44 protein-coding genes and 1 rRNA gene (1 of these 45 only partly in view) are annotated in these 45,730 nt (G+C 40.2%); 43 read left to right on the top strand and 2 right to left on the bottom strand.

What is annotated here, in order from left to right; translation table 11 throughout:
• The first annotated feature begins 7 nt into the window (after positions 1-7).
• From rrf to OW157_RS07535, 10 genes are all read left to right on the top strand, one after another.
• Positions 8-123 (top strand): 5S ribosomal RNA (gene rrf / locus OW157_RS07580).
• 278 nt (positions 124-401) lie between these two features.
• Positions 402-758, top strand: a complete 357-nt coding sequence (locus OW157_RS07575; protein ID WP_268752637.1) for a DUF6568 family protein — start codon at positions 402-404, stop codon at positions 756-758.
• Between the two features lie 115 nt (positions 759-873).
• Entirely contained in the window at positions 874-1,515 is a 642-nt protein-coding gene (locus OW157_RS07570) for a carbonic anhydrase (RefSeq protein WP_268752638.1), read from the top strand.
• 28 nt (positions 1,516-1,543) lie between these two features.
• Positions 1,544-2,056 carry a ribonuclease domain-containing protein gene (locus OW157_RS07565; RefSeq protein ID WP_268752639.1) on the top strand — a complete coding sequence of 171 codons (513 nt, stop codon included), beginning with the start codon at positions 1,544-1,546 and terminating at the stop codon, positions 2,054-2,056.
• Positions 2,056-2,322, top strand: a complete 267-nt coding sequence (locus tag OW157_RS07560; RefSeq protein WP_268752640.1) for a barstar family protein — start codon at positions 2,056-2,058, stop codon at positions 2,320-2,322. The genes OW157_RS07565 and OW157_RS07560 overlap by 1 nt, the downstream gene beginning before the upstream one ends.
• 12 nt (positions 2,323-2,334) lie before the next feature.
• Positions 2,335-3,171, top strand: a complete 837-nt coding sequence (locus OW157_RS07555; RefSeq protein ID WP_268752641.1) for a hypothetical protein — start codon at positions 2,335-2,337, stop codon at positions 3,169-3,171.
• Positions 3,172-3,296: 125 nt separating this feature from the next.
• Positions 3,297-4,049: a TMEM164-related integral membrane acyltransferase gene (locus tag OW157_RS07550; protein ID WP_268752642.1), complete on the top strand. Its 753-nt coding sequence runs from the start codon at positions 3,297-3,299 to the stop codon at positions 4,047-4,049.
• Positions 4,050-4,249: 200 nt separating this feature from the next.
• Positions 4,250-5,401, top strand: a complete 1,152-nt coding sequence (locus OW157_RS07545; protein WP_268752643.1) for an alpha/beta hydrolase — start codon at positions 4,250-4,252, stop codon at positions 5,399-5,401.
• 58 nt (positions 5,402-5,459) lie between these two features.
• A complete protein-coding gene (locus tag OW157_RS07540) occupies positions 5,460-7,136 on the top strand; it encodes a DUF975 family protein (RefSeq protein ID WP_268752644.1) in 1,677 nt (558 codons plus the stop codon).
• Between the two features lie 48 nt (positions 7,137-7,184).
• The gene (locus OW157_RS07535; protein WP_268752645.1) at positions 7,185-7,322 is read left to right on the top strand and encodes a YvrJ family protein; all 138 of its coding nucleotides are present in this window, start codon (positions 7,185-7,187) and stop codon (positions 7,320-7,322) included.
• A 64-nt stretch (positions 7,323-7,386) separates the two neighbouring features.
• On the opposite strand, the gene uvrC is transcribed toward OW157_RS07535, so the two are convergent.
• A complete protein-coding gene (gene uvrC / locus OW157_RS07530) occupies positions 7,387-9,237 on the bottom strand; it encodes an excinuclease ABC subunit UvrC (RefSeq protein ID WP_268752646.1) in 1,851 nt (616 codons plus the stop codon).
• Positions 9,238-9,426: 189 nt separating this feature from the next.
• On the opposite strand from uvrC, the gene ftsH (OW157_RS07525) reads away from it, so the two are divergent.
• The 6 genes from ftsH (OW157_RS07525) (at position 9,427) to OW157_RS07500 (ending at position 17,295) form a co-directional block, all read left to right on the top strand.
• A complete protein-coding gene (gene ftsH / locus OW157_RS07525) occupies positions 9,427-11,271 on the top strand; it encodes an ATP-dependent zinc metalloprotease FtsH (RefSeq protein ID WP_268752647.1) in 1,845 nt (614 codons plus the stop codon).
• Between the two features lie 277 nt (positions 11,272-11,548).
• Positions 11,549-12,427: a metallophosphoesterase gene (locus OW157_RS07520; RefSeq protein ID WP_268752648.1), complete on the top strand. Its 879-nt coding sequence runs from the start codon at positions 11,549-11,551 to the stop codon at positions 12,425-12,427.
• Positions 12,428-12,493: 66 nt separating this feature from the next.
• On the top strand, positions 12,494-13,750 hold the full coding sequence (locus tag OW157_RS07515) for a DEAD/DEAH box helicase (RefSeq protein WP_268752649.1): 1,257 nt from the start codon (positions 12,494-12,496) through the stop codon (positions 13,748-13,750).
• Between the two features lie 73 nt (positions 13,751-13,823).
• Positions 13,824-15,200: a bifunctional UDP-N-acetylglucosamine diphosphorylase/glucosamine-1-phosphate N-acetyltransferase GlmU gene (glmU, locus tag OW157_RS07510; protein WP_268752650.1), complete on the top strand. Its 1,377-nt coding sequence runs from the start codon at positions 13,824-13,826 to the stop codon at positions 15,198-15,200.
• A 71-nt stretch (positions 15,201-15,271) separates the two neighbouring features.
• Entirely contained in the window at positions 15,272-16,276 is a 1,005-nt protein-coding gene (locus OW157_RS07505) for a ribose-phosphate diphosphokinase (RefSeq protein WP_268752744.1), read from the top strand.
• A gap of 80 nt (positions 16,277-16,356) precedes the next feature.
• The gene (locus OW157_RS07500) at positions 16,357-17,295 is read left to right on the top strand and encodes an AEC family transporter (protein ID WP_268752651.1); all 939 of its coding nucleotides are present in this window, start codon (positions 16,357-16,359) and stop codon (positions 17,293-17,295) included.
• A gap of 157 nt (positions 17,296-17,452) precedes the next feature.
• On the opposite strand, the gene OW157_RS07495 is transcribed toward OW157_RS07500, so the two are convergent.
• Positions 17,453-18,403, bottom strand: coding sequence for an L-lactate dehydrogenase (locus OW157_RS07495; RefSeq protein ID WP_268752652.1), 951 nt, complete (start codon positions 18,401-18,403; stop codon positions 17,453-17,455).
• Positions 18,404-18,539: 136 nt separating this feature from the next.
• Between OW157_RS07495 and OW157_RS07490 the strand changes: the two genes are divergently transcribed.
• From OW157_RS07490 to rplP, 27 genes are all read left to right on the top strand, one after another.
• Positions 18,540-19,271 (top strand): NAD-dependent protein deacylase, encoded by a 732-nt coding sequence (locus OW157_RS07490; RefSeq protein WP_268752653.1) that lies wholly within the window; start codon positions 18,540-18,542, stop codon positions 19,269-19,271.
• A gap of 124 nt (positions 19,272-19,395) precedes the next feature.
• Positions 19,396-19,956 (top strand): aminoacyl-tRNA hydrolase, encoded by a 561-nt coding sequence (gene pth / locus OW157_RS07485; RefSeq protein WP_268752654.1) that lies wholly within the window; start codon positions 19,396-19,398, stop codon positions 19,954-19,956.
• A 17-nt stretch (positions 19,957-19,973) separates the two neighbouring features.
• Positions 19,974-23,522: a transcription-repair coupling factor gene (gene mfd, locus OW157_RS07480; RefSeq protein ID WP_268752655.1), complete on the top strand. Its 3,549-nt coding sequence runs from the start codon at positions 19,974-19,976 to the stop codon at positions 23,520-23,522.
• Between the two features lie 2 nt (positions 23,523-23,524).
• Positions 23,525-23,782: an RNA-binding S4 domain-containing protein gene (locus tag OW157_RS07475; RefSeq protein ID WP_268752656.1), complete on the top strand. Its 258-nt coding sequence runs from the start codon at positions 23,525-23,527 to the stop codon at positions 23,780-23,782.
• A 118-nt stretch (positions 23,783-23,900) separates the two neighbouring features.
• Positions 23,901-24,350: an FtsB family cell division protein gene (locus OW157_RS07470; protein ID WP_268752657.1), complete on the top strand. Its 450-nt coding sequence runs from the start codon at positions 23,901-23,903 to the stop codon at positions 24,348-24,350.
• A 9-nt stretch (positions 24,351-24,359) separates the two neighbouring features.
• The gene (locus OW157_RS07465) at positions 24,360-24,806 is read left to right on the top strand and encodes a S1 domain-containing RNA-binding protein (protein ID WP_268752658.1); all 447 of its coding nucleotides are present in this window, start codon (positions 24,360-24,362) and stop codon (positions 24,804-24,806) included.
• Between the two features lie 99 nt (positions 24,807-24,905).
• Positions 24,906-26,321 carry a tRNA lysidine(34) synthetase TilS gene (gene tilS / locus OW157_RS07460; protein WP_268752659.1) on the top strand — a complete coding sequence of 472 codons (1,416 nt, stop codon included), beginning with the start codon at positions 24,906-24,908 and terminating at the stop codon, positions 26,319-26,321.
• A gap of 120 nt (positions 26,322-26,441) precedes the next feature.
• A complete protein-coding gene (gene hpt / locus OW157_RS07455; RefSeq protein WP_268752660.1) occupies positions 26,442-26,990 on the top strand; it encodes a hypoxanthine phosphoribosyltransferase in 549 nt (182 codons plus the stop codon).
• 25 nt (positions 26,991-27,015) lie between these two features.
• On the top strand, positions 27,016-29,190 hold the full coding sequence (gene ftsH, locus OW157_RS07450; RefSeq protein ID WP_268752661.1) for an ATP-dependent zinc metalloprotease FtsH: 2,175 nt from the start codon (positions 27,016-27,018) through the stop codon (positions 29,188-29,190).
• A gap of 59 nt (positions 29,191-29,249) precedes the next feature.
• A complete protein-coding gene (hslO, locus tag OW157_RS07445; protein ID WP_268752745.1) occupies positions 29,250-30,128 on the top strand; it encodes an Hsp33 family molecular chaperone HslO in 879 nt (292 codons plus the stop codon).
• Between the two features lie 151 nt (positions 30,129-30,279).
• The gene (gene cysK, locus OW157_RS07440; protein WP_268752662.1) at positions 30,280-31,203 is read left to right on the top strand and encodes a cysteine synthase A; all 924 of its coding nucleotides are present in this window, start codon (positions 30,280-30,282) and stop codon (positions 31,201-31,203) included.
• Between the two features lie 331 nt (positions 31,204-31,534).
• Positions 31,535-33,049, top strand: a complete 1,515-nt coding sequence (lysS, locus tag OW157_RS07435) for a lysine--tRNA ligase (protein ID WP_268752663.1) — start codon at positions 31,535-31,537, stop codon at positions 33,047-33,049.
• Positions 33,050-33,269: 220 nt separating this feature from the next.
• Positions 33,270-34,475, top strand: a complete 1,206-nt coding sequence (locus OW157_RS07430; RefSeq protein ID WP_268752664.1) for a dicarboxylate/amino acid:cation symporter — start codon at positions 33,270-33,272, stop codon at positions 34,473-34,475.
• A 355-nt stretch (positions 34,476-34,830) separates the two neighbouring features.
• A complete protein-coding gene (locus OW157_RS07425) occupies positions 34,831-36,030 on the top strand; it encodes a cation:dicarboxylate symporter family transporter (RefSeq protein WP_268752665.1) in 1,200 nt (399 codons plus the stop codon).
• A 295-nt stretch (positions 36,031-36,325) separates the two neighbouring features.
• On the top strand, positions 36,326-36,739 hold the full coding sequence (rpsL, locus tag OW157_RS07420; RefSeq protein ID WP_268752666.1) for a 30S ribosomal protein S12: 414 nt from the start codon (positions 36,326-36,328) through the stop codon (positions 36,737-36,739).
• A gap of 20 nt (positions 36,740-36,759) precedes the next feature.
• Positions 36,760-37,230, top strand: coding sequence for a 30S ribosomal protein S7 (gene rpsG / locus OW157_RS07415; RefSeq protein ID WP_268752667.1), 471 nt, complete (start codon positions 36,760-36,762; stop codon positions 37,228-37,230).
• Positions 37,231-37,341: 111 nt separating this feature from the next.
• Positions 37,342-39,435 carry an elongation factor G gene (gene fusA, locus OW157_RS07410; RefSeq protein ID WP_268752668.1) on the top strand — a complete coding sequence of 698 codons (2,094 nt, stop codon included), beginning with the start codon at positions 37,342-37,344 and terminating at the stop codon, positions 39,433-39,435.
• Positions 39,436-39,603: 168 nt separating this feature from the next.
• The gene (tuf, locus tag OW157_RS07405) at positions 39,604-40,791 is read left to right on the top strand and encodes an elongation factor Tu (RefSeq protein WP_268752669.1); all 1,188 of its coding nucleotides are present in this window, start codon (positions 39,604-39,606) and stop codon (positions 40,789-40,791) included.
• Positions 40,792-41,165: 374 nt separating this feature from the next.
• Positions 41,166-41,474: a 30S ribosomal protein S10 gene (gene rpsJ / locus OW157_RS07400; protein ID WP_268752670.1), complete on the top strand. Its 309-nt coding sequence runs from the start codon at positions 41,166-41,168 to the stop codon at positions 41,472-41,474.
• Between the two features lie 58 nt (positions 41,475-41,532).
• Positions 41,533-42,168, top strand: coding sequence for a 50S ribosomal protein L3 (rplC, locus tag OW157_RS07395; RefSeq protein WP_268752671.1), 636 nt, complete (start codon positions 41,533-41,535; stop codon positions 42,166-42,168).
• A 22-nt stretch (positions 42,169-42,190) separates the two neighbouring features.
• Positions 42,191-42,814 carry a 50S ribosomal protein L4 gene (gene rplD, locus OW157_RS07390; protein ID WP_268752672.1) on the top strand — a complete coding sequence of 208 codons (624 nt, stop codon included), beginning with the start codon at positions 42,191-42,193 and terminating at the stop codon, positions 42,812-42,814.
• The gene (rplW, locus tag OW157_RS07385; protein ID WP_268752673.1) at positions 42,814-43,107 is read left to right on the top strand and encodes a 50S ribosomal protein L23; all 294 of its coding nucleotides are present in this window, start codon (positions 42,814-42,816) and stop codon (positions 43,105-43,107) included. Before rplD ends, rplW begins: the two co-directional genes overlap by 1 nt.
• Before the next feature lie 19 nt (positions 43,108-43,126).
• On the top strand, positions 43,127-43,960 hold the full coding sequence (rplB, locus tag OW157_RS07380) for a 50S ribosomal protein L2 (RefSeq protein WP_268752674.1): 834 nt from the start codon (positions 43,127-43,129) through the stop codon (positions 43,958-43,960).
• Between the two features lie 37 nt (positions 43,961-43,997).
• On the top strand, positions 43,998-44,276 hold the full coding sequence (gene rpsS, locus OW157_RS07375; RefSeq protein ID WP_268752675.1) for a 30S ribosomal protein S19: 279 nt from the start codon (positions 43,998-44,000) through the stop codon (positions 44,274-44,276).
• 21 nt (positions 44,277-44,297) lie between these two features.
• Entirely contained in the window at positions 44,298-44,654 is a 357-nt protein-coding gene (rplV, locus tag OW157_RS07370) for a 50S ribosomal protein L22 (RefSeq protein ID WP_268752676.1), read from the top strand.
• A 3-nt stretch (positions 44,655-44,657) separates the two neighbouring features.
• Entirely contained in the window at positions 44,658-45,308 is a 651-nt protein-coding gene (rpsC, locus tag OW157_RS07365) for a 30S ribosomal protein S3 (protein WP_268752677.1), read from the top strand.
• A gap of 2 nt (positions 45,309-45,310) precedes the next feature.
• A protein-coding gene (rplP, locus tag OW157_RS07360; protein ID WP_268752678.1) for a 50S ribosomal protein L16 crosses the window boundary here: on the top strand, positions 45,311-45,730 show its 5' portion. It continues 9 nt past the right edge of the window; the window shows 420 of its 429 coding nt (coding positions 1-420); the start codon lies at positions 45,311-45,313; its stop codon lies beyond the right edge, outside the window.

Here is a 45,730-nt window from a genome sequence, read left to right as displayed (position 1 = left end):
CAATAAGTGCGGTGGCGATGGCAAGAAGGACACACCTGTTCCCATCCCGAACACAGTAGTTAAGCTTCTTAGCGCCGAATGTAGTTGGGGGTTTCCCCCTGTGAGACTAGGACGTTGCCGTGCAAATTGGAAAAAGTCTGAGACTAAGGTCTCAGGCTTTTTTATTTTACTGAATAAGAAGAAGCCTTTCTCAAAGTCTAAGCATGCTTAAAATAGTATGAAAATTAAGTCTAATATAGATATAATTGATCAATACTTTGTTTGTAAATTGTTTGGTTTCGGCTACTTAAGGAATGAAAGGAATAATAAGCAGATAAGTTTTCAATAGTAAGTCTTTCTATTAAAATGGAGACATTAGTTTTGAACAAAGAATTTTGGAATTATTGTAGGAGGTTATTTTTATGACAGACGTTATGAATTTATTTGCAAACTTAAAGGAAATTTCACCTGTCCAAGCACGAAATTTGATGGCTAATAATGAAGAATCTCTGGTATTTATAGGTCGTAACAGTTGTGGTTTTTGCCGCCTGTTTTTACCAAAATTGGTTGAGGCGGCTGATGAAATTGATCAAGACTTTTACTTTGTGGATTCGACTAATACAGCGAGTGACCAGGATTTGGCAGATTTACGAGAAGAATTAGGGGTTAGAACGGTCCCTTCCTTAGTGGTGCTTGGTGGTTCCAAACGGTTTACCAACTTAAACATCGATTCTTCTATTCCTAGCACTGACTTAAAAGACTTGCTAACACGTTCCTAGACCATGATAGACAGCATTCCATTAACTGAATACGATTCCGCCCTTTTGAATCTAGTATACTGTTTTTTGGCTTAATATATGCTATACTAGTCAAGATTTAAAGGAGGACTTTGTTTTGTCTGAAGATGATTTAATAGGACGTTATCAATCGTTTCTAAGTGATGATGTGGCAAAAGAAAGTGAGTATTTTGCTAGTTTAGCCAAGGAGCAACATCCCCACACCTTATTTATCACCTGTTCTGATTCCCGAGTAATTCCCGAAAGAATTTTGCGAGCAGACGCGGGTGAAATATTTCATGTGCGAAATATTGCTAATATTATTCCTGAAGTTAGCCGAGTTGACCAAGGTTATGGTTTAGCGACTATGGCTGCCATAGAATTTGCAGTGGTTGTGTTAGAGGTGGAACACATTATTCTCTGTGGCCATTCTAACTGTGGGGGCTGTCGAAACGCTTTATTTCCTACGGCTAAATTAGAGTCCATGCCAGCCTTACGCAATTGGTTGGCACAATTGATGCCTCTGAGCATTCAAGTCAAAATGGATTTAGAAGGGCAGTCTCCGGAAGTTCAAGCACGTGCTTTGGAGAAATTAAATATCGTGGAACAATACCGCCAATTATTAAAACTACCCTTAATACAGAAGAAAATGGCGGCAGATAAACTCCAAACCCATGCCTGGTACTATCAAGTCCATAGCGGAGAGGTAGCGTCTTATAATATTGAAACCCAAGAATTTGAAAATTTGCCCAAAGTTTAACTTAACTAACTTAGAATAAGGAGGCATTATGGCCAATCATCAAAAATTGAAAAGCATCTTAGGGATACTTTTAGGGGCCCTGCTTATTTTTTGGGCAACAGAGAGTGGTTTTCTAGCAGAAAGTAATAGCGGTCAAGAGGATGTTTTGACTCAGCAACATAAACATAGTGCTAGCGATAAAGAAGATTCGGATGTTGTTGAAGGTCAGGCCTATTCAAGCCCCAAGCAGGTTGCTGCTTATTTACATCTTTATAATCAATTGCCTGAAAATTATATCACTAAAGAAGAAGCCAAAGCAGCAGGCTGGATTCCTGAAGAGGGAAATTTATGGGAAGTCACTGACAAGAAATCTATTGGCGGCGATCATTTTGGTAACTATGAGGAAAGTTTGCCAGCTGAAGATGATTATAAGGAAGCTGATGTCAATTATAAGGGTGGTCATCGGGGGGCTGAACGCTTAGTGTATTCCGATGATGGGGATATTTACTATAGTCCCGATCATTATGACAGCTTTGAAAAACTATATGAGGGGGAACAATGATGAGAGCAGTTTATTTAAATGGAGTAAATATCCATGATAAGGATGACTTACACCAATTTTTAAAAGAAGAATTTGCGTTTCCTGACTATTATGGTCAGAACTTGGACGCCTTAGTTGATGCCTTGGCTGACCGTAGTCAAAAGGAATTTTTAGTGGTAAAAGACAGTGAGCTTTTGCAAGATAACCTAGGTCATTATTATGGACAATGGTTAAAAGCGCTTAGACAGGTAGAAAAACACACCCCTTTTCGTTTAATTGTCATGTAAGGAGGAAGTGCCATGGCTCGAATAGCTAGCTTAATGGTTAACATTGCTGAGTCAAATAGTGATTCCTTAGCTGATAAAGAGCTAATGAACCAAGCAATTCAGGTCTTAGATCAAATCTTTGTTGGTCAACTATTAGTAGAAGTCAGCCAAAATCCCTTTAATCCTAAACAATGGCAGTTTATATTTACTGATACAGTGACTGCTTTTCTTTATTATCGGTTACTGACACTTTTACTTAATCCTTTGTCTATTCAAGGGGGATTGTCCTTAGCAAAAGCGGATGATGATGTTCATTTTTATCAGACCGCACTCCATTATAGTAATCAGGCACTTGAGCAAGTGGAGATTTTTGAGGCTGGGGACTTTCTCTATAATGCCAACTTTTTTGAAGACATGATTACCAATGCACTCTTAACTGCTTGGGCGCGCTTACGTCAGCTGAGAAGTCCTCTACAAGCAAATTTGGCTTTTCTCTATGAAATGCACTTACCCCTTTATCTAGAAGGGAAGTTAACCCCCACTGATTGGCAGACTCGACAACTCACTGAATTTTTTCATTTCAAGGCCAATCATCCTTTAATAGGCGCAAGTTTAGCCAAAGTCAAATTAAATTTGCAAGCAGCTAAAACTACTCAATGGCTAGATATTTACCATGATGTCGATAAAGAAGCCTTTTATCTGACTGGTTTATATCGTAAAGGTTATTCTACTGCTATTGCTAAGATGACAGGGATGACTCGACAAAATATCGATTACCACTTGCAAAGTGGACATATAGCTGCCGAGCGTCACCAAGCAGCTGCTATTGTTATGCAGCTTAATCGTGAACAAACAGCCTTGCTATTGTAAATATAAGGTAAATTTTTTGTGTATTTTCCGTAAAGGAATACGAAGCGCTTACATAAAGGAATTGCTTTGCTTTTTTAAGTTTTCCCCCTTAATATGGAATTAGAAAACAAAAAGGAGTTGAAGTTATGGCGCAATGGAAAGACGATAAGTTCCTAAATGCAAACAGCTTAGATACTACCCTAGACCGTCTCTATAAAAATTGTATTTCAATTGATGCTCCCTTTATTTCTGCATTTTCGCTGGCACACTTTTTATATTTGTCAGCTTTTTTCGCGATTTTAACTTTTATATTAACGAATCAAGAACTTTTGGTGGCTAACCATGTATTAATTGCCCGCGGTTTATTAGCGATTAGTATCGGTCAACAAATTATGCTGTATTCATGGTATTATTTTGAGACAGATTTCGATGTCAAACAGGCTTTGCCTTTGCATATTTGTCGGATTTCCACCTTACTGGGTATTGTTTATTTATTAACAGGGAATGCTGTAGTGATGAATGTACTCTTTTACTTTGGCCTCTATGCTTATTTCTCCTTCTTTATGCCCAGTCGAATCAACAAGATATACCATGTTTCTGGTCTGTCATATTTTATTAATCATGTTATTACCATTCTGTTGCCATACTATGCGCATTTCACTACAGGATGGTTGCCGACAATATCAGGCTTATGCTTGTCTCTGGTTTTCTTTGCTATCTTCTATGTGGTGGCCTATTTCGTGAATCAGCACGTGGATGGAAACTATTTCTATATGAAAAATCGTCCGCTGCCTGTCCTAAGTAAAGTCTCTGATGGTATTTACCACTTGGTTAACTTTGCTTTTGCTAGTGGCTTGTTTATCTTTGCTTATTGGGCCTTTAATGCAGTATTCGCCTAATGAAATAAGGTTTAATAATTTTACTAGTTTAGCATTGCTTGAAAATTTGACTTTCATGCAATGCTTTTTTTTAAGCTTTTTTATTAGATAGAGTAAGCTATTAGTTTTACTTCGGCCTTTGTACTTGTCTTAGGGTATAATAGATAATAGACGGTGAACGCTTTGTCGTTTACTAGTAACTAGTTGAGAGGAGTTTGATTATGGGCGAAAAACACTTCACTCCTGCCCCCTTAGTTAATGAGCGTTATGACGAAGATTTAGCAATGATGCGTATTCGTCAACGGGTGATGTATGATGGTCGTTTGGAATTTGTTTTGAAAGGTTTACCAGACACCAAGAAAACAGGGCGTTTAGATCGTCATGTTTTAAAATCAATAAAAATTCATAAGGATCCTGCTCCTCTGATTCATCGTTTAGATAATATCATTAAACGCGAACACTTTAATCCTTTCTTAGCAATTTACCGCCAGGCGGTAGGAACCACACAGAATCGGGATATTAGTCAAGGTCGAGTGACTATGCAAAATCAGCAATTACAAACTACTTTTGGTTTGATGAATATTCGTATCTACCAACCACAAAGAGATTATCCAGGACAATTATTACCGGTAGTTTTGTATTTGCATGGGGGAGGATTTATTGGTTCCACCTTTAATACAATTATTAACACTTGCCGAGCGATTGCTGATAAATTTCAAGCGGTAGTGGTGACCTTTGAGTATAGTTTGGCTCCTGAGAAGAAATTTCCCGCTGCCTTACGGGATTCCCTAGCTATGGTTGACTGGGTTTATGACCAGGCTAGTCGTTTTTATGCCGATCCAGAAAAGCTAGCTATCATGGGCGATAGCTCGGGAGCTAGTATTGCTGCCACTACAACGATTTTTGATATTGAACAGGGTAAGCGACGGATTAAACAACAATTACTACTCTATCCTATCACCAATTTGAGTGCGGATAAGCCTGAAGAAATTGCCTGGTCTTGGGATAAGTATGACATTAAGGCTAACAAAGATCCTATTCACTTTGTCTTAAAAACTTTTGGCATGGGAATGCACTATATCAGCCAACTCTATGCGGGTGATTATAATCGTAAAGACCCTTTGATTTCACCCATTTTTATTGATGCTAAAACGGCTAGTCTCATGCCGGCCACTATGCTGGTAACGGCAGAATATGATTTTCTTCGGATTGAGTGCGAGGCCTATGCCCAAAAGATAGCAAGTCAAAACGTCCCGGTCACTTTGTTTAGGTATCGGGGGCTTGACCATGGTTTCGTGGATAAGGTGGGTTATTTCTCCCAATCAGAAGATGTTCTAAATGAAATGGCTGTTCGTTTTAGACAACGTTTCTGATTTACAGGCTTTAATGTTATACTTAAGTTATGAATAAAACGTGTATAGGAGGCTAATTATGAGTCGAAAACTTTCAACTAAAAATAAGTTAATTCGCCAAGAAGCAAGTAAGATGCTAGAAGGAAATGCTTGGAGCTTTTTCGGAGCAACACTTATTGCTGGTATTATAGGTTCGCTTGTTTCCTTCTCGGAATTTTTTACGGATAGTCAGTATTATTTATTGCTTTTTTTTATTAGTGGTGTTTTGTATTTTGTGGTATCTAACCTTTTAAATATGGGTATCTTATGGGAATCGATTACAATGGTAGATAAGGATTATTATCGATTGTCTGGTATTTTTAAACCCTTTACTCAACGCCCTTTCCGCAATATTTTGATTATCCTTCTTTATACATTGCTCTTTTTCTTTATTACAATCTTGATTTTTGGTATCGCTATCTTGGGTACAGGTTTAATTATGGAAAACACAACTGGTATTTTGGATAGTATTCAGGGTATTGTGACTACACCGTCTGTAGCAAGTCTGGATCCCCAATACTTGATTGCTATAGGAAGATTTTTTGGTGTTTCTTTTCTGCTTACTTTGTTAGGTTTTATTCCTCTCACTGTTATTTATTATCGTTATGTATTAGTGCAATACATTCCTTTTGATAATAATGAAACTGGGCCATTTCAAGCCTTTAAGGTCTCTGCTACGATGATGAAGGGTAATAAATTTAAATTGTTTAGAATTGATTTCTTTTATGCCTTTATCATTATTTTATTCTGGGTGATTGCTGGGATAGCAGTAGGCTTAACTGCTAGTTTATTTAATTCCGCAATAGTCACCATCATTCTAGCGATTATCTTCTTATTGGCTGGGATACTAATTTCGATTATTTTATTCTTACGGGCCTACAGTGCTCGGGCCTTGTTCTATCGTTTATTAACTGATGAATTTGGTGCGGAATATGATCAACTATTCCCGTTCTTGGATATGGCACCTGCTCCAGCAGAAACAATGGCCTATCAAACTCAGGCGCGTCCTAGCTTCGCTGAAGATACCCAGGCTATTGAACCAGGGGCAAATGTACAAAGTGAAAAAGCTGCTAATTATGATCCTGAAGAAAATAACCAAGCACAATCAGTGGCTAAAACGGCTGGTCCAGCGGCGGCAGTGTTTACTGCTGGCCAAAGCGATGCGGAAGGCTCAACTGAAGAGCAAAATCTTAATAATTTAGAGGAAGAAGAACTTTCTGAAGAATTAGCTTCTGATTATCCTCTCGACGAAACTAAGGATCATCCAGTTTATAGTGCTGTTGATGATCAAGAGAATTCAACAGACCATGAAGAAAACACTGATCAAGAGAATCCTGATTTTGAAGCTTATGAGGACCAAGTAGCAGCGGAAGCCGATGTGAATGATGACTTTGTGAACTTAGCGGCTGATCAAACTGGTGTGCAAGATGCAGATCTCGACCAAGTCGACGATCAAGATCTTGATAAAGAAGATGGTCAATATGCTGACCATGAATCAGGTCAAGAGTCTTCTCTAGCTAAGCAACAAGCAGATTCTGCTTATGAGGAAAAAGACGAAACCAATATTGAAAAACAACCCTATAATATTATGGGTTACAATACACCAGAACGGACTGATTTTAGTCATTTAGATAAAGAAGATGCCTATGCGGCTGATAAAGCCCAAACCGATGATGGATCTGGTGTTGATTTCTCTAAAGAAGACAAAGAAGACTAGTTGTCAAACACTCACCCCCAACGTTATTAATGTTGGGGGTGAACTTATATGGAATACATTGATTCAACATGGATTGAAGTAGTTAGCAATGTAGGCTTTCCAATTTTTCTTAGTATGTATCTTATGTTACGCACCGAGAAAAAGTTGGATGCCTTGATTGCTGCTGTTCAGTCCTTGCAAAAATGATGTAAGGTCAATGACATGCTAGCAAAAACGACCTCCGATTTTATTATCGGGGGTCGTTTTAGTTTTAAAGTGATTTATCTTCTTTGCCATTTTCTGTTTGATCATCTCTAGTCTCGGCTGCATAAGGATCGTCTGTTTGGCCTTCCCAGGCGGTTTTATGAATAGCTAGGGCAACTTTTTCAGGGATGCCTAATTTTTGAATTTCAGGGACACCACCTTGGCGGATGGCTTTGAGTGTCTTGAAGTGGCGCATAACCTTAGTACGTGTTTTAGGTCCAACTCCAGGGATAGCATCTAGCCTTGAGCTAAAGGAATGCTTGCTACGCACTTGGCGATGGAAGGAAATAGCAAAGCGGTGGACCTCATCTTGAATCCGTTGCAAGAGGTGAAAAGCGGGACTTGTGGGTTCTAAGGGAACAATTGCTAAATCCTCACCAAATATAAGGTTAGCTGTACGGTGTTTATCGTCTTTAACCATACCAGCAACTGGAATGGATAAATTGAGTTCATCCACTAGGACCTCCTTGGCGGCATTGACTTCGATAGCGCCCCCATCCATTAAGATCAAATCAGGCAGTGCCTTGCCTTCTCTAAGTAAACGCCCATAGCGACGACGGATGACTTCTTGGGTGGTGAGGTACTCATTGGCTCCCTTAACAGATTTGATATTGTATTTTCGATAGAGCTTTTTATTTGGTTTTCCATCTTCGTAAACCACCATCGCTGATACAGGGTTAGTTCCTTGGATGTTGGAATGGTCAAAGCTTTCAATCACCTTGAGATAAGGTAAGTTTAAGACCTGGCTTAGTGTTTCTACCGCACCCACAGTTTTTTCTTCTTGCATTTCTAACAAACGGAATTTTTCTTGGTGGGCGACTTTGGCGTTATTGTAGGCCATTTTAAGCATCTTATGTTTGTCTCCGCGTTGGGGGGTAGCCACGGCAACATCTAGGGTATCAGAGATTAAAGTATTATCGACTTTCTTAGGTACCAAAATTTCCTTGGGTAGGGTATGATTTTGATGTTGATAGAACTGAATAATATAGGAAGTTAGCTCTTCTTCAGGATCATCATAGCAAGGGAAGAGGGCAGAATCTCGTTTAATAATTGAGAATTGTCGCAACATAAATACTTGGATAGAAATCCAACCTTTGTCCATATAGAAGGCAAAAACATCACGGTTATTGTATTGCTTGCTCATAATATTTTGTGGTTCCACCGTTTGCTCAATATAAGAAATTTGATCCCGATATTCAGCCGCCCGTTCATAATGCATGTCTTCAGCAGCTTGAGCCATCTTGTTTTCTAAGTCGTTTTTTATGGTTTTTACATCACCATTAAGGAAACGACGGATACGTTTGATTTGGTCATCGTATTCTTCTTTGGATACATGATGGTCACAACAGCCAATGCATTGCCCAATATGATAGTAAAAACAAGCCCGCTTTTCATTTTTAGAGCATTTGCGTAGAGGATAAGTTTTTTGTAACAGGTCGCGGGTTCCTGTGGCGGCATAAACATTTGGATAAGGGCCAAAGTAGTAGCCACCATCGTTTTTGACCTCCGAAGTAATAATTAATTGAGGATCCTCTTCATTAGTTATTTTAAGATAGGGATACATTGTCCCATGCTTTAACTTGATATTGTAGTGAGGTTGGTGCTTTTGAATCAAATTGATTTCTAAAAGTAAACTTTCTTTGTCGGTCTTGGTGACAATGTAATCATAGTCAGCTATCTCACTCACTAATTGGGCAGTTTTGCCAGTGTGGGAACTCTTGAAATAAGAACGGACCCGATTTTTCAGGTTTTTAGCCTTACCAATATAGATGACTTGGTCACGGGCATTTTTCATAATATAACAACCAGGTTGGTCGGGTAGGAGCTTTAATTTGTCTTCAATGAGTTGATTGGCCATGGTATCCCTCCTTTCTAACGATTTAACAATATACTAGTATAACACGCTTTGGGCAAATATGTTAAAAAGCCGAACTGGCACGCTTGGATGTGAATTTTTTGTGAACTTTAAAATAAAAATCAATAAAGGTCAGACTTTCTACTTGAAGATAAGGTATAATGAAACACAGTATAATTGGAGGGTTGAATTATGTCTGGACAAAATAAAGACGATAATAATTGGTGGAAACCACCGAAAAATGTCACTAAATTTTATTTGATAATTATTGCAATCGTTTTGGCAATCAATATCTTCGTAGTTCCTGTTGTTCAGGAATATCAGGTACAAGAGCTGCCTTATTCCACCTTTATTGAACAAGTGGAATCTGACCAAGTCAGTGAAGTCGAAATCAATCAGTATGACTTAAGCTGGCGCTTGGATGATGACAAGCAGGTCTATCAAACAGGGCGGATTGACGATCCGAATTTAGTACAACGTCTTAGCGATAAAAATATTACCTTTAAGGCAGATATTTATGAACCACGGTCGCCCTTGGTTTCCTTTCTGTTGACCTTTGTTTTACCGATTCTTTTCTTCTCTTGGTTGAGTCGTCGGATGATGAAACGTATGATGGGGGGCGATAAGTCGGGATTTCCTGGTGGCTCTGGTGGCATAATGAACTTTGGAAAATCAAATGCTAAGAAATATGTTAAATCGGATAATTCCAAAACTTTTACAGATGTCGCTGGTCAAGAAGAGGCCAAGGATTCTTTGGTGGAAGTTGTTGATTTCTTGAAACGACCTGCTAAATATCAAAAAATTGGAGCCAAGGCACCTAAGGGTATTCTTCTAGTGGGTCCTCCTGGGACAGGAAAAACCTTATTGGCTCAAGCAGTGGCTGGCGAAGCAGATGTTCCCTTTTTCTCTATAGCTGGATCGGAGTTTGTAGAAATGTTTGTTGGTCGAGGCGCTGCCAAGGTACGAGACCTCTTTAAACAGGCTAATGATCAAGCGCCATGTATCGTCTTCATCGATGAAATTGATACTATCGGGAAGAAACGGGATGGCAATATGTCAGGCAATGATGAACGTGAACAGACCTTAAATCAGTTACTTACTGAAATGGATGGATTTGAGGGCAATGAAGGGGTGATTTTACTCGCCGCTACCAACCGTCCAGAATCATTAGACAAGGCTTTGTTGCGGCCAGGACGTTTTGATCGCCAAGTTCGAGTAGAGTTACCTGATTTAAAAGGACGGATTGCTATTCTCAAGGTACACGCCAAAAATTACCAAGTGGACCATACTATTGACTATGCCTACATTGCTCGTGCTACTGCTGGGGCTTCTGGAGCGGATTTAGCTAATATTGTAAATGAAGGGGCTTTGCGAGCTGTACGGATGGGACGCGATAAAGTGTCTCAAACTGACCTTGAAGAAGCTGTGGAAGTTGTTATCGCTGGCGAACAGCGGAAAAATGAGATTCTTAGCCCCCAAGAAAAACGTGTGGTGGCCTACCATGAGATTGGCCATGCCTTAGTGGCTGCCAAACAAAGTCAGTCAGCACCCGTTGAAAAAATTACTATTATACCAAGAACCTCAGGGGCTTTGGGTTATACAATGCAAGTAGAAAGTGACCAAAAATCACTCTATAGTAAGCAAGAACTCTATAATAAGATTGTAACCTTAGCTGGTGGTCGTGCTGCCGAGGAGATTGTTTTTAATGAAATTACGACTGGAGCAAGTAATGATATTGAGAAAATGACCAAGATGGCGCGGTCTTTGGTGACCCAATATGGAATGACCTCTGAATTTGATATGATGCAGATTGAATCTAATGTTAATCCATACCTGTCAGAGGATACTCAGAGTCAAGTTTCAGGTGGTATGGCCCATGATGTGGATAAAAAGGTCCTCGCTATTATTAAGCAAGCTCACAATGAAGCTGGAGAGATTTTGCTGGCAAACCGTGAAAAATTAAATGTGCTTTCTGAATATTTATTGAAGGAAGAAACGATTACTGGTCAAGAATTCATGAAATTACTCAACCAGTAAAAAGGTGCGACAAAAGTTGTTAAGAACAGAAGCCTTGGACTAAAAGGTGAAAGATAGCGTGTAGCCGTCAGAGAGTTTTGGGAACCTGACTAAGAGATAAATAGTCGTATATTATAATGAGAGGTTGGGATTTTTGCCCAGCCTCTTTATAGTTTACTTGTCTAAGACAGATTAGCTTTAGACTAGCCCTAACCAAGTTCTAATAAATAGTAAAGACATGTCAATGGGCTCAGGCTTATGCTAAAATAAGGCTAAGATAAACGAGGAGGTTATTTTTATGGGGCAGAAGAGACATATTAAACAATTGGTGACTTATGGGGCCATGGCTGCTGGCTTGGCTACTTATTTGTATTGGCAAAATTATCGGATTAAAACGAGTCGTTATTACGTGACTAGTCCAGTCTATGCAAATGGTCTTGAAGGAGTGACAATTGCTCAAATTTCCGACCTACATTATCCAAATCAGCGAGTTGACTTGGATGATTTGGTTAATCAAGTAGCAGCAATTCAACCAGATATTATTGTATTCACTGGCGATAATATCGCCAAGCAAGCGCAAGATTTTGACCAAGACTTATTTTTTGCTTTTGCTAGCGCTTTGCGGACTATTGCACCTGTTTATGCTGTTTCTGGTGAGAATGACTTGGCAAGTCCTTTGTCACGACAAGCAGAACGTTTATTGCTGCAGGCAGGGGTCGTTTTTCTAAACGATCAAGCAGTGACTGTAAATATTGCCGACCAGGAAATCTGTTTAATTGGCTTGGCCGAAAAACTTTCACGTCGCTTCTTGCTTGGAGATGCTCTTCGTTATATTCATTTGACCAAGGACCAAGAAAAGCAGGTTAAAGTATTGCTTGCCCATCATCCTGAAGCCTTCCTACGTTACCATGAAAATATTCAAAAATCACCAGACCTGGTCTTGACTGGCCACGCCCATGGTGGTGAAGTACGCATTCCCGGTATTGGTGGAATTAAGGCGAAAAATCAAGGCTTTCTGCCTAAGTATACAGAAGGTGTCTTCCATATTCCTGGCAATCCAGACAAGAAAATGGTTGTGTCGCGGGGAATCGGCCAAGGAGACTGGCCATTGCGACTTAATAACCAAGCTGAATTAGTCGCTATTACCTTGACCTCAGCAATTGATGAGGAAGTTTAATTACTGACTAAGAATCTTTATTAGACTTAAGCTACTACTATACTATTAGAAATGAGTCGATAATTAATGAAACAAGCACTCGCGGACTTATTGGAAAAAGAGGGGCTAGATCAAGCCACACCAATTCAAAGCTTAGCCTATCCGGTGTTAAGTGCTGGCCATGATGCGGTACTTAAGGCGCCCACTGGGTCAGGAAAAACCTTGGCATTTCTCTTACCTAGCTTAGAAACAATTGAAAAAAGCCAAGGCACTCAGTTACTACTAGTGGCACCATCGCAGGAATTAGCTAGCCAATTAGGGGACCAAGCCAAGCTCTGGGGACGCGCCCTCGGGTTGACCAGTCAAAAACTCATTGGAGGTGCCAATGTCAAACGGCAGATTGAAGGACTCAAGAAGGGCCCGGAAATTGTTGTAGGAACGCCGGGACGAATCAATGATTTGGTTCAAGAAAAAAAATTAAAGCTGCATCGGATTAAAACCTTTATTATTGACGAGGCAGATTTATCCTTGGATGAGGAACACCGGCCAGCTATTCTAACCTTAGCCAAAGCCTTGCCTAGAGAGCGACAAACGATTTTAGCCTCTGCAACCATGAATTCTGAAGAAATAGCCCACTTGCAAGATCTAACCAAAGAGCCGAAATGGGTAGAAGATGACCAAGAATTAGCGGCTGGAATCACCTATAGCTACATTAAGACGCCCGTCCGTAAGCGTACTGAAGTTTTACGACAATTGGCGCAGGTTGAAGGTTTTCAGGCCTTAGTTTTTGTTCGCACAGTGGCTGATATTGAAAAAATTTATCAAGTCTTAGATTATCAAGGCATTAAGGTAGGCTACTTGCACCGGAATGCTTCCGGACAAAATCGTAGCCAACAATTGGCTGCTTTTCGCGCTGGGAAATTAACTTATTTACTAACAACTGATGTTGCTGCGCGAGGTATGGATATTGCAGGACTAGATTATGTGGTGGAATACGATCTTGCTACTAGCTCACGTCAATATATCCACCGGTCTGGACGTACCGGTCGGATGGGACGTCCAGGGCAAATTATCACTTTATTAAATGAGCGGTCGCTGAGAGAACTCAAGTCCCTTGCGCCTGCTCCGCTGCAAGAACAATTGGTAAGTCACCAACAATTACTAAGTCCAGAAGATTATGAGCAACTAGCAAAAGCAAACGGAAACGCTGAAACGAGTAAGAAAAAGAAAAAAGCAAAAACCAAAGCTCAGCAAATAAAACAAGGACAAGGCAGTCAAAAGGTCGTAAAAAAGAAAAAGAACCGCAAACGGAAACAAAAAAACAAAGGGGTTCATTGGAAATAAGGACAAGTACCTAGTCTTAAATCCATTTTTTAGCTACAATGGTTAAGGACAAGTAAAAAAGGAGTGTTAATGAATGAGTAATCGCAATGCTATTATTTTAGCAGCAGGTAAAGGCACACGCATGAAGTCAAAATTATATAAGGTACTCCACCAAGTTGCTGGTAAGGCTATGGTGGATCATGTATTGACGACAATTAGTCAAGCAGGTTTTGATAATGTCATCTCTATTGTAGGCTATGGAGCGGAAGAGGTAAAATCTGTCTTAGGAGAACGGTCAGACTATTGTTTGCAAGCAGAGCAATTAGGAACCGGTCATGCGGTGTTACAAGCAGAAGATAAGCTCAAAGATAAGGATGGGGTTACCCTAGTTATTTGTGGAGACACCCCTTTGCTGACAGCTGAAACGATCAAAGAATTAGTGGCTCGTCATGAAGAGGAAGAAGCCAAGGCGACAGTTCTGACCGCTTTTGCCCAAGACCCAACTGCTTACGGACGGGTATTACGCGATGAACAAGGCTTCGTCCAAAAAATTGTTGAAGAAAAAGATGCTAATGAAGCGGAAAAGGCAGTTCAAGAAATTAATACGGGAACTTATGTTTTTGATAACAAGGCGCTCTTTGACGCCTTGCATCAAGTAGGCAATGATAATGCTCAAGGAGAATATTACCTACCTGACGTGATTTCTATCTTACAAAATCAAGGGCAACGCATTTCTGCCTATCAAATGGCGGATCTCGATGAGTCCTTGGGTGTCAACGACCGTGTGGCTCTTGCTAAGGCTAGTCAACTTTTCTTCCGACGCAACAATATTAAACATATGCGCAATGGGGTCACTATTGTGGACCCTGATAATACTTACATTGAAGCTGATGTTGAAATCGGACCAGATACAATTATCGAGCCTAATGTCCACTTAAAGGGACAGACGGTTTTGGGTTCTAATGTTTATATCGCTTCTGGTTCAGTAATTATTGACTCGCAAATTGGAGACGGCGTCAAAGTGCGCTCCTCTGAAATTGAAGCGAGTAAAATTGCTGAAGGTGCTGATGTCGGTCCTAATGCCCATTTACGTCCTAAGTCAGAAATTGGTCCTCATGCTCATATTGGTAATTTCGTTGAAACCAAGAATGCACGAATTGGCCAAGGCACTAAAGTTGGTCACCTCACTTATATCGGTGATGCCGAATTAGGGAAAAACATTAATGTGTCTTGTGGAGTGATTTTTGCTAATTATGATGGCGCGAATAAAGCCAAGACAGTAGTTGGTGATAACAGTTTCATCGGATCTAATGTCAATCTTGTTGCGCCAGTTTCAGTGGCTGATAATGCCTTCATAGCAGCGGGTTCCACCATTAATAAAGATGTACCAAGCCAAGCCATGGCGATTGCCCGCGCCCGTCAAGAAAACAAAGAAAATTATTGGGAAAAACTAGCAATTTCTAAAAAATAACTTATTTATGCGCAAAATTATGGTAAGATTTAACTGAAATAAAAATAAATATTAAGTGGGGGTTAATAATGATGCAAGACTCAGCAACAGAACACAAGCTAAAAATTTTCTCGCTGAATTCTAATAATGATTTAGCAGAAAAAGTTGCCCAGTCAGTTGGTGTCGAGTTAGGCAAAGTTTCAGTGACACAATTTAGTGATGGAGAAATCAAGATTAATATTGAAGAGTCCATCCGGGGATGCAATGTGTATATTATTCAATCAACATCTTATCCCGTGAATGATCATTTGATGGAATTAATGATTATGATTGATGCTTGTCGGCGGGCCAGTGCCACCACCATCAATGTGGTATTACCTTATTTTGGTTACGCTCGTCAAGACCGTAAAGCAAAACCACGGGAACCAATTACATCCAAATTAGTGGCTAACATGATTGAAGGCGCAGGAGCTACTCGCATTCTTGCCCTTGACCTCCATGCAGCCCAAATCCAAGGTTTCTTCGATGTACCAGTAGATCATTTATTGGGAGCGCCATTATTGGCGAATTACTTCTTGTCTGATGACAGCTTAGCCAAGGAAGACATGGTAGTGGTATCACCTGACCATGGTGGGGTAACCCGTGCGCGTAAATTAGCTGAATTCTTGAAGGCACCAATTGCTATTATTGACAAACGGCGACCAAAAGCGAATGTTGCAGAAGTGATGAACATTGTTGGGGAAGTGAAGGGTCGCCACGCCATTATTATCGATGACATGATTGATACAGCTGGTACCATTACTTTAGCGGCTAAAGCCTTGCAAGAAGCAGGTGCCTTATCGGTTGTCGCTTGCTGTACTCATCCTGTTTTATCTGGGCCAGCTATTCAACGCTTAGAAGACTCTGTGCTGAAAGAAGTAATCGTAACAGATTCTATCTATTTACCAGAAGAAAAACGCATCGATAAAATTAAACAAGTTACTGTGTCTGAGTTAATTGCCGAAGCGATTATTCGTATTCATGAAAATCGTTCAGTGAGCCCACTTTTTAATGAGAAGTTTAAAGGCTTAGAACACGCAATTATGGACGAACAATAAGTGTTTGTTAAGGCATTTAAGACGGCGGGGTCAAGTTCCCAGCCGTTTTTTTTAATGTTGTACTTTGAAAGGAGCTCTATATGGAAAACTTTATGATCGGTTTTAATGCCGTTATGCCCCTTATTATGTATTTGTTGATTGGTTATGCGTTTAATCGCTTAGGAATGATTTCACAATCTGCTTTTGAAGATTTTAATCGTGCGTTATTTGCTATACTTTTACCAATCAATTTATTTATAAATATTTACCAATCGGACTTTTCTTCCGCCTTTTCTCCTGAAGTATTGACCTACATATTATTATTTGCCTTATTAGGTTTTATCACTTTGGCTGTGATTATCCCCGTATTTATCAAGGATAACCGCAAAAGAGGGGTAATGTTGCAGGGAGCCATCCGTTCAAATGCAATTTTATTTGGACTACCTTTAGGCACAGCCCTATTAGGGGAACATCGAATGGGAATGGTTTCTATTGTGATTGCAACGATTGTTCCTTTATGGAATATTTTGTCGGTAGTGGCTTTATCTATTTATACTGATGAAAAAATATCGATTAAAAAATTATTGCAAAAAATAGTCACAAATCCCATGGTGATAGCGACGCTATTAGGTATTTTCTCGCTATTGATTGGCTTAGTCTTGCCAACATTTATCGAGGCCACCATGACTAATATTAATCGCATGGTATCGCCGTTAGCTTTAATGGTAATGGGGGGGACATTCCAAGTGAGATCAGTGCGCTTCCGAGATATTCCATTAGTGTTTACAGTCGTCAGCAAATTAATGTTGGTACCCGCATTTGCTTTGTTGGGAGGCGTATTATTAGGTTTCCGAGGAGAAGCTATTATTGCTGTCCTAATTGCTATGGCAGGACCGACTGCAGTCTCTTCTTATCCTCAAGCGGTAGCCGCAGGGGGCGATGGAAATTTAGCCAATCAAATTGTTGTTTTCACTACGATTCTCTCCATGTTTAGTTTGGTGTTCTGGATAGCGCTCGCTAAGTCACTGGCTTTATTCTAAGTTGAGTGCTTATATCAACAATATAGGAGTAGTTATATTGAATTGATAGGATAGCTCAATAGAAAAATGATTATTTACGAAATTAAAAAGGTGTCACAGTAATTTTCCTAAGAAAATTACTGTGACACCTTTTGTTAATGTAATAAAATGATTTGGATTAGTCTAATTCGTCCATTGCTTTGTGTAGAATTGCTTTGACTTGGTCAGCAGAGTTACGGAATTGTTCTAATTCATGATCGCTAAGTTCTAATTCCAAGGTTGTACGCACACCACGGTTGTTAATAACTGATGGGGTGCCAAGATAAACATCTTCAATACCATATTCGCCATCTAAATAGCTAGATACTGGTAAAATGGCATTTTCATTATGGAAAATTGCTTTTAAAATTCGGTTTAACGCAACAGCAACTCCATAGTGAGTGGCGCCTTTTAATTTAATGATTTCATAGGCTTTGTCACGAACTTTATAGAAACGTTGAAGAAGTTCTTCTTCATCAATGTTTTCGTGTTCTTGTACCCAGTCATAAATTTGTAGGCCACCAACATTGGCACGAGACCATGCAGCAAACTCAGAGTCACCATGTTCACCCATGATATAAGCGTGGACGTTACGGGTATCTACATTGATGATTTCAGCAATTTCTTGACGGAAACGTGCAGAGTCTAAAGTTGTTCCTGAACCAATAACACGGTTAGATGGGAAACCAGAAAATACCTTGGTGGCATAAGTTAAAATATCAACTGGGTTAGTTGCTACCAAGAAAATGCCATCGAAACCAGAATCAACTACATCTTTTATCATAGCTTTAAAGATGCGTAAATTTTTATTTACTAGGTCTAGGCGAGTTTCACCAGGTTTTTGCGCAGCACCAGCAGTAATAACAACCACATCTGCATCTCGGCAGTCAGCATATTCTGCTTTGTAAATGTGTTTAGGGCTAGTGTAGGCTAGGGCGTCGATCAAGTCTAAAACATCACCTTGGACACGGTCTTCAGCTAGGTCGATAATCCCTAATTCTTGACCAACTCCTGATAAGACGTTAGCATAGGCGAAACTAGAACCTACTGCACCATCACCAATTAAAATTACTTTTTGTGTCTCTGCCATATAGCATCCTCCACTTCGTATTTGTTTGTGAATTATTTTACATATAAAGTTTATCACGAAAGGAGGGAAATGGAAATACTTTGAAAACGTGTTCATTAATTTTTTTTAGTATAATTAATCTGAGGGGGAAATTAAGATGACTAAAATTCAAGAACTAAAAGACCTATTGCAAGAGAGTACTCACCTGGCTTTCTTTGGTGGGGCAGGAGTGTCAACCGAGAGTGGTATTCCAGATTTCCGGTCTGCAAATGGAATTTTTCAACAAGCGACCAATCGTCTAGTCGCTCCGGAAGAAGTGCTGTCCAAGCCTTTCTTTGCGACTTATCCTAGTGAATTTTTTGATTTTTATTTTAAATACTTGGTTTATGAAGAAGCTCAGCCTAATACATGTCATCATTTTTTAGCTAGTTTGGAGAACAAGGGTCAAAGGGTTTCAGTAATCACCCAAAATGTTGATAATCTGCACGAACAAGCGGGGAGTCAAGAAGTTTATCATCTCCATGGTAAGAGCGCAGACAACTATTGCCTACAATGTGGTCGTCATTATGACTTGGCCGACCTGCATGCTGATGATCAAGGGATTCCACGTTGCCCGGAAGATAATGGCATCGTTCGACCTAATATTGTTTTATATGGAGAGACTTTACCAGAATCGGATGTAACAGGAGCTATCCAAGCCTTGCAAGAGGCTGATCTCTTAATTGTGGCAGGAACATCATTAATGGTTTACCCAGCAGCCTCATTTTTGGGTTATTATCAGGGCAAGCAAATGGTGGTTATTAATAAAAGCCCAATTACTGTTCCTTATTCGAATGCCTTAGTTTTTCAAACAAGTCTAGGAGAAGTTATCCAAGCTCTAGAAGACTAGCAGCTTGTGACTTGAGAGGACTTTGGTTATAATGGTAAGGCATCTAAGCTGGCTAAATTTGCTGAGCTTATTGAAAGTCTTGTAATTATATGAATAAAAATTTACCAAAAGGAGTCGTCCTGATATGAAATTAGTTGTTGGTTTAGGAAATCCTGGCCCTAAGTACGCGAAAACGCGTCACAATATTGGGTTTATTACTCTAGATGAGTGGGCTTACCAACATGACCAAGCCTTTGATAAGAATCAATTTAAAGGCGATTATTTTGATTACTTTATTAATGGAGAGAAGGTTATTTTTCTTAAACCACAAACCTTTATGAATTTATCAGGCGAAGCAGTGATAGGCTTTGTTAACTATTATCAATTGGCTGATGAAGATGTTTTGGTTGTCTATGATGATATGGATATGGATCCTGGACGTATTCGTTTACGTGCTAAGGGATCAGCGGGCGGCCATAATGGGATGAAAAATATTATTAACCATATGGGGACTCAGGAAATTCAACGACTTAAAATTGGTGTTGGACGTCCAGCGCCTAAGCGAACCGTGGTAGACCATGTCTTGTCTTCATTTCCTGAGAGTGACCATCCAGCCATGTTAGAAAGTATAAAGACAGCTGCTGAGGCCATTACTTATTGGTTGGAAGGCAACTCTTTTACTAACACCATGAATCGTTTTAATTAATAGAAGGAGTTGTTTGTTTGGATTTACAGTCTTTCTTTATTGATCATAGTCCCAATAAAGAGTTCAATAAGCAATTATCCGATGGCCAATCGGTACTCTATCTAGGCTTACAAGGAACAGGTAAGTCTTTTTTAGCTGCTAATCTTTATGACCAAGCAGCCAAGGATAAGCTAGTGATTGTGGTAAATGATCTTCTCCAAGCAGAACGTTACCAGGATGATTTGGCGACCTTGTTACCGGATATTCCTGTATATCTCTATAATCTCTCTGACTCAGTAGCAGTGGACTGGGCTGTGGCTTCACCTGAAGCTTTGGCAGATCGCTTGCAAACTTTGGATTGGCTGTTAGATGATCAGGCTCATGGAATTGCCATCCTGCCTTGGTTAGCTTTCAAGAAATACTTGACCCCCTTAGATCAATGGCAAGAAAATTGTTTAGAAATTAAACTGGGGGATGAATGTGTGGCTAGAGAGTTGTTGGCACAACTCTTAGTAATGGGGTACCAACGCGTTGACATGACCATGAAACCAGGAGAAGTTAGCATGCGAGGGGATATTATTGATGTTTATCCCTTAAATGAAGCAAATCCTGTGCGTTTGAGTTTGGCTTTTGATGAAGTGGAACGGATGACAAGTATTGATCCTGATAGTCAGAAGTCCGTCAATGACCGGGATCACTTACGTTTGTTGCCGGCCCAAACTTTAATTTATGCTCCCGACCAGTTAAAAAAACAAGCTCGATACTTAGCTGACCAGTTACAGCCTAGCATTGACAAAATCAATGATGAGACCATTAGCCAACAACTTTCTGCGCTTCTAGCTGATGAAGTCTATGCCTGGGAACAGGGACAAAGTACAGCAAATACTCCTTATTTCTCAGCTTATGCTTATCCAGAACCAGCAGGAATTTGTCAGTACTTAGCTGATAATGCCCTTTTGGTGGTAGATGACTATGCCCGTTTGGTAGAAAATGACCATAAAATTAACCAAGATGCCCAAGTTTACCTGCAATCGATGGTGGATTTAGGTCACTTACCACCACAAATAGATCTTTATCGACAAGGGCTTGACGACTTGAAAGCAACTAAACAAAGGAAGTTTTATTTTGCTTCTTTGCAAAAGGGCTTGGGTCATTTAAACTTTGATTATCTTTATCAGTTCCAGAGTCGACCTGTGACGCAATTTTTTGACCAAAGAGAGTTAATTAAAGTAGAATTTTCGGCCTGGCTACGGACAGGGCGGACAGTTCTAGTCTGGCTAAAAGACCAGGGTCAAGTGCGTCATTTTCAAAATCTATTAGAGGATTTGGATATTAGTAGCCAAGCCACCGATTTACACCATATTTTTCCGGGCGCCATTAACTTACTAGTGGGACAAATTACAACTAGTATCGAATTTGTTAAGGAAAAATTAGTCTTTTTGGCTGGCCATGATATTTACCAAGAAAAGAAAAAAAGACGGCGTCGGTCAGTGAAACTCTCTAATGCAGAACGCCTCAAAAATTACCAGCAATTAGAGCCAGGTGACTATGTGGTCCATGTTAACCATGGGATTGGTCGTTTTATGGGCATTGAAACCATAGAAATCAATGGCCTTCATAATGATTATCTGTCCATTGTCTTTGCTGATAATGCCTCTGTGCATGTGCCAATCGATCAGTTGCATCTAGTACAGAAATATGTTTCTAGTGAAGGAAAGACACCTAAGCTCAATAAAATGGGTGGGACCGAGTGGGCTCGCACCAAACAAAAGGTATCCTCTAAGGTTGAGGATATCGCTGATGACTTGATTGACCTTTATGCGAGTCGGCAAGCTCAAAAAGGTTATGCCTTTAATCCTGATACTCCTGAACAAGCAGAGTTTGAAGCGGCCTTCCCTTATGTAGAAACTGATGACCAATTACGATCAACAGAAGAAATTAAAGCAGATATGGAAAAAGAACAACCCATGGATCGGCTCTTAGTAGGAGACGTTGGCTTTGGTAAAACTGAGGTTGCCATGCGAGCAGTCTTTAAGGCGATAATGGATGGCAAACAGGCGGCTTTTTTAGTGCCAACCACGGTTCTTGCCCAACAGCACTATGAAACGCTAATTGAGCGTTTTGCTGACTATCCCTTTGCGATTGAATTGCTGAGTCGTTTTAGAACTAAGGCCCAGCAAAAAACAGCCATTGAAGGCTTAGCCACAGGAGCAGTGGATATCATTGTCGGCACCCATCGCCTCTTATCTAAGGACGTCAAATTTCTAGATTTAGGTTTGCTGATTGTGGATGAAGAGCAGCGTTTTGGTGTCAAGGATAAGGAACGCTTGAAACGATTGAAGGCCAATGTTGATGTCCTAACCCTAACTGCGACACCAATTCCTCGGACTCTAAATATGTCTATGTTAGGAGTAAGGGACCTATCTGTCATTGAAACGCCACCAGCTAATCGTTTTCCAGTACAAACCTTTGTTTTAGAACGTAATTATGCAGCAATACGTGATGCCATTGAACGAGAATTGAGTCGGCATGGTCAAGTTTTCTATCTCTATAACAATGTAAAAAACATTGACCGCAAGGCAGCTGAGCTTCAAGAACTGGTTCCGGATGCTAGGATTGGCGTAGCCCATGGTCAAATGACTGTTATTCAGCTAGAGAATATCATGATGGCCTTTGTTGAAGGCGATTATGATGTCTTAGTAACAACGACTATTATCGAAACTGGGGTTGATATCCCTAATGCTAATACCCTGATTGTTGAGAATGCTGAGCGCATGGGCTTGTCCACCCTCTACCAATTACGGGGACGAGTGGGCCGTTCTTCACGGGTGGCTTATGCTTACTTTATGTATCAACCTGATCGGATTCTCAGCGAAGTCGGGGAAAAACGGTTGTCAGCGCTCCGTGATTTCACTGAGCTCGGTTCCGGATTTAAGATTGCCATGCGTGACCTTTCTATTCGAGGTGCAGGTAATCTCTTAGGAAAACAGCAACATGGTTTTGTAAATTCAGTTGGTTTTGACCTCTATTCACAAATGCTCAAGGAAGCAGTGATGCGTAAGCAAGGCAAGCCAATCAAAAAGGTCAATACTGAAGTTGAAATTGATCTGGGTCTGGATGCCTATATTCCTGATTACTATATTTCAGATCCTAAACAAAAAGTAGAATTTTACAAGCGTATAAATGCCTTAAGCGATGATGACGCCATGTGGGATTTGGATGATGAACTATTGGATCGCTTTGGTGAGCCCCCAGTGGAAACCCAATGGCTCTTGCAAATTGGTGCCATAAAAGCCTATTGCCAAAGGGCCCAAGTTGAAAAAGTGAAACGTGTACGTCAGCAAATTGCCTTACATTTTTCTAGTCAGATTGAACAAGCAAAATGGACCCCGGCAATTTTTGAAGCTTTAGAAGATATTCCTTTTAGATTACAAATTAAGGAAGTTCAAGGCCACATTCAAATGGAATTAGGCCTAGGCAAGTTACAAACAGAAGAATGGCTAGACTATTTCTTACAATTTATTAAGAAGTTAGCGAACCTAGTTGTTAATAATGAAGACTTAGATAATGACCTGGAAGGAGAATAAGCATGCGTTTAGATAAATTTTTAAAGGTATCTCGAGTAATCAAACGGCGAAGCGTTGCCAAAGAAGTGGCTGATAAGGGCCGGGTGAGTATTAATGGACGCCCAGCCAAGTCTGGTAGTGATGTGGTAGAAGGGGATGAAATTACCATTGCTTTTGGTAATAAAGACCTAACCATTCGAGTTGATCAAATTATGGACACCACTAAAAAAGATCAGGCCCAAGAAATGTTTACTGTTGTAGATGAAACATTCAAAGACTAAGACAAAATTGCGATTCAGTAAAGATTCATTTTATTTTTGATTGAGGATAGCTAATTAATGTAAATATTGTTATAATCAAATAGACAAGTGACGGATTATTAGTGAGGGGTGTTTGCTGATGAAAAAAACAAATAATGTTGTACCATTAATCAACAAACGCTCTGCCAAGCAAAGCGCAGACAAAAAGGCCAAGAAAAGTCGACGCCAAAAACTACATGATGCAATATTATTTGCTCTTGTGGGTGGCTTGCTACTTGTAGGTTTTGTTTTTGTCGGTCAAGCTTTCTTGGCCCAAAACGAGCAAAAACAAATTGCTGATCGTGTCAATGTAAAGTCAGATGTTTTATCAGGTGAAAAACAAGCCTTGGCTCAGTTAGAAGACCAAGCCTCCTTGCTAAAAGATGAGGACTATGTTGCTAAGTTAGCGCGTAGTCGCTACTATCTTAGTAAAGATGGAGAAATTATTTTCTCATTACCTGAAGACAATGATTCTAAGCAAGCGGAAATTTTAAATGAAGCATTAAAACAAACAGAAAATAAGCAAGATGAGTCATCTCAAGGAGGATAAAAGAAGTAAATGGCAATTGAAGTTGGGAATAAGCTGACAGGAAAAGTGAGTGGAATCACTAAATTTGGGGCTTTTGTTGATTTACCAGACAATAAGAACGGCTTGGTTCATATTTCAGAGGTTTCGGATGCCTATATCAAAGATATCCATGATGTTTTAGAAGTTGGTCAATCAGTGGATGTATTAGTGACTAATATCGCTGATGACGGCAAGATTGCCCTGTCAATTCGACGTTTAGCTGACAATGGTGACTCTAAAAAGGATAAGAAAGTACCTTATAAAGCAGCACACAAGGAGAGAAGTCATAAACCACGGAGTAAAAATTCTAGCAAGCAAGGCACATCTGATTTTGACAGTATGATGAATGCCTTCCTCAAAGATTCAGATGACAGACTTTCTTCGCTTAAACGAAACACAGAAGGGAAACGCGGTGGCCGTGGCGGGCGTCGGAGTTAAGCCTCTATTTGTAAAGAATAATTTATAGTAATTCATAGAAAAGCTGGGACTGATGTCCCAGCTTTCCTTCTGACGGCGATTATTTAGGAGTGTTTGTAAATGACTATTGTTGATTTAGCTGACCACATTAGAGAGCGCATGCTAGTCGAATTGCCTGATTGGCAATCAGCAACGTATTTACTAGCAGTATCAACGGGAGTTGATTCAATGGCCTTGTTGGCGGCCTTTGAATATTTGGCAGACCATGAGGACATTAAATTCCAAGTCGTTCATATTAATCATCGTTTGCGGTCGGCTTCCCAAGCTGAGCAAGATTTTATCGTGGACTATTGTCATTCTCGGCAGATTCCGCTCCATGTCCGTATTTGGCATCATCCCCCTCTAGATAGTCGGGTGGAAGCCTTGGCAAGAGAATTTCGTTATGCTAATTTTAAAGCGATTATGGGTCAGGAAAAGCTCGACTACTTGCTAACAGGTCATCATCTTAATGATCAAGCAGAAACTGTGATGATGCGGCTCATGCAAGGTAAACGGTTGGAAGCTATTGCTGGAATCAAACCTTTGACAAGCTTCCACCACGACCATTCTTATAATCAAATATTTCGGCCTTTGTTAGATATAAGCAAAGATGAACTCTATGCACTCGCCCATAATGAAGGGCTGACTTATTATGAAGATGAAAGTAACCAGAGCACAGACTATTTCCGCAATCGTCTCCGTCATCAAACTTTGCCAGCTTTAGAAGCGGAAGCTCCGCAAATTCAAAGCTATCTTGCCAATTTTGCGGAAGAGATGCAAGCCTTACTTAGTTTACACCATGATTTCTTGGAGCAGTATTTCAGAGAACATGTCACATGGGATGGCTATGCTTATCGTATGGATATATCACTGCTTTTGGCCCGTCCTAGAAGTCAAGCAATCTTGATATTACAGGCTTTTTTTACCTACACCACTATCGAAGCACTGAGAAGTTTTTCCCAAAGTGGTTATCAAGATTTGTTTACCTTTTTGCATCGCTCTAGCCAAGGGGAGTGGACCTTGCCAGGTGACTACCGCTTAGTAAAGAATTATGATTTTATTATACTTTTCCACCGTGATGACCGGGTTCATATCTGGCCACCCAGTCAAAACGTCCAACTGACATTAGGCCAAGAAAAAGCAGTAAATGCTTATCTTTCGCTCGCTTTTCTGTCTGGAGCTAGCGCTTTGGAGATGTCTTCAAACAAGCAAGTTGTTTTTTACTTGGGTCAACCCTCAAATGGTATCTATTTTAGGGCGCGACAAGCGGGCGATTATTTGCGTTTAACGAATGGTCACCATCAAAAATTGCGCCGGTATTTTATCAATAATAAATGGCCCCAAGCCAAGCGTGACCAAGTTCAAGTCTTGGCTGATGATAAAGGCTTGGTTTACGCCTTAATTTGGGAAAATCAGCTGATTTATCAAGCAGAATGGGCCCAAAATGCTAACAATCAACATGCTCTTTATGGAATAATTTTAGTCAATTTTCTATAAATGCTTTCAGATTCAGCAAAAAGTGTTAGAATAAGGCATATGACTTTAAAAAGCGAATAAGTTGGCATAACTATGGCCATTTGCTAGAATATACAATGAATATAAAGGAGGATCCCAGCAATGAATCCGGATATTGAAGAGGTTTTAATTTCTGCTGAGGAAATCGATGCTGCCGTGAAACGTTTAGGTCAAGAATTAACCAAGGATTACCAAGATAAAAATCCAGTGGTGGTTTGTATTTTACGGGGGTCAGTTGTTTTCTTAGCAGATTTAGTTCGTCAAATGCAATGCCCCTTAGAAATTGATTTTATGGATTTGTCTAGTTATGGGGGCGGAATGGAGTCATCAGGTCAGGTGAAAATCTTAAAAGATTTAGACACTGATGTGGCTGGTCGTCATGTGATTATTGTTGAAGATATTGTTGATACGGGCAATACTTTAGCTAAAATTCATGACCTTTTCTTGCATCGTCAAGCAGAATCTGTGAAGGTTGTTTCTTTCTTAAATAAACCAGAGCGACGGACTGCAAACGTGACTGTTGATTATGTCGGCGTTGAAATACCGGATAAATTTGTTGTGGGATACGGTATGGACTTCGACGAACAATATCGGGGACTTCCTTATATTGGGATTTTGAAACCTAATGTTTATGCCCACTTATTTAATTAAAATTGAAATAGAACGGAGAAATTAAATGCAGAGAAAAAGACCAAAACGGCCAAATAACTTCTTTAAAAATGGCTTTCTCTGGGTGCTGGTCTTCCTTGCTTTGATGGGTATTGTGCATGCCCTCACAAATGGTAATGAGACAGCAGGCACCGAGGAACTTAGCCAAAGTGAATTTGTCCAAAAGCTTGAAAATTCAGAGGTAGAGAAATTTACCTTGCAACCTAAGGCAGGAGCTTATGAAATTTCTGGGCAATATCGCCAAGATGAAAAACAAGATTCTGATCAAGAATCTGAGACCGATTCCGGTATTCCTATTTTTAACAATACAGAAAACGAACCTGCTCAACAATTTGTTACAAATATCTTACCTAATGATACCACTTTAGCGACAATTTCTAAGACTGCTCGTGATTCGGATACAGCTATGGAAACCTTAGAAGAAGACCAATCTGGTATGTGGTTGAGTTTGATTTTCTCAGCTATTCCAATTGTCTTCTTCGTTATCATTATTTATATGATGTTTAATCAAAGCCAAGGTGGCGGTCGTAATAACCCTATGTCAATGGGGAAATCTCGTGCGGTTGACCAATCTAAACAAAAAGTCAAAGTACGTTTCTCAGATGTTGCTGGTGCGGATGAGGAAAAACAAGAATTAGTTGAGATTGTGGATTTCTTAAAAGATCCTAGCAAGTACCAAGAACTTGGAGCGCGTATTCCTAAGGGTGTCTTGCTAGAAGGCCCTCCAGGAACAGGTAAAACTTTACTGGCCAAGGCTGTAGCTGGAGAAGCAGGTGTCCCTTTCTATTCAATCTCAGGTTCTGAATTCGTCGAAATGTTTGTTGGTGTTGGTGCTAGTCGTGTCCGTGACCTCTTCGAAAATGCGAAGAAAAATGCGCCTGCCATCGTTTTTATTGACGAGATTGATGCGGTAGGACGTAAACGTGGGCCAGGTACTGGCGGTGGTCATGATGAACGGGAACAAACCTTAAACCAATTGCTAGTAGAAATGGACGGTTTCACTGACAAGGATAATGTTATTGTGATGGCAGCCACCAACCGGTCTGATGTCCTTGATAATGCCTTGCTACGTCCAGGTCGTTTTGACCGCCAAATTCTAGTAGGACGTCCTGATGTTAAAGGTCGCGAAGCTATTCTTAAAGTTCATGCGCGTAATAAACGTCTCGCTGACGATGTAGATTTGAAGATGTTGGCTCAACAAACACCTGGCTTTACTGGTGCCGAATTAGAGAATGTGCTTAACGAAGCAGCCCTAGTTGCGGCTCGTGTGGATAAAAAACAAATTGATATGGTCGATATTGATGAAGCGCAAGACCGTGTTATTGCCGGTCCTGCCAAGAAAGATAAAGTGATTTCTAAAGCTGAACGGCAAATGGTGGCCTTCCATGAAGCGGGTCATACCATCGTTGGTATGGTATTATCTGATGCCCGTGTGGTGCATAAGGTAACTATTGTGCCCCGTGGTAAAGCCGGTGGTTATGCCATTATGCTACCGAAAGAGGACCAATATATTTACACCAAGAAAGACTTGCGTGAACAAGTGGTTGGTCTCTTGGGTGGTCGGGCAGCTGAACAAGTTGTCTTTAGTACCCAAACTTCAGGGGCATCGAATGACTTTGAACAAGCGACAGGTATTGTCCGTTCCATGATTACCGAATACGGTATGAGCGATTTACTCGGTCCCGTAAGTTATGAAGGTAATTATTCGATGCGTGGAGCGTCTTCTCCTTATTCACAAGGTAAGGCATACTCTGACCGCGTGGCTGCCCAAATTGATGAGCAAGTCAGAGACTTTATGGATGATTGTTTGCAAGAAGCCATGGACATCTTGGTTTCACACCGTGATCAATTAAATCTAATCGCTGAAAAATTGCTTGAACTTGAAACTCTCGATGCGAAAACGATTAAATCACTCTTTGAAACGGGACAAATGCCTGATGAAGCTGGTTCTGATCAAGAAGTGGAATCAGATGCTAAGAGCTACGATGAAGTGAAACGTGAAATGCAACGGCAACTTAAAGACCGTCAAGAAACGGAAAAAGAAGCTCGAGTTAATCAAGGAGAGCAAGAGTCTTCAAAAGAGAATGATTCAAATCAATATGAAGACGATGAGTTATCAGAAGACCAAGGTCGCAATGCCTATGTGCAACAAGACCGTGATGATGATAACGAAGAAGAGTAGTTTTAAATTAATCAAAAGTGGCTGGGCTTGTCTCAGTCACTTTGTCTTTTAAGGAGGAAATTATGAACAAATTAGTAAAAGCATTGGCTTTCGACGATACAATCCGAATTAGCTGCATGGATGCTTCTGACTTAGTTAGTCAAGCGCAAGTCAAACACGATACCTGGTCATCAGCTACTGCTGCTTTGGGGCGAACTTTGATTGGCGCAGCCTTAATGGGGGCAGATATTAAGGATGATAGTCGTTTATCAATCAAGATTCATGGCGATGGCCCCGCTGGACGAATTATAGCCGCTGCAGATGGCTCAGGTCATGTTAAGGGTTATATTGATACGCCACACCTATCCTTGCCTGCTAATGCTGATGATAAGATTGACGTGGCTAAAACGGTGGGAAGAAATGGCCAAGTCACAGTAAGCAAAGATTTAGGACTTAAAGAACCCTTTGTTGGCCAAAGCCCTATTATTTCCGGAGAAATTGCTGAGGATTTAACCTACTACTTGACAGTTTCTGAACAAACCCCTTCAGCTATTGGTCTAGGTGTCTTGGTAGGCCCTGATGAGAAGGTTATTAATGCTGGCGGGTGGATGATCCAAGTTATGCCTGGCGCGAGCGAAGAAACCATTAAGCAAATAGAAGCAGGAGTGAGCGCTGTTGCTCCCGTGACTGAATTATTAGACCAAGGCAAGAGCCCTGAAGATATTATTGCTCTTTTATTAGGCACCGACGACATCAAATACCTCGCAGAAAAGCAAGTTGGCTTCCAATGTGATTGTTCTAAAGAGCGCTTTGCAAAAGGATTAGCGAGTTTAGGAAAAGAAGAAATCGCTAGTATCATTCAGGAAGACGGCCAAGCCGAAACTGTTTGTCACTTCTGTAACAGCAAATATCACTTTGATAAAGAAGAGCTTGAAAATATTTATAAAAAAGCGAAATAATTGAAAACCGTGCTGCAAAGTAAGTCAACTAGTAACTGTGTCATGTTCTTTCAGCTTATAATTCTACAATGTAGTTTGTAAGCAGAATAGTTTACCCTACTTTAAATATCGTTTAAGATGAATTTAAATAAATTTGAAAAGAGGTATTTAAATGGTCAATATTGTAAATAACGTAACAGAATTAATTGGACAAACGCCTATGATTAAATTGCAACGATCATTACCCCACGATGCAGCAGATGTTTTTGTAAAATTAGAATCTTTTAATGCTGGTGGTAGTGTTAAGGATCGTATTGCTCTTAATATGGTTGAAGTTGCGGAACAAGAGGGTAAACTGAAAGCGGGCGACACAATTGTGGAAGCGACCTCTGGTAATACTGGTGTAGGTATTGCTATGGTTGCAGCCGCTAAAGGTTATAATGTTGAAATTTTCATGCCAGAAACTATGACTAAGGAACGTCAAGACCTTATGCGTGCTTATGGGGCTAAGATTAACTTAACTCCAGGTGAAGGTGGTATGAAAGAAGCCATTGCCCAAGCAGAAGCTAAGGCCAAAGAAGACGGCTATATTATGCTGTTCCAATTTGATAATGCCGCTAACCCAGCAGTCCATGAAGCAACCACTGGTCCAGAAATTGTTGAAGACTTAGGTGGCGCTCCTGATGCCTTCGTTGCTGGTGTAGGTACAGGGGGAACAATCACTGGTGTCGGTCATGCCCTACGCCAAGTGCGTTCTGATGTGCAGTTATTTGCAGTAGAACCAACTGAATCCGCTGTTTTAAGTGGGAACGAACCTGGCCAACATAAGATTCAAGGGATTGGGGCAGGTTTTGTGCCTAAAGTTTTAGACACTGACTTATATAACGAAATTATTCAAGTATCTACTGAAAAAGCTCAAGAAACCACTCGTATGATGGGAATTAATGAAGGCCTTCTCCTAGGTGTTTCATCTGGCGCTGCGATTGCTGGAGCCATTGAAGTTGCGAAAAGTTTAGGCAAAGGGAAACAAGTAGTGGTTGTCGCACCAGATACAGGTGAACGTTACTTATCCACTGGTGTTTTCTCAGCTGAATAAGGGTAAGAATCAATAAAAGTCGTTAAATTTCAATATTAGAGGCTGGGAAAAACTCCCAGCCTCTTTGTAATATATGGACATTAATCTCTTAGTCAGCTTCCCAAAACTCTCTGACGGCTACACGCTATCTTCAGTCTTTTGGTCCAACGATTCCGTCCTCCCGCTTTTCATCACACCCTTTAGCAGTGGGGAGGCACCTAGCTCCTAGGCTTTTCTTTTCAAGGAATATTTGGTAAAATAATGGCCGTATGCGACAAATTTACTTGCTTTTTGATTAGCGACTTGCGATGATTAGAGTAAGATTAAAAACTAAGGAAATGGAGAGTTATGCATGTCAGATGAATTACAACAAAATCATGACGAGCAATTAAATGATCAATTGCTAGTGCGTCGTGAAAAAATGGAAGAATTGCGTGCCAATGGAATTGATCCTTTTGCTTCTGGTTTCAAACGTGAAGACTTAGCCCAAGATATTCACGATGCTTATGAAACCTTTGATAAAGATCAGTTAAATGAAAAAGCAGCCAACGTTACTATTGCTGGTCGCTTGGTTTCTAAACGTGGAAAAGGGAAAGCAGGCTTTGGCCATATCCAAGATATGTCTGGACAAATGCAAATTTACGTCCGCCAAGATGGAGTTGGCGAAGAAGCTTACGATCATATTTGGCGTAAGGCTGACTTAGGGGACATTATTGGTGTAATTGGCCAAGTGATGCGGACCAATACGGGAGAGCTTTCTGTTAAGGCCAGTCAACTAGTCCACCTCACAAAGGCTTTGCGACCTTTACCTGATAAATATCATGGTTTAACTGATGTAGAACAAATTTACCGTCATCGTCATTTAGACTTAATTTCTAACCGGGATAGTTTTGATCGTTTTGTTAAACGTTCTCAAATTATTCGAGAAATTCGTCATTATTTAGATGACCAAGGCTACCTTGAAGTGGAAACCCCTGTCTTACATAATATTGCTGGGGGAGCCAATGCACGTCCGTTTATTACTCACCACAATGCTTTGGATATGGAGCTTTACATGCGTATCGCTCTAGAATTACACCTTAAACGTTTAGTTGTTGGGGGTATGGAAAAAGTTTATGAAATTGGCCGTGTCTTCCGTAATGAAGGGATTGATACGACTCATAACCCTGAATTTACTATGATTGAGGTATATACTGCCTACACCGCTATGTACGAAATTATGGATCTTATTGAAGGCCTCTTCCAACATGTAGCACAAAAAGTATTAGGTACAACTAGTATTACTTATGACGGTCAAAATGTTGAATTAGGTGGTCAATGGGCGCGTATTCATATGGTAGATGCGATCAAAGAAGCTACCGGTGTTGATTTCTGGGCTGAAATGACTGATGAAGAAGCCCGTCAATTAGCCAAAGAACATAATGTTAGCGTGGATGATCATGCCTCATTTGGTCATGTGGTTAATGAATTCTTTGAAGAATTTGTAGAAGATAAGTTAATTCAACCAACTTTCATTTATGGTCATCCAACTGCGGTATCACCATTAGCACGTAAGAATGAAAAAGATGGTCGTTTCACTGACCGTTTTGAGTTATTTATCGTAGGTGCTGAGTCAGGTAATGCCTTTACCGAGTTAACTGATCCAATCGACCAACGGGAACGTTTCGAAGCCCAAATGAAAGAAAAAGAATTGGGTAATGATGAAGCACATCCATTAGATGAAGACTTCTTAGAAACGCTTGAATCTGGTTTGCCACCAACAGGCGGATTAGGAATTGGGGTCGACCGAATGGTAATGTTATTGACTGATTCCCAATCTATCCGTGATGTCTTATTATTCCCAACTATGCGTAATATTGAAGATTAATCGTTAGACAACTAAAGAAAAAGAATTTCTATCACTCTTCCCAACTCCAGTGATTTTACTGGTTAATTGGGGAGAGTTTTTAGTTAAAAAAGCAAATGAAAATACGGCGTTCTGGCTAAATTGCGCTTGCGCTTCTGTTTTTGCCTAGGTATAATATGATGAATATCTGCTAATAAGCAATATTTTAAGTCTATAAAATGATTATATGGAGGTCCTTGTTATGGCGATTAAGAAGTTAGGCTTAGTTCCCCGGTTGTTGTTGGCAATTTTTTTGGGCATTATTTATGGTCAGTTAAAATTTTTGCCTAGTTTGTTCTTCACTATACCTGTTACCCTATCGGCCTTTTTCTCGGCTATTTTATCCTTCATTATTCCGCTAATGGTAGTGGCCTTCGTGGTGAGCGGTATTTCCGATTTGAGCGCAGGAGCAGGAAAGTTGTTGGGTTTAACGACAGGACTCTCTTATTTGTCGACAATTATCGGGGGAACGGTCACCTTAGTTGTAATTTCTTATCTTTTTCCTTTGATACTCAATCAGCAGACTGGTGAAATTACTGCAATTGAAGCCGCAATTGATCCGCTGTTTACTATTCCCTTAGAGCCCATCTTAGATGTCACTCAAGCCATTATATTAGCCTTCTTAATGGGGTTAGGTATCTCTTGGTTACGTCAGCAAGGCACTAATCGAGGAACAGTTATCCACCAATTTTTTGCTGATTTTTCTAATATTATTAGTTATTTGTTGAAATATTTGATTGTACCAGGTATCCCAATTTTTGTTTTTGGTAATTTTGTTAACTTGTCTTATTCAGGATCTGTCTTCTATGTTTTATCTGCCTTCTGGAAAGTTTACTTGATTATTTTGCTTTTACATTGGATTTATATGTTTGTTTGGTTTAGCGGTGCAGGGCTTTATTCTGGTAAGCAGCCTTTGCAGCTGATTAAAAACCAATTGCCCGCTTATTTGACTGCAGTAGGAACCCAATCATCGGCAGCGACAATCCCTATTAACTTAGAAACTGCTAAGAAAAATGGCGTGTCAGAAGTGATTCGTGATTTTGTGATTCCTTTCTGTGCAACTGCCCATATGTTAGGGTCAATTACGACTATTACGTCGATTGTTTATGCAGTATTGCTCCTAAATCAAATGCCAGTGAGCTTTGCTAGTTTCTTACCTTTTATTTTTGTTTTGGGTGTAGCTATGGTAGCGGCGCCAGGAGCACCAGGTGGGGCAATTATGTCAGCATTGCCATTTTTGGGTATGGTGGGAATCGATCCTAGTGGCACATTAGCGAGTTTACTGATTTCCCTGTATTTGACTCAGGATTCTTTTGGTACGGCCTTGAATATTTCTGGTGATAATGCCATTGCCTTAGTAGTTGATAAGATTTACCATAAGCATATTTTGAAAGATAGTATTGACTAAAAGGATGTGAGTTAATCGCATTAAGGGAGCGATTATATTGGAAGAAGACAAAAATGACAGACGCCATTTTGATGGCTCATTATGAACGGGAGTAAAGAGAGTGTTACTTTATCGCACTCTCTTTTTATTTTTCTAAATTTGCTATCGAAAATTATTAGTAGTTTTGAAAGAGGTTACTTTAATGATATGACGCCCAAATTCGCTAAGTGCTCGAAATGAATCGTGCTAATATAAGAAAAAAGTATGCTTGAATTTTCAGTCAATATATTCTAGGATTAATTAATAGTTTATGAAAATTATCTTATCACAAGCGTTTTTATCAATAATTTAGGGCTTGTTGGTTAGTGGAGGATTTATGAAAAAGCGACGTATTAAATTAACATTAATTCAAAAATTATTAATCGCAATAATAGCAGGGATTATTTATGGGCAAATGCATTTTTTACCAGAAATTTTCTTTGCTATACCGGTAACCATCTCAGCCTTTTTCTCATCTATTTTGAACTTTATCATTCCTTTAATGGTAGTGGCTTTTGTTGTGACAGGAATTGCTGACTTGACAGAAGGGGCGGGCAAGCTCCTAGGGTATACCACGGGAATTGCTTACTTATCAACTATTATTGGTGGAACAGCAACTATACTCATTGTTAGTCGTTTATTTCCACACTTTATTAATCCTGATGTAGTAAATATTGGTGAGTTAGAGGCTAAGATTGAACCTATTTTCACTATTCCCTTGGAGCCTATGTTAGACGTGACAGGAGCGATTGTGTTTGCCTTTATGATGGGTTTAGCTATGTCTTGGTTGCGTCAAAATCGCGAAGATGTTGGAGAGACTATCTATGCTTTCTTTAAAGATTTTTCTGCTTGCATTGCTTTTTTATTAGGCCATTTTGTCGTTCCAGGTATTCCGATTTTTGTTTTTGGTAACTTTGCTAACTTATCCTATTCAGGTTCAGTATTTAGTATCTTGTCGGTATTTTGGAAGGTTTATATTATTGTTCTTTTATTGCATTTTCTTTATTTAGTGGTTTGGTATGGGCTTGCAGGTGCTTATACTCACAAAAAACCTTGGCAATTGTTGAAAAATCAAGTGCCAGGTTACATGACGGCGGCAGCGACCCAATCTTCAGCAGCCACTATTCCAGTAAATCTTAAGATTGCCAAGAAGAATGGTGTATCAGAAAAAATTGCTAACTTTGTTATTCCTTTTGGTGCTACTGCTCACATTTTAGGATCTGTGACAACGATTGTATCAATAATATACGCTGTTCTATTATTAAATGGTTTACCCACTAGTATCTCTATGTTTATTCCCTTTATTTTCACCTTGGGAATTGCCATGGTAGCTGCTCCAGGAGCGCCAGGAGGTGGGATTATGTCTGCCTTACCTTATATTGGTATGGTTGGTTTAGATCCATCCGGTGCCACAGCAAGTTTATTGATTTCTCTCTATATGACTCAAGATAGTTTTGGGACCGCTACTAATGTGTCAGCAGATAATGCTATGGCACTGGTGATTGATAAACTTTATAATAAGTATTGGTCAAATTAATTATTCATGGAATCGAATAAATTTTTCTATCAAGTAAAGAGTGCTGGGGTTTTTCTTCCAGCCTTTTTATTTGTCTGATATTTTTTTGTAAAAAAGTTTGACTCAAGAGGGTAGTCGTGCTATTCTAATAAAGGTGCTTTTTGTGGACAGATTCCTGTAAACAAAAGACAGTCGTGCTGACTGGAACACAGAGCACAGAAAAAGAATTAACATTCTTTTTTTCTTTTTCGAAAAAATGGCACACCTGGATGTGTGGACTAAAAACTCCCGTAAAGGGAAAGGAGGAAAATAGTAAATGCCTACTATTAATCAATTAGTACGTAAGCCTCGTAAGAGTGTTAGCGAGAAATCAGACTCTCCAGCACTTGGTAAAGGCTACAACTCAATGAAGAAAAAATTCACTGATAACAACTCACCACAAAAACGTGGCGTTTGTACTCGTGTCGGAACCATGACACCTAAGAAACCGAACTCTGCCTTGCGTAAATACGCTCGTGTACGCTTGTCTAACATGATTGAAGTGACTGCCTATATCCCAGGTATTGGTCATAACCTACAAGAACACAGTGTTGTGCTTATCCGTGGTGGTCGTGTTAAGGACTTGCCAGGGGTTCGTTACCACATCGTTCGTGGTGCCCTAGATACAGCGGGTGTTAATGACCGTAAACAAAGCCGTTCTAAATACGGTGCTAAGAAACCTAAGAACTAATCAAGGAAGGAGGAGCATAAATGCCTCGTAAAGGACATGTGGCAAAACGTGATGTATTGCCTGACCCAATTTATAATTCAAAATTAGTCACTCGTTTAATTAACCGTATTATGGTTGATGGTAAACGTGGTGTTGCAGCAACTATCTTATATAACGCTTTTGACATGATCAAAGAAGAAACTGGTAATGACCCAATGGAAGTGTTTGAACAAGCCTTGGAAAACATTTCTCCAGTGTTAGAAGTTAAAGCTCGTCGTGTTGGGGGATCAAACTACCAAGTACCAATGGAAGTTCGCCCAGAACGTCGTCAAACCCTAGCTCTACGTTGGTTAGTTAACTACGCTCGCCTTCGTGGTGAAAACACAATGGAATTACGTTTAGCACGTGAAATTATGGATGCTGCCAATAACACTGGTGCAGCTGTAAGAAAACGTGAAGAAACTCACCGTATGGCAGAAGCCAACAAAGCTTTCGCTCACTTCCGTTGGTAATACGTTTTTTAGAAAAACCCAATTTTGGGGTGTATCTCAGGTTCCTATTCCTATATAATGAATGAGGAACACCAAATAAACGTAATTTTAATGATAAAGGAGTAAGGATTAATGGCTAAAAGAGACTTCCCTCTTGAGAAAACAAGAAATATCGGAATCATGGCCCACATCGATGCTGGTAAGACTACGACAACTGAACGTATCTTGTACTATACCGGTAAGATCCATAAAATTGGTGAAACTCACGATGGTGGCTCACAAATGGACTGGATGGAGCAAGAACAAGAACGTGGTATTACCATTACATCTGCAGCGACAACTGCTCAATGGAATGGTCACCGTGTTAACATCATCGATACTCCAGGACACGTAGACTTCACAGTCGAAGTTGAACGTTCTCTACGGGTACTTGACGGTTCTGTTGCCTTACTTGATGCCCAATCAGGTGTTGAACCACAAACTGAAACAGTATGGCGTCAAGCAACAACTTACCGTGTTCCACGGATTGTTTTTGTTAACAAAATGGATAAATTAGGTGCGAACTTCTTATATTCTGTAGATACTCTACATGAACGTTTACAAGCTAATGCTCATCCAGTACAATTACCAATTGGTGCTGAAGATGAATTCGAAGGTATCATTGACTTGGTGACTATGAAGGCCGAAATTTATACTTCAGATGACGGTTCAACTTATGAAGAACGCGACATCCCTGAATCATACCAAGAAGAAGCTGAAAAATGGCGTACAAACCTTATCGAAGCAATTGCTGATGTCAATGAAGACATTATGATGCAATACCTTGAAGGGGAAGAAATTTCTGTTGAAGAATTGAAAGCAGCTATTCGTCAAGCAACATGTGACGTTGAGTTCTACCCAGTTTACTGTGGTTCTGCCTTCAAGAACAAAGGGGTACAATTGATGCTAGATGGTGTTATCGACTATCTACCAGCACCAACTGACGTTCCTCCTATTGTGGGACATCGTGCTGATGATCCAGAAGCAGAAATCGAAGTACGCGCTAACGATGATTCACCATTCTCTGCGCTAGCCTTCAAAGTAATGACTGACCCATTCGTAGGTCGTCTAACTTTCTTCCGTGTTTATTCTGGTACCTTGCAATCTGGATCTTATATCCAAAATGCATCCAAAGATAAACGTGAACGTGTGGGACGTATCCTGTTGATGCATGCCAACTCACGTTCTGAGGTTGACCAAGTCTTCTCTGGTGACATTGCAGCTGCAGTAGGACTTAAAGACACTGGTACTGGTGACACCCTATGTGACACTGACAACCAAGTGATCTTGGAATCAATGGAATTCCCTGAACCAGTTATCGAAGTTGCTATCGAACCTTCAACTAAAGCTGACCAAGATAAAATGTCAATTGCTCTTGGTAAGCTAGCTGAAGAAGACCCTACATTCAGAGCAACAACTAACCACGAAACAGGCCAAACTGTTATCGCCGGTATGGGTGAATTGCACTTGGATATCATTGTTGACCGGTTGAAACGTGAATTTAACGTTGAAGCAACTGTTGGGGCACCACAAGTGTCTTACCGTGAAACATTCACAGTACCAACCCAAGCGCAAGGTAAATTTGTTCGTCAATCAGGTGGTAAAGGTCAATATGGTGACGTTTGGATTGAATTTACTCCTAACGAAGAAGGAGCAGGATTCGAATTCGAAAACGCCATCGTCGGTGGGGTAGTGCCAAAAGACTATATCCCAGCTGTTGAATCTGGACTTAAAGATGCGCTTGAAAATGGTGTCATTGCTGGCTTCCCAATGGTTGATATCAAGGCCAAACTATATGATGGTTCATACCATGATGTCGACTCATCTGAAACAGCCTTCAAGGTTGCTGCTTCATTAGCTCTACGGAATGCAGCCAAGAAAGCTGAACCAGCTATCCTTGAACCAATGATGAAGGTTGACATCCTAGTTCCTGAAGAATACCTAGGCGACGTTATGGGACATGTTTCTGCTCGTCGTGGACGTATCGAAGGACAAGAACCTCGTGGTAATGCCTTAATGATTCATTCATTGGTACCATTATCAGAAATGTTCGGTTATGCAACAACCTTGCGTTCAGCCACTCAAGGACGCGGTACTTTCACAATGACATTTGATCACTATGAACCAGTACCAAAATCTATTGAAGCTGAAATTGTGAAACAATACGGTTCACAAAGCCAAGAATAATTTAACCAGTTAATGGTCGTCAGCAGAGACCCAGTATTCTCTGCTGATGATAATTAAAGCAAGGCTTTAAGCTAGTCTTAGCCTTGATTTTTATAGGGCCTTTCCCTATAATGTACTTATGGAAATCTTTGTATAAAGATAATTTCAATTCTTAGGAGGAATTTACAAATGGCAAAAGAAAAATACGAACGTACCAAACCCCATGTTAATATTGGGACATTAGGACACGTTGACCACGGTAAAACTACTTTATCTGCAGCTATCGCAACTGTTTTAGCTAAAAATGGTTTTGGTGAAGCTAAAGACTACGCTTCAATCGATAACGCTCCAGAAGAAAAAGAACGTGGAATCACAATCAATACTTCTCATATCGAGTATGAAACAGCTAACCGTCACTACGCTCATATCGATGCGCCAGGACACGCGGACTACGTTAAGAACATGATCACTGGTGCAGCTCAAATGGACGGTGCGATCTTAGTTGTATCTGCAGCTGATGGTCCAATGCCACAAACTCGTGAACATATCCTATTGGCTGGTCAAGTAGGGGTACCTTACTTCGTAGTATTCTTAAACAAATCAGACATGGTTGATGACGAAGAATTAATCGAATTGGTTGAAATGGAAGTTCGTGACTTGTTATCTGAATACGATTACCCAGGAGACGATGTTCCTGTAATCGTTGGTTCAGCTCTTAAAGCCCTTGAAGGTGATGAAGAACAAGAACAAAACATTCTTGACTTAATGGAAGCAGTTGACGAATACATTCCAGAACCAGACCGTGAAACTGACAAACCATTCATGATGCCAGTCGAAGACGTGTTCTCAATCACTGGTCGTGGTACAGTTGCTACTGGTCGTGTAGAACGTGGACAAGTTAAAGTCGGTGACGAAGTTGAAATCGTTGGTATCGCTGAAGAAACTAACAAAACAACTGTTACTGGTGTGGAAATGTTCCGTAAACAAATGGAATCAGCTGAAGCTGGTGACAACATCGGTGCATTGCTACGTGGTGTAACTCGTGATCATATCGAACGTGGACAAGTATTGGCTGAACCTGGCTCAATTACTCCACATAAGAAATTCTCTGCTGAAGTTTATGTATTAAGCAAAGAAGAAGGTGGACGTCATACACCATTCTTAACTAACTACCGTCCTCAATTCTACTTCCGTACTACAGACATCACTGGTGTAGTAATCTTACCAGACGATGTACAAATGGTTATGCCTGGTGACAACGTTACTATGGACGTTGAATTAATTCACCCAATCGCTATCGAAGACGGAACTAAGTTCTCTATCCGTGAAGGTGGACGTACTGTAGGTGCCGGTGTAGTTACTGAAATTAAAGAATAATTCTAACTAAATTACTTAGTTAATTAAAAGGCTTGAGACTTGGTCTCAAGCCTTTTTTTCTTGGCTCGGTACGGCTGAAAGAGGGACTTGTTTCCGAAATTGAATAATGATACACTAGGTAGCGTTGACATGGAAAAGCAGAATTGAAAAAAATAGAAAAAACAATAGAAAAGCCTTGATTTCAAACTTTAATTCCTGTATACTATCAAGAGTGCTGTTTTTATGACAGTCACTTGATTTGAGAACAAACGTTGTTAAATCAAGGAGCTTTGATGCGTAAGGTTGCGACACACCCGGGAGCATTGCCATTGGGGTGCGCCGGTTTTTACGCGGAGCAAGTCAAATTATTAAATTGTGACGAGGAGGAAAAAGTCATGGCAAAACAAAAAATTCGTATTCGTTTAAAAGCATACGAACATCGCGCATTAGATCAGTCAGCAAGCAAAATTGTTGAAACTGCAAAACGTACAGGTGCAGACGTTTCTGGTCCAGTACCATTACCAACAGAACGTTCATTGTTCACTGTAATTCGTTCACCACATAAATATAAAGATTCACGTGAACAATTCGAAATGCGTACTCACAAACGTCTAGTAGACATCGTTAACCCAACACCAAAAACAGTTGACGCCTTAATGAAACTAGACTTACCATCAGGCGTTGATATTGAAATCAAACTATAATATCAGCATATAAATTAGTTAACCCAATATATAAAAATAAATTAACGGAGGTGTACTCATGACTAAAGGAATCTTAGGTAAAAAAGTAGGTATGACACAATTCTTTACTGAATCAGGTGAATTAATCCCTGTAACAGTTGTTGAAGCAACAGCAAATGTTGTATTGCAAAAGAAAACTGCTGAAACAGATGGCTATGAAGCAATCCAATTAGGCTTCGACGACAAACGTGAAGTGTTATCAAACAAACCTGCTAAAGGTCATGTAGCAAAAGCAGAAACGACTCCTAAGCGCTTCATTAAAGAAATTAGAGATGTTGAGCTGGGAGAATATGAAGTAGGAAACGAAGTAACAGTTGATATTTTCCAAGCTGGAGACATCGTAGATGTCACAGGTACATCAAAAGGTAAAGGTTTCCAAGGGGCTATCAAACGTCATAACCAAGCACGTGGACCAATGGGACACGGTTCTCATTACCACCGCGCACCAGGTTCAATGGGTATGGCATCAGATGCTTCTAAAGTATTTAAAGGAAAAGCCTTGCCAGGACGTATGGGTGGCAACCAAGTAACGATTCAAAACTTAGAAATCGTTAAAGTTGATGCCGACCGCAACGTTATCTTAATTAAAGGGAATGTTCCCGGAGCTAAGAAATCATTATTACAAATTGAATCAGCAGTTAAAGCTGGCGAATAAATGAGGAAGGAGGAAATTATTCATGACTTCAGTTAAATTATTTAAACAAGACGGTTCAGAAAACGGACAAATCGAATTAAACGATGATGTATTTGCTATTGAACCTAATGAACATGCAGTATATGACGTGATTGTTCAACAACGTGCTTCTTTACGTCAAGGGACTCACTCAGTGAAGAACCGTTCAGCCGTTCGCGGTGGTGGACGTAAACCATGGCGTCAAAAAGGTACTGGTCGTGCACGTCAAGGATCTATCCGTTCTCCTCAATGGGTCGGCGGTGGACGCGCGTTTGGACCAACTCCACGCTCATACACTTACAAATTACCACGTAAGGTACGTCGCTTAGCACTTCGTTCAGTATTATCTGAAAAAGTTGCCAACGAAAATCTTGTGGTAGTTGATGCTTTGTCATTTGACGCACCAAAAACGAAAGCATTCCAAGAAGTATTAGCAAACTTAAATGTTGATACTAAAGTATTGGTTGTAATTGATAAGGACAACGAAAACGCTGAATTATCAGCTCGTAACATTGCAAATGTTACTTTAGTTGATGAAAACAACGTCAACGTGTTAGATCTCGTTAACAACGAAAAAGTTATCATTACACAATCAGCACTTTCTAAGGTAGAGGAGGTACTGGCATAATGTTGGCACAAGAAATTATTATCCGTCCCATCATTACAGAACAATCTATGATGGCTATGGAAGACAACAAATATACCTTCGAAGTTGACCGGCGCGCTAATAAAACAGAAGTTAAGCAAGCCGTAGAAGAACTCTTCGATGTAAAAGTAGAAAAAGTAAACATCTTAAACGTACGCGGAAAATTAAAACGTATGGGACGTTACGCAGGCTTCACTCGTAAACGTCGTAAAGCAGTCGTGAAAGTTGCTGAAGGTCAATCTATCGAAATCTTCGGCGCAGACGACGCAGAATAATAGATAGGAGGACATCAACGTGGCGGTAAAAAAATATAAAGCGACTACAAATGGTCGTCGTAATATGTCTGGCTACGATTTTGCAGAAGTAACAAAATCTCAACCAGAAAAGTCATTATTAGAGTCACAGAGCAAACGTGCCGGCCGTAATAATAACGGACGCATTACTGTTCGTCACCATGGTGGGGGACACAAGCAAGCTTACCGTGTAATTGACTTTAAACGTAACAAAGATAATGTTGAAGGTGTCGTTAAGGCAATCGAATACGATCCAAACCGGACTGCTAACATTGCTTTAATCCATTACACAGACGGTATTAAAACTTACATCATTGCGCCAAAAGGCTTAAAAGTCGGTGACAGAATTCAATCAGGTAAGGACGCTGACATCAAAGTTGGTAACGCCCTACAATTGAAAGACATCCCAGTTGGTACAATGGTTCACAATATTGAAACTAAACCTGGTAAAGGTGGCCAATTGATTCGTTCAGCTGGTACCCGCGCTCAAGTTCTAGGTAAAGAAGACAAATATGTCTTAGTTAAATTAAACTCTGGTGAAAGTCGTTTAATCTTAGGTACTTGCCGTGCAACAATCGGTACTGTTGGTAATGAACAACACGAATTGATTAATGTTGGTAAAGCAGGTCGTAAACGTTGGTTAGGCAAACGTCCTACTGTTCGTGGATCTGTAATGAACCCTAACGATCACCCACACGGTGGTGGTGAAGGTAAAGCACCAATCGGTCGTCCATCTCCTATGACACCTTGGGGCAAACCAGCTCGTGGTATTAAGACACGTAATAAGAACGCACGTAGCAACAAGCTAATCGTTCGTCGTCGTAACAATAAGTAATCACTTTAAATAGGATAAGCGAAAGGAGCCAGAACTAATGAGCCGTAGCTTGAAAAAAGGACCTTTTTGTGATGACCATTTAATGAAAAAAGTGGTTGCACAACAAGACAATGAAAAGAAACAAGTTATTAAAACTTGGTCACGTCGGTCAACAATCTTCCCTAACTTTATTGGGTTAACGATTGCTGTTTACGACGGACGTAAACATGTACCAGTTTATATCCAAGAAGACATGGTAGGACATAAACTAGGAGAATTTGTACCAACTCGTACTTACCGTGGCCACGGAGGCGACGATAAGAAGACTGGTCGTTAATCTGAGGGGAGGAAATAAATAATGGCAGAACAAATTACATCTGCAAAGGCAACTGCAAAAACAGTTCGAATTCCAGCGCGTAAAGCACGTTTAGTTATCGACTTAATTCGTAACAAGCCAGTAGCTGAAGCTGTTGCAATTCTAAAATTCACTCCTCGTGCAGCATCTCCTGTAATCGAGAAAGTGTTAATGTCAGCAATTGCTAATGCAGAAAACAATTTCGAATTAGATCCAGCAAAACTTGTAGTAAGCGAAGCTTATGTCAATGAAGGACCAACAATGAAACGTTTCCGTCCTCGGGCAAAAGGATCCGCTTCTCGTATCAATAAACGCACAAGCCACATCACAGTGGTAGTCGCTGAGGCAGAGGAGGAATAATTAGTGGGACAAAAAATTAATCCTACCGGTTTGCGTATCGGAGTTATCAAAGACTGGGACGCACGCTGGTATGCAGAAAAAGACTATGCAGACAAGCTCCATGAAGATATTGCAATTCGTGAATATATCCAAAGCACACTAAGTGACGCTTCTGTTTCACAAATTGAAATCGAACGAGCTGCAAACAAAGTTAACGTGAATATCCACACTGCTAAACCTGGGATGGTTATCGGTAAAGGTGGATCCGAAGTTGATGCCTTGCGTAAAGCTTTAGGGCAATTAACTGGTAAAATGGTTCATGTTAATATTATTGAAGTTAAAAAACCTGAATTAGACGCTAAATTAGTTGGTGAATCAATCGCTCAACAACTTGAAAATCGTGTAGCTTTCCGTCGGGCACAAAAACAAGCCATCCAACGGACAATGAAAGCAGGCGCTAAAGGGGTTAAAGTACAAATTTCTGGCCGTTTAAACGGTGCTGATATGGCACGTAGCGAAACTTATGTAGAAGGAACTGTTCCATTACATACTCTTCGTGCTGATATCGACTACGCATGGGAAGAAGCCGACACAACTTACGGTAAGATCGGTATTAAAACATGGATTTGCCGCGGTGAAGTTCTTCCTACAAAAAATACGAATGAGGAGGATTAAGCATGTTAGTACCAAAACGTGTAAAACATAGACGTGAATTCCGCGGTAAAATGCGCGGAGAAGCTAAAGGCGGTAAAGAAATCGCTTATGGTGAATACGGCTTACAAGCTTTAGATTCAAAATGGATTACTAACCGTCAAATTGAATCAGCTCGTATCGCAATGACACGCTACATGAAACGTGGTGGGAAAGTATGGATTAAAATCTTCCCACACAAATCATACACTGCTAAAGCAATCGGTGTTCGTATGGGTTCTGGTAAAGGGGCTCCAGAAGGCTGGGTTGCACCAGTGAAACGTGGTAAAATCTTGTTTGAAGTTGCAGGTGTTCCTGAAGAAGTAGCCAAAGAAGCCCTTCGTTTAGCTTCCCATAAATTACCTATCCGGACCAAAATTGTAAAACGTGAAATTGGTGGTGAATCG

It is taken from the genome of Aerococcus kribbianus (genome assembly GCF_026805545.1).
Taxonomy (GTDB): domain Bacteria; phylum Bacillota; class Bacilli; order Lactobacillales; family Aerococcaceae; genus Aerococcus; species Aerococcus kribbianus.
Note: the sequence above shows the minus strand (reverse complement) of the source record. Positions and strands in the feature narration are given on the sequence as shown.

Coding starts and splice junctions, on each gene's coding strand:
- OW157_RS07575 (WP_268752637.1), top strand. CDS start 402: ATGACAGACGTTATGAATTTATTTGCAAACTTAAAGGAAATTTCACCT.
- OW157_RS07565 (WP_268752639.1), top strand. CDS start 1,544: ATGGCCAATCATCAAAAATTGAAAAGCATCTTAGGGATACTTTTAGGG.
- OW157_RS07560 (WP_268752640.1), top strand. CDS start 2,056: ATGAGAGCAGTTTATTTAAATGGAGTAAATATCCATGATAAGGATGAC.
- OW157_RS07555 (WP_268752641.1), top strand. CDS start 2,335: ATGGCTCGAATAGCTAGCTTAATGGTTAACATTGCTGAGTCAAATAGT.
- OW157_RS07550 (WP_268752642.1), top strand. CDS start 3,297: ATGGCGCAATGGAAAGACGATAAGTTCCTAAATGCAAACAGCTTAGAT.
- OW157_RS07545 (WP_268752643.1), top strand. CDS start 4,250: ATGGGCGAAAAACACTTCACTCCTGCCCCCTTAGTTAATGAGCGTTAT.
- OW157_RS07540 (WP_268752644.1), top strand. CDS start 5,460: ATGAGTCGAAAACTTTCAACTAAAAATAAGTTAATTCGCCAAGAAGCA.
- OW157_RS07535 (WP_268752645.1), top strand. CDS start 7,185: ATGGAATACATTGATTCAACATGGATTGAAGTAGTTAGCAATGTAGGC.
- uvrC (WP_268752646.1), bottom strand. CDS start 9,237: ATGGCCAATCAACTCATTGAAGACAAATTAAAGCTCCTACCCGACCAA.
- ftsH (WP_268752647.1), top strand. CDS start 9,427: ATGTCTGGACAAAATAAAGACGATAATAATTGGTGGAAACCACCGAAA.
- OW157_RS07520 (WP_268752648.1), top strand. CDS start 11,549: ATGGGGCAGAAGAGACATATTAAACAATTGGTGACTTATGGGGCCATG.
- OW157_RS07515 (WP_268752649.1), top strand. CDS start 12,494: ATGAAACAAGCACTCGCGGACTTATTGGAAAAAGAGGGGCTAGATCAA.
- glmU (WP_268752650.1), top strand. CDS start 13,824: ATGAGTAATCGCAATGCTATTATTTTAGCAGCAGGTAAAGGCACACGC.
- OW157_RS07505 (WP_268752744.1), top strand. CDS start 15,272: ATGCAAGACTCAGCAACAGAACACAAGCTAAAAATTTTCTCGCTGAAT.
- OW157_RS07500 (WP_268752651.1), top strand. CDS start 16,357: ATGGAAAACTTTATGATCGGTTTTAATGCCGTTATGCCCCTTATTATG.
- OW157_RS07495 (WP_268752652.1), bottom strand. CDS start 18,403: ATGGCAGAGACACAAAAAGTAATTTTAATTGGTGATGGTGCAGTAGGT.
- OW157_RS07490 (WP_268752653.1), top strand. CDS start 18,540: ATGACTAAAATTCAAGAACTAAAAGACCTATTGCAAGAGAGTACTCAC.
- pth (WP_268752654.1), top strand. CDS start 19,396: ATGAAATTAGTTGTTGGTTTAGGAAATCCTGGCCCTAAGTACGCGAAA.
- OW157_RS07475 (WP_268752656.1), top strand. CDS start 23,525: ATGCGTTTAGATAAATTTTTAAAGGTATCTCGAGTAATCAAACGGCGA.
- OW157_RS07470 (WP_268752657.1), top strand. CDS start 23,901: ATGAAAAAAACAAATAATGTTGTACCATTAATCAACAAACGCTCTGCC.
- OW157_RS07465 (WP_268752658.1), top strand. CDS start 24,360: ATGGCAATTGAAGTTGGGAATAAGCTGACAGGAAAAGTGAGTGGAATC.
- tilS (WP_268752659.1), top strand. CDS start 24,906: ATGACTATTGTTGATTTAGCTGACCACATTAGAGAGCGCATGCTAGTC.
- hpt (WP_268752660.1), top strand. CDS start 26,442: ATGAATCCGGATATTGAAGAGGTTTTAATTTCTGCTGAGGAAATCGAT.
- ftsH (WP_268752661.1), top strand. CDS start 27,016: ATGCAGAGAAAAAGACCAAAACGGCCAAATAACTTCTTTAAAAATGGC.
- cysK (WP_268752662.1), top strand. CDS start 30,280: ATGGTCAATATTGTAAATAACGTAACAGAATTAATTGGACAAACGCCT.
- lysS (WP_268752663.1), top strand. CDS start 31,535: ATGTCAGATGAATTACAACAAAATCATGACGAGCAATTAAATGATCAA.
- OW157_RS07430 (WP_268752664.1), top strand. CDS start 33,270: ATGGCGATTAAGAAGTTAGGCTTAGTTCCCCGGTTGTTGTTGGCAATT.
- OW157_RS07425 (WP_268752665.1), top strand. CDS start 34,831: ATGAAAAAGCGACGTATTAAATTAACATTAATTCAAAAATTATTAATC.
- rpsL (WP_268752666.1), top strand. CDS start 36,326: ATGCCTACTATTAATCAATTAGTACGTAAGCCTCGTAAGAGTGTTAGC.
- rpsG (WP_268752667.1), top strand. CDS start 36,760: ATGCCTCGTAAAGGACATGTGGCAAAACGTGATGTATTGCCTGACCCA.
- fusA (WP_268752668.1), top strand. CDS start 37,342: ATGGCTAAAAGAGACTTCCCTCTTGAGAAAACAAGAAATATCGGAATC.
- tuf (WP_268752669.1), top strand. CDS start 39,604: ATGGCAAAAGAAAAATACGAACGTACCAAACCCCATGTTAATATTGGG.
- rpsJ (WP_268752670.1), top strand. CDS start 41,166: ATGGCAAAACAAAAAATTCGTATTCGTTTAAAAGCATACGAACATCGC.
- rplC (WP_268752671.1), top strand. CDS start 41,533: ATGACTAAAGGAATCTTAGGTAAAAAAGTAGGTATGACACAATTCTTT.
- rplD (WP_268752672.1), top strand. CDS start 42,191: ATGACTTCAGTTAAATTATTTAAACAAGACGGTTCAGAAAACGGACAA.
- rplW (WP_268752673.1), top strand. CDS start 42,814: ATGTTGGCACAAGAAATTATTATCCGTCCCATCATTACAGAACAATCT.
- rpsS (WP_268752675.1), top strand. CDS start 43,998: ATGAGCCGTAGCTTGAAAAAAGGACCTTTTTGTGATGACCATTTAATG.
- rplV (WP_268752676.1), top strand. CDS start 44,298: ATGGCAGAACAAATTACATCTGCAAAGGCAACTGCAAAAACAGTTCGA.